Source organism: Streptomyces sp. NPDC027672 (genome assembly GCF_055566335.1).
Window position 1 is genome coordinate 890,190 of sequence record NZ_JBVHSO010000001.1, and the last position, 55,447, is coordinate 945,636.

The window sequence follows — 55,447 nt, forward strand, 5'->3', positions numbered from 1 at the left end:
TCGCGCACGGCCTCGTGCAGCCGCCGCAGGACGGGGACGACCTCGCCGCGCAGGTAGATGAAGGCGTGCGAGGACCTGATGGCGTAGCAGGCGATCACGATGCCCTCGATGAGGCTGTGCGGGTTCGCGTAGAGCAGCGGGATGTCCTTGCACGTCCCGGGCTCCGACTCGTCGGCGTTGACCACCAGGTAGTGCGGTTTCCCGTCGCCCTGGGGGATGAACTGCCACTTCATCCCGGTCGGGAAGCCCGCGCCGCCGCGGCCGCGCAGCCCGGATTCCTTGACGTAGGCGATCAGGTCGTCCGGTGACATGGCGAGGGCCTTGCGGAGCCCCTCGTACCCGTCGTGCCTCCGGTAGACGTCCAGGCTCCAGGACCGGTCCTCGTCCCAGAAGGCCGACAGCACGGGCGCGAGCAGCTTCTCCGGGCTCGGGTCCCTGACCTCGGATACCACGGTCATCACTCCCCCTCCTCGGCGGTGGGACCGGACGGGTGCGGGCCGCGGGGCGCGGCCCCTCCGTCCCGGTCGGCGGCGGATGACGGGTGGGCGGGGTCGGAGGCCGACGTGTCCTGCGGCGCGTCGTGGGAGCTGAGGTGCTCGGCCGGCGACGGCTCGTGCACCGTCCGGTCCTGCGGCTCCTGCTGCGGTCCCCCGCGCGGATGGACCACGCGGGCGGACGCGGTCTCTCCCTTGGCCAGGCGGAGGCCCGCCAGCGACGCGGGTCCCGCGCTGCCGCCCTCCTCGACGGCCCCGGGCCGCTCGTCGGGGAAGCCGGCCAGCATCCGCGCGGTCTCCTTGAAGGTGCACAGCCGCGCTCCGCGCGTGGGCTGCACGGGCCGGCCCGCGCGCAGGTCGTCCACCAGGCTCCTGGCGCTCGCCGGGGTCTGGTTGTCGAAGAACTCCCAGTTGACCATCACGACCGGCGCGTAGTCGCAGGCCGCGTTGCACTCGATGTGCTCCAGGGTGACCAGGCCGTCGTCGGTGGTCTCGCCGTTGCCGACGCCCAGGTGCTCCTGGAGGGTCTCGAAGATCGCGTCGCCGCCCATCACCGCGCACAGCGTGTTGGTGCACACGCCGACCTGGTAGTCCCCGGAGGGCCTGCGCCGGTACATGGTGTAGAAGGTGGCGACCGCGGTGACCTCGGCCGTGGTCAGGTCCAGCAGGTCCGCGCAGAACCGCATGCCGGTGCGGGTGACGTGGCCCTCCTCGGACTGCACGAGGTGGAGCAGCGGCAGCAGGGCGGACCGGGAGTCGGGGTAGCGCGCGATCAGCTCGCGGGCGTCCGCCTCCAGCCGGGCCCGGACGTCGTCCGGGTAGCCGGGTGCGGGCAGTTCGGGCATGCCCAGGCTGACGCCCCGCTCGGAGGAAGAGGTGGTCACCGGTCGACGCCTCCCATCACGGGGTCGATGGACGCGACGGCGACGATGACGTCGGCGACCTGGCCGCCCTCGCACATCGCCGCCATGGCCTGCAGATTGGTGAAGGACGGGTCGCGGAAGTGGACCCGGTAGGGGCGGGTGCCGCCGTCGGAGACGGCGTGCACGCCGAGTTCGCCCTTGGGCGACTCGACGGCCGCGTACGTCTGTCCCGGCGGGACCCGGAAGCCCTCGGTGACCAGCTTGAAGTGGTGGATCAGGGCCTCCATGGAGGTGCCCATGATCTTCTTGATGTGGTCGAGGGAGTTGCCGAGCCCGTCCGGGCCCAGGGCGAGCTGGGCGGGCCAGGCGATCTTCTTGTCGGCGACCATGACCGGGCCGGGCTGGAGCCGGTCCAGGCACTGTTCGACGATCCTGAGCGACTGGCGCATCTCCTCCAGGCGGATGAGGAAGCGGCCGTAGGCGTCGCAGGTGTCGGCGGTCGGGACGTCGAAGTCGTACGTCTCGTAGCCGCAGTACGGCTGGGCCTTGCGCAGGTCGTGCGGGAGGCCGGTGGAGCGCAGGATCGGGCCGGTGGCGCCGAGGGCCATGCAGCCGGCCAGGTCGAGGTAGCCGACGTCCTGCATACGGGCCTTGAAGATGGGGTTCCCGGTGGCCAGCTTGTCGTACTCCGGGAGGTTCTTCTTCATCTTCTTCACGAACTCGCGGATCTGGTCCACCGCGCCGGGCGGCAGGTCCTGGGCGAGTCCGCCGGGCCGGATGTACGCGTGGTTCATGCGCAGGCCCGTGATCAGTTCGTAGAGGTCGAGAATCATTTCACGATCACGGAAGCCGTAGATCATGATCGTGGTGGCGCCCAGTTCCATGCCGCCGGTGGCGATGCACACCAGGTGGGAGGAGAGCCGGTTCAGCTCCATCAGGAGCACCCGGATGACCGTGGCGCGGTCGGTGATCTGGTCCTCGATGCCGAGGAGTTTCTCGACGGCGAGACAGTAGGCGGTCTCGTTGAAGAAGGACGTCAGGTAGTCCATGCGCGTGACGAAGGTGGTGCCCTGCGTCCACGTGCGGTATTCGAGGTTCTTCTCGATGCCGGTGTGCAGGTAGCCGATGCCGCAGCGGGCCTCGGTGACCGTCTCGCCGTCGATCTCCAGGATCAGCCGGAGCACTCCATGGGTGGACGGGTGCTGCGGACCCATGTTGACGACGATGCGTTCGTCGTCGGCGCGGGCCGCGGACTGGACGATCTCGTCCCAGTCGCCACCGGTGACCGTGTAGACGGTGCCCTCGGTGGTCTCGCGTGCGGACGCGGCCGACGCGGCGGATGCTGACTGCGTGCTCACGAGTACGACCTCCGCTGGTCCGGAGCCGGGATCTGGGCGCCCTTGTACTCGACGGGGATGCCGCCGAGGGGGTAGTCCTTGCGCTGCGGGTGGCCCTGCCAGTCGTCCGGCATCATGATCCGGGTCAGGGCCGGGTGGCCGTCGAAGACGATCCCGAAGAAGTCGTAGGTCTCGCGCTCGTGCCAGTCGTTGGTGGGGTAGACGGAGACCAGGGACGGGATGCGCGGGTCGCTGTCGGGGGCGCTGACCTCCAGGCGGATCAGCCGGTTGTGGGTGATCGAGCGCAGGTGGTAGACGGCGTGCAGTTCCCGGCCCTTGTCGTTCGGGTAGTGGACGCCGCTGACCCCGGTGCACAGCTCGAAGCGCAGCGCCGGGTCGTCGCGCAGGACGCGGGCGACGCGGACCAGGTGCTCGCGTTCGATGTGGAAGGTCAGTTCGTCGCGGTCGACGACCGTCCTGCCGATGGCGTTGCCGGGCAGGAGTCCCTGCTCCTCCAGGGCGCCTTCGAGTTCGTCGGCGACCTCGTCGAACCAGCCGCCGTAGGGGCGGGCCGCCGGTCCCGGGAGTCGGACCGAGCGGACCAGGCCGCCGTAGCCGGAGGTGTCGCCGCCGTTGTCCGCGCCGAACATGCCGCGCTGGACGCGGATCTCCTCGCCGCCCTGGCCGCGCTGGCCGGGCAGGTTGGAGGCGGAGAGGTCCTTCTCGGGGTTCACCCCGTCCGGCCCGTCCGCACCGTGGGTGCCGTTCGCGTCGCTCACCGCAGCAGCCCCTTCATCTCGATCGTGGGCAGTGCCTTGAGCGCCGCCTGCTCCGCCTCGCGGGCCGCTTCCTCGGCGTTCACGCCCAGCTTGGAGGACTGGATCTTCTGGTGCAGCTTGAGGATCGCGTCCATGAGCATCTCGGGCCGGGGCGGGCAGCCGGGGAGGTAGATGTCGACCGGGACGATGTGGTCGACGCCCTGGACGATCGCGTAGTTGTTGAACATGCCGCCCGAGGAGGCGCAGACGCCCATGGAGATCACCCACTTCGGGTGGGGCATCTGGTCGTAGACCTGCCGCAGGACGGGCGCCATCTTCTGGCTCACCCGGCCGGCGACGATCATCAGGTCGGCCTGGCGCGGCGAGCCGCGGAAGACCTCCATGCCGAAGCGGGCGAGGTCGTAGCGGCCGGCGCCGGTGGTCATCATCTCGATGGCGCAGCAGGCCAGGCCGAAGGTGGCCGGGAAGACGGACGACTTGCGCACCCAGCCCGCGGCCTGCTCGACGGTCGTGAGCAGGAATCCGCTCGGCAGCTTTTCTTCGAGTCCCATGTCGTTAAAGGCCCCTCAGTCCCATTCCAGGCCGCCGCGCCGCCATACGTACGCGTACGCGACGAAGACGGTGAGCACGAAGAGCAGCATCTCCACGAGCCCGAAGATCCCCAGGGAGTCGAAGGTGACGGCCCAGGGGTAGAGGAAGACGATCTCGATGTCGAAGACGATGAAGAGCATCGCCGTCAGGTAGTACTTGATGGGGAAGCGCCCGCCGCCGGCCGGCGTGGGGGTCGGCTCGATGCCGCACTCGTAGGCTTCCAGCTTGGCGCGGTTGTACCGCTTCGGACCGATCAGCGTGGCCATGACCACGGAGAAGATCGCAAAGCCTGCCCCGAGGGCTCCCAGTACGAGGATGGGCGCATACGCGTTCACCGCTCCTCGCTCCTCTCAGTCGGCACTGACTGCTTGGGGTCCCCCCTGGTCGAGCGGAGCCGAGACCTTGGGGGAGGTTGCACCGGGCTCACGGCGGCCTCACCGGTCCACGGACCCCGCTCGTCCCGGGCGAAGATCGCGAACATGTGAAGCAGGTCACAAGCCCAACTGCCTCGCATCTTATGCCCGCCGCTCTGTGATCTGCGACACGGGGTATTACACCAGCTTTGTGATCTCCACCACCTGACGAAGGATCATGAAGTCGGATGAGGGGTGATCTTCACACCGGAAGCGTTCAGTTGATCACGAGAAGTGACATTCTCCCACGTCATCCCAGGCCGGAGCGGTCGTCTCAATATCAAGAGAGTGCGGCTGCATGCAAATTGGTGCTGGACGCGGCCGGATGTTAAAGGAGCGCGTTCACACATCAGGGGGAGCCGCGGGCCGGATGTGGACGCGGACCCGAGGGCGTGTGCACGCGTTCACCAGCCCGGCGGCCCCGGGGTGCCGGCCGCGCCCGCGCGGGACGCCCGCCCGTCGGTGATCGTTCCGTGACCTCCGCCACATCGATGAGAGCGGCATGAGAACCGGGCTTGGCCAACGATCTCCACCAGTGGTAGGCGCGGCGCAATTCGGACGTAATGATCAAAGACCGTGATCAAGGGCTTGATCATGACCGTCCGCAATGTCCGTTACGGCGTCAATAAAGGGCGACACGCCCGGGTTTCCGTGTCTCGATTGAGCAACTGTGGCGCAGCCCACGTTTCTTGAAGATATGAAGGAGTCCCTGGTACCGGTTGTTCCCATGTCCCACACCGCTCACATACGCAGCCACCGGAAGCCCCGCCGCAACGCGTCGTCCCTCGCCGTGCGGGCGGGAGTTGCCGGTGGCGTCCTCGGCACCCTGGCAGTCGCCGGGGCGTCCGGCTCGGCGAACGCGGCCGAGCCGGTGACGCAGACCCTCGAACTGCCCACCCTGACGGCCGACCTGGCGACCCAGGCGGCCCAGACGGCCGACGCCACCGAGCAGGCCGCCGCGCACTACCAGCTGCAGGCCGAGCGTGACGCGGCCGCCGCGAAGGCCGCGAAGCAGGCGAAGGCGGACCTCGCCGAGGCCAGGAAGAAGGCCGCGGAGGCCAAGAAGAAGGCCGAGGAGGACGCCCGCAAGAAGGCCGCCGCCCGTGCCGCGCGCACCGCGGCGCGCACCACCCTGGCCACCACGGCGGACACCGCCACCCTCCCCGGCGGCACCGGTTCCGGGACCGGCACCAGCACCAGCACCGGCACGGACGTCGGCTCGGACACCGGCACCAGCACGCCCCCGGCCACCGGTTCGGCCGCGGCGATCGTCAGCTTCGTCAAGGCGCAGGTCGGCAAGGCGTACGTCTCCGGCGCCACCGGCCCCTCCGCCTACGACTGCTCCGGCCTGGTGCAGACGGCCTTCAAGCAGGTCGGCGTCAGCCTGCCGCGCGTCTCCCAGGACCAGTCGACGGCCGGCACCCAGGTCTCGCTGAGCAACCTCCAGCCGGGCGACATCCTGTACTGGGGCGGCGCGGGCAGCGCGTACCACGTGGCGGTGTACGTCGGCGACGGTATGTTCGTGGGCGCGCAGAACCCCTCCACCGGCGTCGTGGAGCGTCCCCTGTCCTACGACCCGCCCACCGGGGCCGTGCGGGTGCTCTAGGGTCTTTTGTTTGGATCGGGCCGGATCAGGGAGCGGGGTCTGGTGCCGTGCATCGCAAGGCGGAGGAGGGCGCCATGGCGGAGCCATGGCAACCGACGACAACGCGGCGAGGTGCGGTGCCAGGGCCCGCGAGCCCGGCATGATCCAAACGAGAGGCCCTAGGGGCGTACGCCGCACCTCTCACGCACGCAGGGCCGCAGCCGCTCGGGGGCAGCGGCCCTTCGTCGTCCCTGGCATGCTCGGGCCGGGCCGCCGTCCGGCGGTCCGCGCACGAGCGAAGGAGTCCACGCGATGCCACGCGTGTTCGTACAGGGAAGCCCCGTCGGCTACTACCCGCGTTACGCCCCCGAGGCCGGGCGGGGCACGGTGCGCCGTATCACCGAGGTCGGTGAGGAGGTGCTGCGCAGGCCGTGCCGGGACGTCACGGAGTTCGGTCCCGGCCTCGCCGCGCTCATCGACGACATGTTCCGCACCATGTACGTCGCCGACGGCGCCGGGCTGGCGGCGAATCAGGTCGGGGTGGATCTGCGGCTGTTCGTGTACGACTGCCCCGACGACGACGGAGTCCGGCATGTCGGGCACATCGTCAATCCGGTGCTCGAAACGCCCACGGGTGAGCGACGGCTGCTGGAGGAGGGCGAGGGCTGCCTGTCGGTGCCCGGCGCCGTCGTGACCGTGCCGCGGCCGGACCGGGCCGTCGTGCGCGGGCAGGACAAGGACGGCCGGGCGGTCGTGGTCGAGGGCACCGGGTACTTCGCGCGGTGCCTGGCCCACGAGAGCGACCACACCGCCGGCCACCTCTACCTGGACCGGCTCTCCACGCGGGAACGGAAGGACGCGCTGCGGCAGATGACGGACCGGCGGGGCGAGGTGTACGCCCGCCGGGCCGCCAAGGAGGCCGCGTTCGGCACCGAGAGGCCCTAGCCGCACCGGCGCCCCGGCGCGTGAGCGTCCCGGCGCGTGAGCGTCCCGGCGCGTGAGCGTCCCGCTTCCGGTGACGCGCGCGCCGGGGCCTCGTGGCGCGCCGGGGTCCGGTCAGGCCTTCGGGGCCACCTTGGTCAGGCCGTTGATGATGCGGTCCATCGCGTCGCCGCCCGTGGGGTCGGTGAGGTTCGCCAGCAGCTTGAGGGTGAACTTCATCAGCACCGGGTGGGTCAGACCCCGCTGGGCGGCGATCTGCATGACCTTCGGGTTGCCGATGAGCTTCACGAAGGCGCGGCCGAGGGTGTAGTAGCCGCCGTAGGTGTCCTTCAGGACGCGCGGGTAGCGCTGGAGGGCGGTCTCGCGCTGGGCGGGCGTCGCGCGGGCGTGGGCCTGCACGATGACGTCGGCGGCGATCTGGCCGGACTCCATGGCGTAGGCGATGCCCTCGCCGTTGAAGGGGTTCACCAGGCCGCCGGCGTCGCCGACGAGCAGCAGCCCGCGCGTGTAGTGCGGCTGGCGGTTGAAGGCCATCGGCAGGGCGGCGCCGCGGATGGGGCCGGTCATGTTCTCCGGGGTGTAGCCCCAGTCCTCGGGCATGGAGGCGCACCACGCCTTGAGGACCTCGCGCCAGTCCAGCTCCTTGAAGGCGGCGGAGGTGTTCAGCACGCCGAGGCCCACGTTCGAGGTGCCGTCGCCCATGCCGAAGATCCAGCCGTAGCCGGGCAGCAGGCGGTCCTGGGGGCCGCGGCGGTCCCACAGCTCCAGCCAGGACTCCAGGTAGTCGTCGTCGTGGCGGGGGCTTTCGAAGTACGTCCGGACGGCGACGCCCATCGGGCGGTCCTCGCGGCGGTGCAGGCCCATGGCGAGGGACAGCCGGGTGGAGTTGCCGTCGGCGGCGACGACGAGCGGCGCGCGGAAGGTGACCTCGCGCTTGTCCTCGCCCAGCCGGGCGGTCACGCCGGTGATGCGTCCGGTGCGGTCGTCCACGACCGGGCCGCCGACGTTGCAGCGCTCGTACAGCCGGGCGCCGGCCTTCTGGGCGGCGCGGGCGAGCTGTTCGTCGAAGTCGTCGCGCTTGCGGACCAGGCCGTAGTCCGGGAAGGAGGCGAGGTCGGGCCAGTCGAGCTGGAGGCGGACGCCGCCGCCGATGATGCGCAGGCCCTTGTTGCGCAGCCAGCCGGCCTCCTCGGAGATGTCGATCCCCATGGCGACGAGCTGCTTGACCGCGCGCGGGGTGAGGCCGTCGCCGCAGACCTTCTCGCGCGGGAACTCGGTCTTCTCCAGCAGCAGGACGTCGAGCCCGGCCTTGGCGAGGTGGTACGCGGTCGTGGAGCCGGCCGGCCCCGCGCCCACGACGATCACGTCGGCGCTGTTCTCGGAGAGCGGCTCGGTCACGACGGTCACGGCGGGATCTCCCCAAGGTCGAAGTCTGTTGTGCCGACCGGCACTGGACACGGGCAGTCTATGCAGCGGCCCCGGTCACCCCGCCGAAGGGCCGCCCCGTGCTCTGTGCGGGCCGGCGCGGCGGGGGACGGCCGCCGTCAGCTCTCCTTGAAGCCGCGGTGCAGCGCGACCACACCGCCGGTGAGGTTGCGCCAGGCCACCTTCGACCAGCCGGTCCCGCGCAGCCGTTCGGCCAGGGCGGGCTGGTCGGGCCAGGCCCGGATGGACTCGGCGAGGTAGACGTACGCGTCCGGGTTGGAGGACACCGCGCGGGCGGCCGGCGGCAGCGCCCGCATCAGGTACTCGGTGTAGACGGTGCGGAACGGCGCCCAGGTCGGGTGGGAGAACTCGCAGATCACCACGCGTCCGCCGGGCCGGGTGACCCGGTACATCTCGCGCAGGGCCGCGTCCGTGTCCTGTACGTTGCGCAGCCCGAAAGAAATCGTCACCGCGTCGAAGGTGTCGTCCTTGAAGGGCAGCCGGGTCGCGTCGCCCGCGGTAAACGGCAGCCAGGTGTGCCGCTTCTTGCCGGCCCGGAGCATGCCGAGGGAGAAGTCGCAGGGGACGACGTACGCGCCCGTCCGCGCGAAGGGCAGCGAGGACGTGGCGGTGCCGGCGGCGAGGTCCAGGACCTTCTGCGCGGGGCGCGCGTCGACCGCCTTCGCCACCTCCTTGCGCCAGCGCCGGTCCTGGCCGAGGGACAGCACGTCGTTGGTGAGGTCGTACCGTTCCGCCACGTCGTCGAACATCGAGGCGACTTCGTGCGGCTGCTTGTTCAGGGAGGCGCGGGTCACCCGCCCATTGTTGCAGCCCGGCCCCGGGCGGGGCGCCGGGGCTTGCGGACGGGCACCGCCCGCCGCGGGGCGGTCCGTCAGCGGCGGCGGAAGACCAGGCGGCCCGCCACCACCGTGGCGACGCAGGTGGCCGCTCCCCGTTCGAGGAGTTCCGCCTCGTCGCGGACGTCGAAGACGGCGAACCGGGCGGCGGAGTGCGGCCGGCGCTCCGTGGCCTGCTGGGGCGGGCGGGCGGAGCCGAAGGGGTCGAGGGACGGGGTGTCGTCGGGGCGGCCCAGGCGGCCCACGACGCCCATCCCGGTGCGCCGCAGCGCGTCCTGCACCGCGCGGACGCGCAGCGGCTCGCAGGCCACGGCGACCGTGCCGTGGGCCAGCATGCGCTGGAGGCCGCGGCGGGCGCTCGCGGCCCAGCGGGCGTCGTTCATGGCCAGCATGGCGAGCGCGTCGCCGGTCAGGGGCTCGGTGCCGAGGGTGTCGGCCTCGCGCGGGTCGGGGTGGTACGTCTGCTCCAGCAGCTCGTTGCCGTAGAGGTTGACGAAACCGGGCGTGAGGATGCCGGGCCAGGTGCGCACGCGGGCCCGCGGGTGCGCGGCGGCCAGCTCCTCCAGGGGCCCGACGGCCTGGATCCACTCGCCGTCGACGAGGTGGGCGTGGCCCCTGGAGTCCGCGTGGAGGGTGAGCACGACGGCGTCAGTTGGCCGCGAGCAGCTTCAGCTCGGGGTGGGCGGTGCCGCCCTCGATGGCCGTGGAGGAGATGTGGGAGACCACGCGGTCGTCGGCCGGGTCGTTCGCCGGGTCGTCGTGGACGACGAGGTGCTCGTACGTCGTCGCGCGCTGCGCCGGGACGCGGCCCGCCGTGCGGATCAGGTCGATGATCTCCAGGCGGTTGGAGCGGTGCCGGGCGCCGGCCGAGGAGACCACGTTCTCCTCCAGCATGATGGAGCCGAGGTCGTCCGCGCCGTAGTGCAGGGAAAGCTGGCCGACCTCCTTGCCGGTGGTGAGCCAGGAGCCCTGGATGTGCCGGACGTTGTCCAGGAAGAGGCGGGCGATCGCGATCATCCGCAGGTACTCGAAGAGGGTCGCCTGCGTGCGGCCCTTCAGGTGGTTGTTCTCCGGCTGGTAGGTGTACGGGATGAACGCCCGGAAGCCGCCGGTGCGGTCCTGTACGTCCCGGATCATCCGCAGGTGCTCGATCCGCTCGGCGTTGGTCTCGCCGGTGCCCATCAGCATGGTGGAGGTGGACTCCACGCCCAGCCGGTGGGCGGTCTCCATGATCTCCAGCCAGCGTTCGCCGCTCTCCTTGAGGGGCGCGATGGCCTTGCGGGGGCGCTCGGGGAGCAGTTCCGCGCCGGCGCCGGCGAAGGAGTCGAGACCGGCCTCGTGGATGCGGGTGATGGCCTCCTCGACGGAGACGCCGCTGATCCGGGCCATGTGCTCGATCTCGGACGCGCCGAGGGAGTGGATCACGAGCTGCGGGAAGGCTTCCTTGATGGCGCGGAAGTGCTTCTCGTAGTACTCGACGCCGTAGTCCGGGTGGTGGCCGCCCTGGAACATGATCTGGGTGCCGCCCAGTTCGACGGTCTCCGCGCAGCGGCGCAGGATGTCGTCGAGGTCGCGGGTCCAGCCCTTCTCCGTGTCCTTGGGGGCCGCGTAGAAGGCGCAGAACTTGCACGCCGTGACGCACACGTTCGTGTAGTTGATGTTCCGCTCGATGATGTACGTGGCGATGTGCTCGGTGCCCGCGTACAGGCGGCGGCGTACGGCGTCGGCGGCGGCGCCCAGGGCGTGCAGGGGCGCGTCACGGTAGAGGTCGAGCGCCTCTTCGGGGGTGATCCGCCCACCGGCGGCGGCTCGGTCGAGGACGGACTGAAGGTCGGCCTTCTCGGTCACCGGCGTCCCTTTCGCAGAGTTCGTAAGGGTTGATGGGCGTAGTGCTGTGCGCGAAGCGCCCGATATGAGGGGGCAAAAGACGGGTGGGCGGACAGCGCCAGCCTACGCCAGCCCCTCCGGCGGGCCGCTCTCAGGCCGCGTACGCGCCGGTCAGCAGCCCGGCGAGGGTGCCGGCCAGCAGGAACGGGCCGAAGGGCACGGCCGTCTTCCGGCCGGCCCGCCGGGCGAGGACGAGGACGCCGCCGTAGAGGGCGCCGGACAGGAACGCGGCGAAGGTGCCGAACAGCACGGCGGACCAGCCGTACCAGCCGAGTGCAGCGCCCGCGCCGACGGCCAGTTTCACGTCGCCGAAGCCCATGCCGCCCGGGTTGAGGCGGTACAGCGCGTAGTAGCCGGCCCCGAGGGCGAGGGCGCCGTAGAGCGCGGTGGGCCAGTGGCCGGCGTGGCCGGGGAGCAGGGCGGCGAGGCCGAGCAGGGCGAGGGCGGCGGGCGCGAGCGGGAGGGTCAGCGGGTCGGGCAGCCGCCGCACCCGGACGTCCACGGCGGCGAGGAGCACGCCGGCGGGCGCGAGCAGCAGCCAGACCGCCAGCTCGGGCCGGGTGCCGGTGGCGGCGGCGAGGACGGCGCAGACGGCACCGGCGACGGCGGCGAGGAGCACGGCCGAGGGCGCACGCCCCCCGGCCCCGGCGCCCGGCCCGAACTCCGCGCGCCCCAGACCCTCCACGCACCGCCCGGCCGCCGCGCGCCCGAAGCCCTTCACGCGCACCCCGGCCGCAGCACGCCCCAAGCCCTTCACGCGCACCCCGGCCGCCGCGCGCCCCCGTTCGCGCCCGCACTCCCCGCACCCCGCCGGTCCCAGCCAGCCCCGCACCGCGTGGCGTCCGGCGGGGCAGCGGTCGCGCCAGGGTTCGCCGGACGGGACGCCGAAGCGGTAGGCGGCGCGGGGCAGCAGCGTGCCCGCGAGCGCGCCCCACACCGCGGCGACGGCCACCACCGCTCCCGTGCCCGCCATCTCCGGCCCCCTCCCCCGCGCACCGGCGTCCGCGGGGTTCCTACCCGGTGTGCCCGGAAACCGTGCGCGCCGCCTCCTCCGGACTGGGCGCCAGCAGCTCCACCCGTACGTCCGCCGGGAAGCCGGTCGTCGGGCCGACGCGGCGGGCGAACTCGGCGACGGCCGCCAGCTGCGGGCCGCCGAAGCTGAAGTCGAGGGTGGTGAAGTAGCGGGCGAGGGTGGCCTCGTCGAACGCCTCCCAGCGGGCGGCCTGTTCGGCGACCTTGCCGACCTCCTCCAGGGAGAGGTCGCGGGAGGCGAGGAACGCCTCGTGGACCTGGCGGGTGAGGACGGGCTCGCGCTCGGCGTACTCCCGGCGGGCCGCCCAGACCGCGAAGACGAACGGCAGGCCGGTCCACTCCTTCCAGAGCGCGCCGAGGTCGTGCACGTGCAGGCCGTAGCGCGGGCCGTCGAGGAGGTTGGCGCGCAGCGCGGCGTCGCCGATGAGGACGGCGGCCTCGGCCTCCCGCATCATCAGGCCGAGGTCGGGCGGGCAGGTGTAGTAGTCGGGCCGTACGCCGTAGCGCTCGGCCAGCAGCAACTGGGCGAGCCGGACCGAGGTGCGGGAGGTGGAGCCGAGGGCGACCCGGGCGCCGTCCAGCCGGTCCAGGGGCACCTGGGAGACGATCACGCAGGACATCACGGGGCCGTCGCAGCCGACGGCGATGTCCGGGAAGGCGACCAGGTCGTCGGCGTTGCGCAGGAACTCGACCAGGGTGACCGGGCCGATGTCGAGGTCGCCGTGCACGAGCTGCTCGCTGAGCTTCTCCGGGGTGTCCTTGGTCAGCTCGAAGTCGAGGAGCGTGCCGGTTCTGGCGAGCCCCCAGTACAGGGGCAGGCAGTTCAGGAACTGGATGTGGCCGACGCGCGGCCGGGTGCGGGAATTGTCCACATCGCGAGACTAGACCCGGGGCCGTGCGGCGCCGGGGGCGGCCCGCCCTCCGAACGGCCTAACGGTCCTTCAAACATCCGAGTGAAGTGATCTTGACCTCTCTTGCATTCGGCGGTCCGGATGCTAGGCTTGCTCGCAAGTTGCAGTTTGGTTTCCCTTGCAGTACAGAGCCTGCGGAGCATGTAACCGCAGGCTCTCGTCGTTTTCAGAAGTATGCAGTCGTGCAGCACCGTTTCGCACTTGCAGGTTCTGGAGCAGGGCAACCCTTTTGAGCCCAAGGAGGGCTTATGGCTACCGGAACCGTTAAGTGGTTCAACGCCGAAAAGGGCTTTGGCTTCATCGCCCAGGAGGGCGGCGGCCCCGACGTCTTCGTTCACTACTCCGCGATCAACGCCAGCGGCTTCCGCTCCCTGGAGGAGAACCAGGCGGTGACCTTCGACGTCACGCAGGGCCCGAAGGGCCCGCAGGCGGAGAACGTCACCCCCGCCTGATCACCGCCTGATCGCAGAACCTGAGTGCAGTACCCAAGGAGCCCCGCGCCGGCAGGCGACGGGGCTCCTGCCTTTTCCCGTTCATTCACCGTTCACGCACTGCCTCAGACGTGCTGCATGACCAGCACGAACTTCGTCCCGGCCGCGAGCGCCTCGTAGGAGTGCGGCACGTCTCCCCGGTACGTCATGTAGTCGCCAGGTCCGAGTTCGGCGCTCTCGCCGCGCGGCCCGGCTTTCACCGTGCCCTCGGTGACGACGATGTGCTCCACCGTGCCGGGAATATGCGGCTCCGAATCCCGGACGGTGCCCGGTTCCAGCCATACGTAATAAATGTCCCGGCGTGCTCCCGGCGGGCTCGCCGACAGCAGCGTGGCCACGTAGCTGGACTGCTCCGAGCCGACCACGGGCCCCTCGCCGGCCCGGACCACCCGCACGCTCGGCACGGGCGGCTCCACCAGCGCGCTGAACGGCACGCCGAGCGCGACCGCGAGCGCCCAGAGGGTCTCCATGCTCGGGTTCCCGCTCGCGGCTTCCAACTGGGACAGCGTGGACTTGGCGATCCCGGCGCGTTTGGCCAGCTCGGACAGGGACAGCCCGGCACGGCCGCGCTCCCGCTTCAGGGCGGCGGCGATCCATTCCAGGGGGAGCCGGGCGGGGGTGGCCTCGGACATGTCGTTCGCTCCATCGGTACGATCGTACGGTTTGACGAACAGGGTGTTCGCTGTCCATTCTAGAAAACATGCGTTCGGTACAGCGAACAACGACCGCGGGCACCGGCACCTCGCTCCTGCGGGACAGCTCCCTCGTCTGGGCGGCCAGCGGTGTCGTCGGCGTGTCCTTCGGCGCGGTGGCGGTCGCCGGCGGGCTGCCGGTGTGGGTGCCGGTGGTGATGTCCCTGCTGGTGTACGCGGCGTCGGCCCAGTTCAGTGCGGTGGGCGTGCTGCTCGCCGGCGGTGGTCCGGCGGCCGCCGTGGCCACGGGCCTGCTGCTCAACACCCGCACGGCGGCCTTCAGTCTGGCGGTGGCCGAAAGCCTCGGTCCCGGCCGGGCGCGCCGCTTCCTCGGCGCCCACCTGGTCACGGACGAGACGGCGGCCTTCGCGCTGGCCCAGCCGGACCCGGTACGGCGGCGACGGGCGTTCTGGATATCCGGGCTCGGCCTGTTCGCCGTGTGGAACCTCGGCGTGCTGGCCGGTGCGCTGGCCGGCGGCGCGCTCGGCGACACCGCCCGCTACGGCCTGGACACCGCGTTCCCCGCCGTCCTGGCCGCCCTGGTCCTGCCGGCCCTGCGCGCGGACCCGGCGCTGCGTCGGTGCGCCCTGCCCGGTGCCGCGCTCGCCCTGGCGCTCACGCCCGTCGTCCCGGCCGGGGTGCCGGTCCTGTGCGCCCTCGCGGGCCTGGCCCTCCACCGCCGTCCGGCCGCGCCGGGAGCCGCCGCGTGAACGCCACCGTCGTCGTGATTCTCGCCCTGGCCGCCGGCACGTACGCCTTCCGGCTGGTCGGCCCGGTGCTGCACGGCCGGGTCACGGTCCCGGCCCGGGTGCAGGAGCTGGCCTCGGCGGGCGCGGTGGTGCTGCTGGTCGCGCTGCTGGCCACGGGCGCGCTGACCGAGTCCGGCGGTTTCGCGGGCTGGGCCCGGCCCGCCGGGGTGCTGGCCGGCGCGGTCCTGGCCTGGCGCCGGGCCTCGTTCGCGGTCGTGGTGCTGGGCGCGGTGGCGACGACGGCGCTGCTGCGGCTGGCGGGCGTGGCGTAGGGCTCGCCGTCCGGAGACCCGCCGGGCGCACGGAAGGCCGTCGGCAGGCCGGATCCGGCCCCTGTGCGGTCCTTCACGGCCCTGTGCGACCGTTGTGCGCGCATGCGGCCACATCGACGGAATTGACCATTCCGCCGGGCACCGCCCACGAAGCCACCTCGCTTAAGCGAGGCTTAACCGCCGCTTAAGCGGTCTTGACTCTCGACCCTGCTTCCCCAAGTAACCCCAGCTCAGGCGGATTTGAGGGCGCGGCGGACCGGTTGGCCGAGGCGCCGGCCGTGCGTACTATCGGGGTCCCCCGCGGCTCCCCCGCAGCCGAGAGAGCGCTCTCACTACGTTGACCGCGCCTCCTCGTCCGCCTTCGCCGCGCGGGCGGAATCAGGCCACCCCCCACAGACAAAAGGCACCCACATGACACCCCGTCACCAGCGCAGTCTCACCCGCCGCAAGCTGCTCACCGCCCTGGGCGGAGCTGCGGTGGCCGCACCCGCCGTCGCGGTCCTGGGCCCGCGCGCCCTCGCCGGCACGCGGGACACCGCCGCCGGGGCCGCCGCGGCGGGCGCGCTCCCGCTGACGATCGTCAACAACAGCGGCTCGTTCGGCAACGGCTCGGTGCACGTCTACATCGTCGGCAACCAGGACGGTAAGCAGGTCCGGGTCACCCCGGACGGCACCCTGGCCCCGATAGCCCTGTCCGACAACGACGCGGACGGCTTTACCGACTACGCCCTCTCCCTGCCCGCGAGCGGGGAGGCCACCTTCACGCTCCCCTACATGTCGGGCCGCATCTACGTCTCGCTCGGCGAGAAGCTGAAGTTCAAGGCGGTCACCGACGGCAACGGCAACGCGGCCCTCCAGTACCCCGCCGGCTGGGTGACCTCCGACCCCAGCTACCGCGTGCTGCACGACTGCGCCGAGTTCACCCACAACGCCTCGGGCATGTTCTGCAACACGACCATGGTCGACATGTTCAGCGTGCCGATGAGCATCCGGCTGACCGGGGCCAAGGACCAGACCACGGGCACCCTGCGCGACGGCGGCCGGGCCGCGGTGTTCGACGCGGTCAGGCAGGTCGCGGAGTTCGCCCCGCTGGCCGTGGACGACCTCCGGGTGATCGCTCCCGGACACGGCCTGGACGCGGGCCTGTTCCCCAAGGACTACCTCGCCCCCTACATCGACCAAGTGTGGAGCGCCTACACCGGCAAGGACCTCACGGTCACCACCAACGCGGGCACCTTCACCGGCCGGGTGCGCGCCGACCGGTTCGCCTTCGGCGGTCCGGCCCAGGTCTCCTTCGGCAGGCCGTCCACCCGTGACGTCCTCTTCTGCGACGGCGCCCTCGCCGCGCCGAACGACGGCACCACCGGCCCCGTCGCCGCCGTCCTGGGCGCCGGCTTCAACCGCTCCACCCTGCTGAGCAACCCCGCCCAGCCGGTCACCGACGCCTCGGCCTTCTACCGGACCGGTCTCACCAACCACTACGCGAAGGCCGTGCACGCGGCGACCCTGGACGGCCGGGCCTACGGCTTCGCCTTCGACGACGTCGCCGACTACGCCTCCTACATCCAGGACACCGCGCCCACCGGCATCCGGCTGACCCTGACGCCGTTCTAGGCCGCGTGCCGCCAGATCGTCAGGTCCCCCTCCAGGAAGGCGGCTTCCGGCACCGCGGTGGACTTGGTCTGGACGACGAACAGCGCGATGTCCCCGGACGGGTGCCGGATGCAGAACTCGCTCCCGGCCGCCGCGGCGGACAGCGTCCAGGTGTGCTTGGTGGCGTCCTGGAGGATCAGCCGGCACTCGTCCAGGGTGGTGCCGTGTCCGCCGAAGATCTGCACGAACACGCTGCTGTCGCTCTTCAGTTCGCAGCCGATCGTCGCGCAGTCGAAGCGGAGGTCGCCCTCGCCGTTCTTCGGCTTGCCGTCCGGGTCCGCGAAGCTGACCGGCTTCTTGGCGTCCAGGTACAGCCCCGGATAGGCGTCGGTCCGCGGCAGCGACGGCGAGACTGAGGGAGACCGGGCCACGCCCGGCGCGGCGCCGCCGCCCGGTCCCGGGGAGGATTCCCCGGCACCGGAGGAGTCCGTGGCCTCGGAGGAGGCCGCGGAGCCCTTGGCGTCCGTGCGGTTCCCGGCGGACGCGGACGCGGTGGACCCGCCGGCCGTGCCGCGCGCACCGGGTCCGCCGCGTGCGTCCAGCACCGTCCAGGCCAGCAGCACCGCCAGCAGCACGCCGCCCGCCACACCGGCGGCCGACACCAGTGCCGTCCGCCGTCGCCGGGCCGTGGGCTGCCCGGTGGGCCGCCCCGGGTGCCCGGCCGGCAGCCGCGGCACCACCCGGGTGGGTTCGGGCATCGGCCCCGGGACCACGACCCCGGGCCCGGTGATCTCCCGCCACCCGGCCGGGCCGGTGTCCGCGTCCAGCCGCCGGCCGCACCACTCCACGATCTCCGCCGGGGTCGCCCGCCGGGCCGGGTCGGCGGCCAGGCACCGGGCGAGCAGCGGGCGCAGCGGCTCGGGCAGCAGCGCGAGGTCGGGCGCGGAGTGCACGATGCGGTACAGCACGTTCACGGCCGGGCCGTCGCCGTACAGCGGTCGGCCCAGCGCCGCGAACGCGGCCGTCTGCCCGAGCGCGAACACGTCGGTGGCCGCCGTGACCTCGTCCCCGGACGCCTGCTCCGGGGCCATGAAGGCGGGCGTGCCGATGGTGCCGCCGGTCGCCGTGTACGAGGTGCCGTCGGCGGCCAGTGCGATACCGAAGTCGATCACCCGCGGTCCGTCCGCGGCCAGCAGCACGTTCGACGGCTTCAGGTCCCGGTGCACGATCCCCTCGGCGTGGACCGCCTGCAACGCCTCGGCCACGCCCGCCATCAGCCGCAGCACCGCCGGTACCGGCAGCGGGCCGTGCCGGGCCACCGCGTCCGTCAGGGACGGCCCCGGCACGTACAGCGTGGCCAGCCAGGGCGACGGAGCGTCCGGGTCGGCGTCGATCAGCTCGGCGGTGTAGGCGCCCCGGACCCGCCGCGCCGCCCGGACCTCGCGCCGGAACCGCCGCCGGAAGTCCGGGTCGTCCGCCAGCTCCGGCCGTACGACCTTCAGCGCGACGGGGCGGCCGCCCTTGGTGTGGGCCAGATAGACCCGGCCCATCCCGCCCGCGCCCAGCCGGGCGGCCGGCCGGTAGCCCCCGACCTCCTGCGGATCGCCGGCCTGGAGCGGCTGGAAAACCTCCGCCGTCTGACTCATCGGCCCTGTACCCCCCTGTGCAGCGTCGGCCAACACGGGCAGCCTAAGCCGAGCGCCGGCGCGGTCCGCTACGGTCCCTCCTCATGACCGACACCCGGACCTTCTACGACACCGTCGCCGAGGACTACGCCGTCCACTTCGCGGACCCGCTCGCCCACCGGCCCCTGGAGCGGGCCCTGCTCGCGGCGTACGCCGAACAGACCGGCCCGCACGGCCGGGTCGCCGACCTCGGCTGCGGCCCCGGCGCGGTCACCGCCCACCTCGCCGGGCTGGGCCTGTCCGTCTTCGGCCTCGACCTGTCCGCGTCCATGGTCGCCATCGCCCGCCGCGAGTACCCCGCGCTGCGGTTCGCGCAGGGGTCCATGCGCAAGCTGTCCCTGGCCGACGGGTCCCTGGCCGGGGCCGTGTCCTGGTACTCCACCGTCCACACGCCCACGGAGGAACTCCCGGAGCTGTTCGCCGAGTTCCACCGCGTGCTGGAGCCCGGCGGGCGGCTCCTGCTCGCGTTCCAGGTCGGTGACGTGCCGCTGCGCCTGGAGCGGCCCTGGGACCGTGACGTGTCGCTGGACTTCCACCGGCGCCGCCCCGGACGGATGGCCGAGTTGCTGACGGAGGCCGGCTTCGACGTCCGCTCCCGCACGGTGCGTGAGCCCGAGGAGGCGCACGGGGAGTCGACGCCGCAGGCGTTCCTTCTCGCCCGGAAGCAGGACTGACCCCGCGCGCCGAGGTCGGCGACGCCCCGGGCGGCGGACGCGGCGAGCCGTGCCGTCACCGCCCGTACAGGGCTTCCACCTGCGGCGCGTAATCCCGCAGGATGCGGTCGCGGCGCAGTTTCATCGACGGGGTGAGGTGGCCGTCCTGCTCGGTGAAGTCGGCCGGGAGGACGGCAAAGCGGCGGATGGACTCGGGGCGGGAGACCAGCTTGTTGGCCTCGTCCACCGCCCGCTGGAGGACGGCCCGCAACTCCGGGTCGCCGACGAGGAATTCCGGCGGCACCGGGTGCTTGCCGATCATCTGGCGCCAGTGGGTGATGCCGTCCGCGTCGAGGGTCAGGAGTGCGGCGACGTACGGGCGGCCGTCGCCCACCAGGATCGCCTGGGAGATCAGCGGGTGCCGGCGCAGCCAGTTCTCCAGCGGGGCCGGGGCCACCGACTTGCCGCCCGAGGTGATCAGCAGCTCCTTCTTGCGGCCGGTGATGGTCAGATAGCCCTCGTCGTCCAGCTCGCCGAGGTCGCCGGTGGCCAGCCATCCGTCGCGGGTCGCCGGGACGACGCCGCCCGCCTGCGGGTCCCAGTAGCCGCGCAGCACATGGTCGCCGGCGACGAGGATCTCGCCGTCCGCCGCGATCCGCACCCGGGTGCCGGGCAGCGGCCAGCCGACCGTGCCGAGGCGGGGCTTGAGCGGCGGGGTGACCGTGGTGGCGGCGGTGGTCTCGGTGAGGCCGTAGCCCTCGAAGATCTCGATGCCCGCGCCGGCGTAGAACGCGGCGAGGGGCCGGCCGAGCGGTGAGCCGCCGCTGATCACATGCCGGACCCGGCCGCCCATCGCGGTGCGGATACGGCGGTAGACGAGCGGGTCGTAGAAGGCGCGCTGGGTCTTCAGGGCGCGGCCCGGGCCGTCGCCGGTGCCGGTCTGGGCGGCCTCCAGTGCCTCGCCGTAGCGCTGGGCCACGGCCGCCGCCCGGTCGAAGACCGCCGCCCGGCCGCCCGCCTCCGCCTTGGCGCGCGCGGAGTTGTAGATCTTCTCCAGCATGTACGGGATCGAGAGCAGGCAGGTGGGCCGGAAGGCGGCCAGGTCCGGCAGGAGGCGGTCCGGGGCCAGGCTGGGCGCGTGGCCGAGGCGGACCCGGGCGCGGACGCAGGCGATGGCGACCATCCGGCCGAAGACGTGGGACATGGGCAGGAAGAGCAGCACGGACGGCTCCACGTCCCGGGGCCGGAAGACCGGCTGGAGGAGCGCGACGGCGTTGTCCACCTCGGCGAAGAAGTTGCCGTGCGAGAGGGCGCAGCCCTTGGGGCGGCCGGTGGTGCCCGAGGTGTAGATCAGCGTGGCGAGCGTGTCCGGACCGAGCATGCCCCGGCGCACGCCCACCTCCGCGTCCGGCACCGCGGCGCCCGCGTCGGCGAGCCGGGCCACGTGCTCCTTCTCCATCACCCACACATGGCGGACGTCGGGCAGGCGCGGGAGTTCCGGGCCGAGCGCGGCGGCCTGCGCGGCGGTCTCCGTGACCAGCGCGACCGCACCGGAGTCGTGCAGGATCCAGCGCGTCTGGAAGACGGAGGAGGTGGGGTACACCGGGACGGTGACCAGCCCGGCGGCCCAGGCGGCGAAGTCGAGCAGCGTCCAGTCGTAGGTCGTCCGGGCCATCACGGCGATCCGGTCGCCGGGCACCAGGCCCTCGGCGATCAGCCCCTTGGCCACCGCCTGCACCTCGGCGGCGAACCGGGCGGCCGTCACGTCCGTCCAGCGCCCGCCGGGGAGTCTGCGGCTGAGGACGACCTTGTCCGGGGCCGCCTCCGCGTTCTCGTACGGCAGGTCGGCGAGCGAACCGTGGGTGACCGGGGGCGCGAACGGCGGCACCGACGCCTCCCGGACCGCGCCGTCCAGCCGCCGCACCACGGGCGCCACCAGGACCGGGCGGCCGTCGTAGTCGGTGGCGGAGACGTGCCGGCCGGAGGCGGTCGGGTGGGACGTGGACACGGGCGGCTCCTGTGGCGTTGCGTGCACCGGCGGCGGCCCCGGTGCGGGCAGGGTTACCGCTGGTCAGGCAGGTGATCGTACGGCTCCGCTGTGAGGGGATCGTGCGGGTTCAGCGGTGGTCCGGGGCCGGGGATGTGCAGCCTCCGGGGTTGCGCGGACGGCACTTACCTCCGGTAACTTTACTTCAGAGTAAGCACGGTGGACCCGCCGCCGCCTCGGCCCCACGGAGCCCGATGAACGCCGTCACCCTCGCCGCGCCGCCGGCGCTGGGCCCGCTGCTGCTGCGGGGCGCGCTGTGGGCGCCCTTCAAACGGCCGGCGCCCGGCGCGGCGTACCCGCACACCCGGCTGCTCCTGCCCGGCGTGCGGATCGACCTCGCGCGGCTGGCCGCCTACGAGCGGGTCTGCGGCTATCCGACCGGCGCGGCGGGCCTCCCGGTCACCTACCCGCACGTCCTCGGCTTCCCGCTGGCCATGCGGCTGATGAGCCGCCGGGACTTCCCGCTGCCGCTGCCGGGGCTGGTGCACACGTCGATCGGGATCCGGCGGATGGCCGCGCTGCCCGCCGACGCGGAGTACGAGGTCTCCGTGTGGACCGAGGGCCTGTCCGCGCACCGGCGGGGCACCGAGGCGACGGTGGTGACCGCGCTGTGCTCGGGCGGCCGGCCGGTGTGGTCCTCCAGCAGCACCTACCTGGCCCGGCACGGCACGGCACGGCCGGACGGCGGCCCGCACGGCACCCCGGCCGCCGCCGGCCGCACCGGAGCCGCCCGCGTGGCCGGCGGGGCGCTGCCCGTGGTCGCCGAGTGGCGGCTCGCCGGTGACGTCGGCCGGCGGTACGCCGCCGTGTCCGGCGACCGCAACCCCATCCACGTCCACCCGCTCACCGCCCGCCCGTTCGGCTTCCGCCGGGCCATCGCGCACGGCATGTGGACCGTCGCCCGCTGCCTGGCCGCCCACGGCAGCCCGGACGCCGCCGAGGTCCGGGCCCGCTTCCGGGCACCCGTGCCGCTCCCGGGCACCGTGGTCTACGGCGCGGACGGCGGCGGACGGTTCGAACTGCGCGACGGGCGGGGGCGCGTGCACCTGGACGGCGAAGTCCGGGACAAGCGTTAGGGCTGGTCCGGCGGGGGCGTCCAGACCTGGCCCGACATCAGGCTGGCCAGGCCCGACCAGGCGAAGTTCATCAGGGTGGCCGCGGTCTGGCGGGCGGTGACGCCCGGTGTGGCGTTGGCCCACGCGGCGAGCGCCTCCGCCGCGCCGACCAGCGCCTGGGCGAGGCCGGCCACCTCGCGCTCGGGCAGACCGGGATCGCGGTGGGCCTCCCGGGCCGCCACCACGACCAGCCGGGTCACGAACGCGACCAGTTCCGCGCGCATCGCCGCGACCTCGGACGCGAACGGCTCGCCGTGCGTGCGGGCCTGGAGGTGCAGCACCGCCCAGCCGTCGGGATGCTCGGCGGTGTGCGCGAAGAACGCCCGCAGGCCGTCCCAGAGCTGGCGGTCGGCGGGCAGGTCCTCGCCGACGCCCGCGCGGACGGCCGCCGTCAGCGCGGCGGCCTCACGGCGGATGCAGGCGGTGAAGAGGTCTTCCTTCGAGTTCAGGTACAGATACACCAACGGCTTGGACACGCCCGCGAGTTCGGCGATCTCGTCCATCGACGCGGCCCGGTACCCGCGCCGGCCGAAGACGCGTACGGCGGCGTCGAGCATCTGCCGCTCCCGCACCGCCCTCGGCATCCGTTTCGTCCTGACCGCACCCATGGGGCAAGACTAGTGCGGCCCGGCAGCGGGCCCCTCGCCGCCGACGACGACCACCTCGTCCGCGGCCGACCAGTGCCGCCGCTCGGCCTTGGGCGGGTTGATGCGCAGGCCGTAGCCCGGACTCGTCAGCGCGTCGCCGTGGTCCCGGTAGCCGATGGCGCACTCGCCCCGGCTGCGTGCCGCGGCCACCACCGTGGCGAAGGACGTCTCCCGCCCCGGCAGCACGTAGTCGGGGGCCGGCCGCAGACGGACCCCGGCGCCCCCGGCGGAGAACAGCTCCTCGAACACCGCCGCCAGGTGCCGGTTCTGGGAGATCTGCGCCATGAACAGGCCGATGAGCTGCCCGCTGATGATCACATCGGCTCCGGGGCCGACGGGGGCCAGCGCCCGGTTGCGGTCGTCGACCAGTTCGGTGACGACCGGCAGCGCGCGGCCGGTGGCCTCCTCCAGTTGCCGCAGCAGCAGGAGGGTGACGAGCGTACGGTCGTCCGGGTCCTCCGCCGGCCGTCCGGGAGCGGGGTCCTGGCCGAGCACGATGACGCTGTCGTAGGAGTGGACGTCCAGGCACCGCAGCGTCTCGGGGCGGGTGGTGTTCCCCTCGTACAGGGTCAGCGCGAGACCGGCGCCGCCGGGCGCGTCCGCGTCGCTCACCTGCCGGACCGTCGCCGCGCGGTCGTGCACCACCACGTCGACGGCCGACCCGGGCCGGGCGCGGCGGCGCAACTGCTCCAGCACGAGCGGCGCCCGGCGGTTCCAGCCCAGCAGGAGCACCCGCTCCGGCCGCACGGCGGTGGCGGGACCCGACGCCACCGCGTCCGCCTCGACCAGACCGGAGCAGTCGTCCCGCCGGGCCGTGTCGTCGTCCCGGGAGATGACGACGAGCAGGTCACCCGGGACGAGGGCCGTCTGTGGCGGCGGGTTGAGCAGGGGCGTGTCCCCGCGCATGATCCCGACGACGCTGGACGCCGGATAGGACAGCAGCGCCTCGCCGAACGGGCGCCCGGCCAGGGCGGGTTCGCCGACCAGATAGAACTCGTCGCCGGCGAAGTCCAGCAGTTCCCGGTGGACGAGGGAGAGCCCGGGACGGCGGGCGGCCTGCGCGATCAGCCGGGCGGTGACGGTGTCGCTCTCCAGCACGATGCCGCCCGGCCCCGCCGCGAGCCGGGCCGCCAGGCGGTAGCGCTCGTCCCGGACGGCCGCGACGACCAGCGGCCGGGCCGTCTCCCCGGCCAGGGCCGCCCGGAGCGCCAGCAGGGTCTTGACCACCCCGGCGTCGGCGTCGGGCTCGTCGTGCGGCAGGACCAGGACGGCGCCGGCCGTGGCCGGGCTGGTCAGGGTGAGCACGGCCGGGTCGGTGGTCGGGCCGCTGCGGCAGATCAGCCGCGTACGGCCGGCCGGCCGCACCTTCGTGCCCAGGGCCTCCTCCATGGCGCTCTTGTCCCGGTCGGCCAGTACGACGACCGCCGCGCGCCGCTGGTTGGCGTGGGCGGCCACCAGCTCGCCCACCACCGTGAAGACGTGCTCCGACCAGCCGAGGACCACGGCGTGCCCCGTCTCCAGCACCGTGGAGCGGCCGCGCCGCAGCGCGCCGAGCCGCTCGGTGAGCGCCGCCGTGATCAGACCGACGAGCGTGGAGACGTAGAGCAGGGCGACCAGCGCGAGCAGCACCGACAGCGTCACCCGCAACGGTGTGCCCCGGTCACCGCCCAGCCGCAGGGTCTGCCCGGTCAGGTGCCACACCGCCGCCAGCCGTCCGGTCAGGGACGCGGGCGCGCCGGGGTCGGTCCACACCAGCACCGCGCTGGCCGGGACGACGACGGCCAGGCACACCAGCAGCATCCAGCCGACGAGGGCGGAGGCGCCGCGGGCCAGCGTGCTGTCGAACCAGTACCGGACTCGGGCACCGACCGGAGTGCGCCGCCGCTGCGCCACCCGTCCCCCTCCGTCGCCCCGCGCTTCGCGAGGCATTCTGAAGCAACGGCGGGGCCGGCCGGGGGAGTTCGCCCGGCATTCATCCCATCGGGTCGCCGGGTCGGTGCTAGGCGGCGGCGCCGCCCCGGGTCCGCGCCGACTCGTCGGCCAGGTCCTCCTGGGCGCGGTTGGCGTCCAGGTTCGCCTTCATCCGGTCGACCTTGTGCACGATCCGCACCGAGGCGCGGTCCCGCTCCTTGCGCAGCACCACCCAGCTGATCGGCGCCGAGAGGACCAGCGAGAGCAGCAGCACCCAGAACGGGTTGGAGTCGCCGAAGCCGCGCGGGAAGATGCCCGAGTAGACGGCTCCCCAGACGATCACGAGGCAGCCCGCGAAGATACCGAGGCGCATCAGCGTGTAGCGGAGCATCTCAATCCACCCGTCCGAATCCAAAAAGGGTCATCGTCCAGTGAAGCACGCCTCCTGGACGATCATGCAAGGGGGTCGCGCCCCACCCCGGGGACGCGGACGGCCCGCCCTCCTCGCGCGCTCGCTCAGCCGAGGGCCCGCACGGCCACCTCCAGGTCCGCCACCAGCCCGCGGTACGCCTGCTCGCGGTCGTCCGCGCGCAGCACGGCCGACGGGTGCACGGTGGGCACCAGGCGCTCCGGGCGGCCGTGGATCTCCTCCTCCAGCACGGTCCCGCGCACCTGGGTCACCCGGAACGAGGAGCCCAGCAGGGCCTTCCCGGCGGTCGCGCCGAGGATCACGATCAGCTCCGGTCCGACGAGGGCCAGCTCGGCCGCGAGCCAGGGACCGCAGGCCGCCGCCTCCCGCAGGGTCGGCGCCTTGTGGATGCGGCGTTTGCGGGGGTCGGCCCGGGTGAACTTGAAGTGCTTGACCGCGTTGGTGACGTACGCGTCCGCCGGGTCCAGGCCGGCGTCCGCCAGGGCGCGGTCGAGCAGCTTGCCGGCCGGGCCGACGAACGGTCTGCCCTGGCGGTCCTCCTGGTCGCCGGGCTGCTCGCCGACGAGCATGAGGCGGGCGTCGGGGCGTCCGGTGCCGAAGACCGTCTGGGTGGCGTCCCGGTGCAGGGGGCACCCGCGGCAGCCCTCGGCGGCCCGGCGCAGGGCCCCCAGATCGGCCCCGGCGGGCACGAAGGGCTCCGCCGTGTAGGCGTCCTCGGGGGACTCGGTGGCGGCCATGCCCCCTGGGTACCCCCGGGCCGGCGCGGGCAACGCACCGGTCCGGGCACCGCCCGCCGGGTCCGTCCCCCGGGTCAGACCCGCATGGGCTGGGGGCTGTCGCGGCGGGCCGGGTCGGCGCCCTCGTACTCGCGGATGATCTCGTAGCGCGTGTTGCGTTCCACCGGGCGGAAGCCGGCGTCGCGGATCAGTTCCAGGAGGTCTTCGCGGGTCAGCTTGTTCGGCGTGCCGTAGTTGTCCGCGTCGTGGGTGATCTTGTACTCCACGACCGAGCCGTCCATGTCGTCGGCGCCGTGCTGGAGGGCGAGCTGGGCGGTCTGCACGCCGTGCATCACCCAGAACACCTTGACGTGCGGCACGTTGTCGAAGAGCAGCCGGGAGACGGCGAAGGTCTTCAGCGCCTCCGCGCCGGTGGCCATCCTGGTGCGGGCCTGGAGGGTGTTGCGGACCTTGCCGTCCTTCAGGTCCACGAAGTCGTGCTGGTAGCGCAGCGGGATGAAGACCTGGAAGCCGTTCGTCTCGTCCTGGAGTTCACGCAGGCGCAGCACGTGGTCGACGCGGTGGCGGGGTTCCTCGATGTGGCCGTAGAGCATGGTGCACGGGGTCTTCAGACCCTTCTCGTGCGCCAGCCGGTGGATGCGGGACCAGTCCTCCCAGTGGGTGCGGTGGTCCACGATGTGCTGCCGGACCTCCCAGTCGAAGATCTCGGCCCCGCCGCCGGTCAGCGACTCCAGGCCCGCGTCGATCAGCTCGTCCAGGATCTCGGACGCGGACAGCCCGCTGATCGTCTCGAAGTGGTGGATCTCGGTCGCCGTGAACGCCTTCAGGGAGACGTGCGGCAGGGCCTTCTTCAGCTCGCGCAGCGACCGCGGGTAGTACCGCCACGGCAGGTTGGGGTGCAGGCCGTTGACGATGTGCAGCTCGGTGAGGTTCTCCGACTCCATCGCCTTGGCCAGCTTGACGGCCTCCTCGATGCGCATCGTGTACGCGTCCTTCTCGCCCGGCTTGCGCTGGAACGAGCAGTAGGCGCAGGACGCGGTGCACACGTTCGTCATGTTGAGGTGCCGGTTGACGTTGAAGTGGACCACGTCACCGTTCTTGCGGGTCCGCACCTCGTGCGCGAGACCGCCGAGCCAGGCCAGGTCGTCCGACGCGTACAGCGCGATGCCGTCCTCGCGGGTCAGCCGCTCACCGGCCCGGACCTTCTCCTCCAGCTCGCGCTTGAGCCCGACGTCCATGGCAACACCTTTCTCCGACAGCCCGACCAACGGTATCCCTAGACCTCTTCGGGCAGCTCCCCGACCCGGTTCTCCCACTTCGTGGACAGCACGATCGTGGTACGGGTCCGGGAGACGCCCTTGGTGCCGCTGAGCCGGCGGATGGTCTTCTCCAGGCCGTCCACGTCGGTGGAGCGCACCTTGAGCATGAAGGAGTCGTCGCCGGCGATGAACCAGCAGTCCTCGATCTCCGGCAGGTCCCGCAGCCGCTGCGCGACGTCCTCGTGGTCGGCCGCGTCGGACAGCGAGATGCCGATCAGCGCGATGACGCCGAGGCCCAGCGAGGCCGCGTCCACCGTGGCGCGGTAGCCGGTGATGACGCCGGCCGCCTCCAGCCGGTTGATGCGGTCGGTGACGCTGGGGCCCGACAGGCCGACAAGACGTCCCAGCTCCGCGTACGAGGCCCGGCCGTTCTCTCTCAGAGCCTGGATGAGCTGCCTGTCCACCGCGTCCATGCGATCGAAGCCTTCCGGTGAAAGTTGCTGGAGTGATGAGGTCCGTACGTAACTCTGCTAACCCTGCTGTCCGCCCGCCGCGCCGCCGCCCAGCTCGCCCCGCCAGCGCCGGTACAGGCCGTGGCCGACCCCCGCCGCGTCCAGCACCCGGCCGGCCACGAAGTCCACCAGGTCCTGGATGTGGGTGGCGCCCGCGTAGAAGGCCGGCGAGGCCGGCACGACCGTGGCGCCGGCGTCGTCCAGGGCGACCAGCTGGCGCAGGGTCTGGCCGTTCAGCGGGGTCTCCCGCACGGCCACGACCAGCGTCCGGCGCTCCTTCAGCGTCACGCTCGCCGCGCGCTGGAGCAGGTCCTTGGACAGGCCGAGCGCCACCCCGGCCACGCAGGCGGTGGAGGCGGGCACGATGAGCATGCCCCGCACCGGGTACGAGCCCGAGGACGGGCCCGCCGCGAGATCGCCCGCGGGCCAGTACCGCACGCCGCTGACGTCCACGTCGAACGTGCCGGGCTTGCCGTCGGCGCCCCGGGCCAGCCATGTGCGCAGGTCGTCCTGCCAGTGGGCGTCCCGGAAGGCGATGCCGGTCTCGTCCAGCAGCGTCAGCCGCGAGGCCCGGCTGACCACCAGGTCCACCGCCTCGCCGGCCGTGAGCAGCGCACGCAGCACCGCGGCGGCGTACGGCGTCCCGGAAGCTCCGGACACCCCCACGATCCAAGGCACGCGCTGCGTTTCTCCTGCGTTCACACCTTGAGCGTACCGGCGGGTCCGGTGGTGCTCAGGCCGGGTGGGGCCTGAGCACCACGGTCAGACGCCCAGCCCGCGGACCAGGAGGTCCAGCAGGGCGCACACGAACAAGGCGATGCCGATGAAGCCGTTGACGCTGAAGAACGCCCGGTTCAGCCGGGACAGGTCGTGCGGGCGGACGATGCGGTGCTCGTAGACGAAGGCCGCCGCCACGATCACCAGGCCCAGCCAGAAGAACACCCCGGCGTGGGTGGCCACGGCGTACCAGACGAACAGGGCCGTGGTGACCGTGTGGCAGACGCGCGCGCTCTGGATCGCGGCCGGGACGCCGAACCTGGCCGGCACCGACAGCACACCGATCTCGCGGTCCGTCTCGACGTCCTGGCAGGCGTAGATCAGGTCGAAGCCGCCGATCCAGACGCCGACGGCGAGACCGAGGATCACCGCCGTCCAGGACCACTCGCCGCTGATCGCCAGCCAGCCGCCGATCGGGCCCATGGCCTGGGCGAGCCCCAGGATGGCCTGCGGGAAGTTGGTGAACCGCTTGCCGTAGGGGTAGACCACCATCGGGACCACCGCCACCGGCGCCAGGGCCAGGCAGAGCGGGTTGAGCAGGGCGGCGGCGCCGAGGAAGACCGCGAGCGCGATCAGGGCGCCGGTCCAGGCGTGCCGCACCGACATCGCGCCGGTCACCAGTTCGCGGTGGGCCGTGCGCGGGTTGCGGGCGTCGATCTCGCGGTCGATGATCCGGTTGACGGCCATCGCGAAGGTGCGCAGGCCGACCATGCAGACCGTGACCAGGAGCAGCCGCACCCAGTGGATGTTGCCGTCCCGCTCGTACATCGCGGTGAGCGCGGCGATGTAGGCGAAGGGCAGCGCGAAGACCGAGTGCTCGATCATCACCAGGCGCAGGAAGGCCCGGGTCCGTCCCGGCCGGGCGAGGGCGGCAGAGGCCGAGGTCACAGTCCGTACTCCTTCCAGCGGCGGTCCACCAGGGCCGCGGTCTGCGGGTCCGACAGGACCATCTCGGGCCAGCCGCCGTCGCGGGTGTAGCCCTCCTCCGGCCACTTCCGGGTGGCGTCGATGCCCGCCTTGCCGCCCCAGAACTGCTGGTAGGAGGCGTGGTCGAGATGGTCGACGGGGCCTTCGGCGACCGTGAGGTCCCGGGCGTAGTCGGTGTTGCCGAGGGCCCGCCAGGCGACCTCGTGCAGGTCGTGCACGTCGCAGTCGGCGTCCACGACCACGATCAGCTTGGTGAGGGACATCATGTGCGCGCCCCAGATGGCGTGCATCACCTTCTGCGCGTGCTTGGGGTACTTCTTGTCGATCGAGACGATCGCGCAGTTGTGGAAGCCGCCGGCCTCGGGCAGGTGGTAGTCCACGATGTCCGGGACGATGATCTTCAGCAGGGGCAGGAAGAAACGTTCCGTGGCGCGGCCGAGCGGACCGTCCTCCGTCGGCGGGCGGCCCACGACGATGGACTGGAGCAGCGGGCGCCTGCGCATGGTCACGCAGTCGATCCGCAGCGCCGGGAAGGGCTCCTGCGGGGTGTAGAAACCGGTGTGGTCGCCGAAGGGGCCCTCGGGCAGCGTCTCGCCCGGCTCCAGCCAGCCTTCCAGGACCACCTCGGCCTGCGCGGGCACCTGGAGCGGGACCGTCTCGCAGTCGGTCATCTCGATCCGCTTGCCGGCGATGAACCCGGCGAACAGGTACTCGTCGATGTCGCCGGGCAGCGGCGCCGTGGAGGCGTACGTCACGGCCGGCGGACAGCCGAAGGCGATCGCGACCGGCAGCCGCTCGCCCCGGCGCGCGGCGACCTGGTAGTGGTTGCGGCTGTCCTTGTGGATCTGCCAGTGCATGCCGATGGTGCGCTTGTCGTGGCGCTGGAGGCGGTACAGGCCCAGGTTCCGGATGCCGGTCTCGGGGTCCTTGGTGTGGGTCAGGCCCAGGTTGAAGAAGGAGCCGCCGTCCTTCGGCCAGGTGAACAGCGCCGGGAGCCGGTCCAGGTCGACCTCGTCGCCCTTGAGGACCACTTCGCGCACCGGCGCGTCCTTGACCTTGCGCGGCGGGACGTGGGTCATCGCGCCCAGCTTCCCGAACGCCTCGCGCACCCCGACGAAGCCGTGCGGCAGCTCGGGCCGCAGCAGCCCGCCGATCTTGTCGGAGATGTCGCCGTACGCCTTCAGGCCCAGCGCCTTCAGCAGGCGGCGGTCGGTGCCGTACACGTTCATGGCCAGGGGCATGTCCGAGCCGCGCACGTTCTCGAAGAGCAGCGCGGGACCGCCGGACTTCTGCACCCGGTCGACGATCTCACCGACCTCCAGATACGGGTCGACCTCGGCCTTGATGCGCTTGAGGTCGCCCTCGCGCTCCAGCGCCCGCAGCAGGGAGCGAAGATCGTCGTAAGCCATGCGGCCAAGTATCGCCGACGTACCGCTTTGTCCCCGCGCCCACCCCCTGCTTCCGGCCGGGATCACGGTCGGCCGTCAGCGGAAGACGGCGACCGGGTACTGGAGCACGACCTCCCGGGCGCCGGGGTCCCAGCTGGTCACCTTGCCCAGGCAGTGCGCCTGGAACTGGCCTTCGGGCAACTGCCGGTCCGGGGTGAGCAGCCCGTCGCCGCGCAGCACGACCCGCAGGTGCGCGGCGGGGCCGCCGCCCGCGTAGGGAGCCCGCATCACCAGCGACCCGCCCCGGCCGCCGCCCGCCTCGAACCGGCCGGTGACCATGACGAACTCGCCGATCTCGGTCAGCGGCACGGTCGCGGCGGCCCCGGAGCCGCCCTCGCTGCGGGCCAGCTCGCGCAGCAGCGCCCGGTTGGGCAGGACGGTCCCGGAGTCCGGCCGCAGCCGCACCTCCACCAGGGCGTCGCCCCGGCGCAGCACCGACAGCAGCAGGCCGATCACCGAGATCGGCTCGCTCTTCTCCACGTACTTGGCGACCACCTCGGTGGTGCTGCCGCCGGTCACCTTGAACAGCAGGGACACCAGCGGGATCACCGCCAGGCAGCCGGCGCTGCGGATGCGCCGCTCCTCGACCTCCTTGCGCAGCGCCGCCTTGTAGTTGCCCATCTTGAACAGGCGCATCACGGCGTCGTTGTCCAGGTACAGCGGCAGGTAGCTGGGGTCGGCGGCGGTCTTGCCGAGCCGGGCGATGCCGCGCCGCAGCGCCAGCCCGCCCAGCACGAGCAGGCCGGCGAGGGCCGCCAGCCACCAGGCCATCGGGCCCCACCAGGCGCTCCACCAGGTGCCGTCAAGAACAGCCACGGATCTCCTTGAACGCGGCGGACAGGGAGGAGGCGCCGGCGTCGACCAGGCGCCCGCCGGTCACCTCGGCGGCCCGGCGCAGCGGTGCCGGGTCGGCGTCGCCGAAGCGCACCGGGTAGGTGTGCACGGCGCGCACACCGGCGGACCGGGCCCGGTAGCGGCCGGCGAAGGCCGCGAAGGCGATGCCCGCGTTGTTCTCGCCGTCCGTCATCAGCACGAGGGACACCCGCCGGGCCGGGTCCGCGCCGAGGGCCCGTTCGGCGGTGGCGTAGCCGTGGTCCAGGGCGGACCAGACGGCGGTGGAGCCGTCGTAGCCGCCGGTGGCGGCGAAGCCGGCCAGCGCGGTCAGGTCGGCCGGGCCGCGCACGGTGACCGTGCGCTCGGCCAGCGGGCGCCCGCCGAACCGGACGACGGTCAGCCGCTCGCCCCGGTGGAAGCGGACGAACTTGGCGCGGGAGGAGCCGTCGGCGCCGCTGAGCCCGGCGAACGCGGCGCGCAGGGCGCGGGTGCGGGCGCCGCGCATGGAGGTGGAGGAGTCCAGCAGGAAGATCACCTGGTCCGTCTCGCGGCGGTACGGGTCGCCGTAGTCGGCGAGCAGCCGGTCCAGGACGGCCGGGTCGTCGGGGTAGTACAGCGCGTTGTCCAGCGGGGCGGTCAGCCGGGCGTCGCGGGCCACCTCGGTGCTGACCGGGCGGCGCAGGGTGCGGCGCATGATCTCCCGCTGGTGGGCGGTGCCGGTCAGCCAGGCCACGACCCGGTCGTAGGCGGCGCGGCGGCCGGGGTCGAGCAGGAGCAGCGGGTAGTCGGACAGGATCATGCCGTCGGCCGGGTGGACGATCTCCAGGGGCCGGGCGAGCCGGCCGGAGGCGTTCAGGGCGAGCAGCTCGGACTCGTAGGTGATCAGGGCGTTGGTACGGCCGGGACGGGTGGCGAAGGCGTCCAGCAGGGCGTGCGAGTCGGGCGCGGTGAGGGTCTGTCCGGAGCGGAAGCCGCGCAGCCGGTCGCAGCGGACGTCCGCGGGGCGCAGGGCACGGCCGGTGCCGGCGGCGGCGGTGGCCACGCCGACCAGCGCGGCCAGGCCGCTGTTGCTGTGCCGGGGGTCGGCCATCCCGAACCGTACGGCCCCGGTGGCGGCGGCGTCGGCGAAGTCGGCCCAGGACGGCCGGCCGCCGGGGGCCGCGGCGCGCAGGGCGCGGGCAGCGTCCGGGGTGAGGCCGACGACGACCGGGGAGCGCATGATCGAGGCGCTCTGCACGCCGGTGGCGGCCGCGCGGCCGGGCGGCAGCCGCTTGGCCTCCAGCCGGAGGTAGCGGTCGGAGGAGAGCCAGGCGAGGTCGTAGGAGTGGCGGCCGGTGAGCAGGGTGCCGGCGGCGTCGTTGGTGGCCCGGTAGTCCATGTCCAGCCGGACCCCGGTGTCCTCGCGGAGCCGGGCCAGCAGCGGCTTCATGTCGGTCAGCTCGTCGCTGGCGAGGACGCGCAGGGTGGTGTCGGGGCCGCGGTCGCCCCCGGAGCAGGCGACGAAGCCGCCGAGCGCGGCGAGCAGCACCAGACACAGCCCGAGCGGGAGCGGCCGGAGGACGCGGGGGCCGGGGCTGCGGGAGGTAAGGGGGCCGGGGCTGCGGAGGCCGGGACGGCGGGAGGCATGGGGGCCGGGGCGACGAGGGCTGCGGAAGCCGGGGCGGCGGGGGCCGGGCGTCATGAGGTCGTCCCGTCCGTCGGGCGGGCGGCCGGAGGGCAGTCGCCGACCTTCTCGATCATGCGTTCCAGCAGGTCGAGCCGGGGCAGTACGGCCTTGGTGTCGTCGTCGGAGAGCACGGGCGCCTGGATGCCGTGCTCGCCCAGGAACCGGGTCAGCGCGTCGCTGGTGGCCGAGCCGCCCTCGGCGTCCCGGACCCGGAAGCCCAGTTCCATCGCGCGCCGCTGCAGCGCCGGGTCCCGGGTGATCAGCTCGCCCAGCTCGTCGCCGTGCGGGGTGAGGGCGATCAACTGGGGCTCGGTGACGAACCGGGCCGACGGGTAGAGCAGGACCCGCTCGCCGTCGACGCGCCCGGTGGCGGCGCGGGCGGCGATCTGGTGGGCCAGGAACTGGTGCTCGTAGATCACCGCGATCGGGGAGATGCTCTTGCCCTCGGCGGAGAGGTAGGTCTCGTTCTTCTCCGAGGACGGCATGCCCTGGTCGTTGAGGAGCAGCCGGACGCGCTCGGCGAAGCGGATCGCCTCCGGCGGGCTCTGCGGGATGTCCGCGTGGTTCCAGACGTAGGAGACCAGGCCCAGATAGGTGCCGGCGGAGTTGGCCTGGCAGATGTCGGAGGTCTGGGCGAGCACCTTGTTGCCGTTGTGGATGCCGTGCCGGTCGATGCCGACGCGGTGGCCACGCGCGTCGGTGCCGAGGTCGTCCCAGCGGCGCCCGGCGGCGGACGCGGCGAGGAACCTCTGCATGTCCAGCGAGTAGTAGAGCGGCTCGGCCCCGGCGGGCACGCCCGGCAGCGGGGTGGCGATCCCGGCCTCCTGGAGCGTCTCGGCGTACTCCCGGTAGGTGCCGAGCACGATCGGGCTGACGAACGGCCGGTAGGTGGTGGCCGGATGGCCCTCGGCCGCGCGCTCGCCCGTGATCAGGTCGGCGGCGGGCTGTCCCGACGGGAAGACGATGTCGTAGCCGTCGTAGCGCTGGGTGGCGATGCCCCGGGAGCCCATGCGGGTCAACTGCACGCGGAAGCCGTGCCGGACGAGCAGCCGCCGGACCTCGGGGTCCTCGAAGAAGTCGGCCTTGGAGGCCATCTTTGCCCGGATGGTGACGATCCGTGCGAAGGGCAGCGCGGCGTGCCCCTCGGCGAGGACGACGATCGCGCACAGCGCGGTGACCGCGGCGACGACGCGCGGCAGGAGCCTGCGCACCGGCGAACGCCGCGGGGGCACGACCGCCGGAGCGCCGACCGGCAGGCGCGGTTCGCCGCCTCGCGGGGACGCGTCGCTGTCGGCTCTGTGTGGATCCACCCGGTTCTCCTGCGTCGGCGGGGGCAGGATCGTGCACGCGCGGAACGACGGCCGGCACAACGTCCGGCCAACGCACGAGCGCATGGATATGAACGCCCGTCACACTTTTGCGGAGGCCCGTGTTCCCGGCGGCCGGCCCCGGCCGGTCACCGTCGGTTAATCACTTCCGCGTTCGGCCCGCCACCCGTTCCGTTGAAATGGACCGGACGGGCATGTCCCGGCCGCGTCCCACGGCATTGCCTTGCCAGGGGGCCCCGATCCAGGGGTCCCCTTCCGTGATGGGAGACGCGTGCGAATCACTGACATCCAGCGCTGCGAGGTCCGGCCGGGACGGCTCGTCGAGTGGACCCTGAGCCCGGCGACCGTCGCGGCGGCGGCGGCGCTCCCGGACGACACCCGGCCGCCCGCCTACATCCAGGAGTCCCACATCAGGACGGCCCGGTCCGTCCGCGCGGACGGGCTGTCCGTGCCGACCTGGCTCGGCGCCGCCTTCGACCTGCCCGGCCCGGTCGACCTGGACGCGCTGGAGCGCGCCCTGCACACCTGGACCGTGCGGCACGAGACGCTGCGCAGCGGCTTCCGGTGGGCCGCCGGTGACACGCTGCGCCGGTTCACGCTGGACGCGGCCGACGTGTCCCTGCACCGCGAGGAGGTGGGCCTCTTCCCCGACGCCGACGCGCTCGTCCGGCACCTCCAGGACCGCTTCGACACGGTCGCGGACGCGCTGCGCTGGCCGAATCTCATCTACGCGGCGGTCGTCCGGGACGACGGCGTGAGCGTGTACCTGGCCTTCGACCACAGCAACGTCGACGGCTACTCCGTGCAGCGGATCGCCGGCGAGATCCACGAGCTGTACACGGCGGGCCCGGCCGGCGCCGCGGCCGCCACCGGGGCGCCGGCCGCCAGCTACGTCGACTTCTGCGAGATCGAGCGGACCCGCGCCGACAACCTCGACGACGGGCACGCGATCGTGGACCGCTGGCGGGAGTTCATCCGCCGCTGCGACGGCACGCTGCCGGGCTTCCCGGTCGACCTGGGCCTGGCGCCGGGCGGTCCGCTGCCGCCGCAGCGGATGCTGTGCGAGCCGCTGGCGGACGCGGACGCGGCGGCCGCGTTCGAGGCGTACTGCCGGCCCTACGGCGGCACCCTGACCGGGCTGCTGGCCGCGACCGCGCTCATCGTGCACGAGCTGGGCGGACAGCCGGTGTACCGGACGGTGGTGCCCTTCCACACCCGGGCGAAGTCCTGCTGGAGCGAGTCGGTGGGCTGGTACGTCGGCGGCGCCCCGATCGAGGTGCCCGTGGGCCGCACCCGGGGCTTCCCGGAGGCCCTGCGGGCGGTGCGCGCGGAGCTGCGGGCGAGCCGGGCGCTGGCCCGCATCCCGCTGGCCCGGGTGCTGGACCTGCTCGGCGCGGACTTCCGGCCGACCTCGCCGGACCTGTACTCGATCGTCTCCTACATCGACACCCGCACCCTGCCCGGCGCCGGCCGGTGGGCGGAGCTGAAGGCGTACGGACTGCTGCGGGTGTCGTACGGCGACCAGGTCTGCGTGTGGGTGAACCGGCTGCCCGACGGGCTGTGGCTGGCGAGCCGGTACCCGGACACGGACGTCGCGGCGAAGAACATGCGGCTCTACACCGAGCGGCTGCGCGACCGGATCGCCTCGGTGGCCCACGGCAGCCTGTCCGCGGTCTCGTGAGCCGACGGGCCCCGGGCCCGGCCGGGGCCGGCCGGACCCGGCCCGGTCAGGTCCCGTCCCGCTGCTGCGTCTCGATCAGCCGTTCGAAACGGTCACGCCAGCGCTGCTCCGACTCCTCCTCGCCCTGGAACTCGTGGGTGCAGCGGAGCGCGCTGCCGTCCTGACCGTCCCGCTCCAGATGGAACCGGATCCGGCCGCCGGCCCCCACCGTGTACTCCGCGACCCGGTCCACGTCCCACGCGGTGACCTCCCCGCTGCCCAGGCCGCGCAGGGCGACCGCGCCGCCGAGCCGGGGTTCGAGCACATCGGCGGGCGTGAACCAGGCCGCCAGTCCCTCCGGGGTGGCCAGCGCGGGCCAGATCTCCTCCATGCGCCGCGGGAGCCGCACCACGAAATGCAGGATGTGCGTGTTCCCGTGGGTCTGGCTGGTGCCCTGTGCGATGGAACCGCTCATGCCACCAGCCTGCCCCCGCCCCGGGGCGCGCGCACCCGGTTACGGCCGCTGCCCCGCGCCGCTCGCGCCGGACCGGCTCAGACGCCCGCGTAGGAGTGCTTGCCGGAGACGAAGATGTTGACGCCGTAGTAGTTGAACAGCCAGCAGCCGAAGGCGATCAGCGCCAGGTAGGCGGCCTTGCGGCCCTTCCAGCCGGCCGTGGCCCGGGCGTGCAGGTAGCAGGCGTAGGCGACCCAGGTGATGAAGGACCAGGTCTCCTTCGGGTCCCAGTTCCAGTACCGGCCCCAGGCGTCGCCCGCCCAGATCGCGCCCGCGATGATCGTGAACGTCCACAGCGGGAAGACGGCCGCGTTGACCCGGTAGGCGAACTTGTCCAGGGACGCGGAGGCGGGCAGCCGCTCCAGCACCGAGGACGCGAAGGAGCCGGGCTTGCCGCCGTTGAGGAGCTTGTTCTCGTACGCGTCCTTGAACAGGTACAGGATCGTGGCGACCGCGCCGACGTAGAACACCGCGCCGCAGAAGATCGCGGTGGAGACGTGGATGTACAGCCAGTACGAGTGCAGGGCCGGCACGAGCTGGTCGCTGGCCGTGTACAGGACGGTGACCGCCAGGCCCAGGTCGAGCAGGACCGTGGTGGTGAGGAACAGGCCGAGCCAGCGCACGTTCTTCCGCAGTGCCAGCAGCGCGAGGTACACGCCGACGGCGACCGTGGAGAAGGTGATGTTGAACTCGTACATGTTGCCCCACGGCGCCCGCTCCACGGAGGCCGCGCGGGCGACGACGCCGGCCAGCTCCACCAGGAACGCGAGCACGGTGAGGGAGATGGCGATGCGGCCGTACAGGTCGCCCTGCTCGTCACCGCCGTGCGCGCCGGGACCGTCCGGCACGTCCCGGGCGCTGGCCGCCGAGCGGACGACGACCCGGGGCCGCTCCAGCACGGCGGTGCCGCCGGCCTGCCGCACCGCGACGGCGGGACGGTCCGCCGTGCGTCCGGCGCCGGCGGTGAGCGCGGCGGCCGTACGGCCGACCTTGCTGCGGCTGCCGAGCAGCCACTCGGCGATGTAGGCGAAGAAGGCCAGGGTGTAGACGGCCATCGACGAGTAGATCAGCGTGTTGCTGATGCTCGCGAGATGTTCGTTGGTGGCGGCGGCGAGCGTCACTTCTCAGCCCCTTCGGCAGGTACGGCTCGGAGGTCGGGGGTTCGTGCGGGGTCGTCGTCGGGGCCGGCGGCTCCCGGCGCCCGGTCGTAGAGGTGTCCGGCCAGCTCGCCCAGTTCCTCGGGCAGCCGGGCGGACTCGCTGCGGCCGAGCCCGGCCATCTCCACCACCGTGACGCCGTCGGCGCCGCGCACGGCCCGCACCCACACACGGCGGCGCTGGATGAACAGGGAGCCGGCCAGACCGAAGATGGCGGCGAGGGCACCGCCGAGCGCCCAGCCGCTGCCGGGCTCCTGGACGATCTCGAAGCCGGCCCACTCCTTGACGTCCTTCTCGAACGTGACGGAGCCGGCGCCGCCGGGCAGCGTGAGCGTGTCGCCCGGCTTGAGCAGCTTCTTCAGGAGCTGGCCCTTGCCGTCCTTGAACGCCTTCATGTGCTTCTTGTCGAGCTGGTACACGCTCTGCGGGATGCCCGAGTCCACTCCCAGGTCGCCGTGGTAGGCGTTCACCGCGAGCAGCGGGTTCACCAGCGCGGGGAACTGCGAGAGCATCGTGCCGCTGCGCGGGTCGAAGGTCGGCACGAAGAACGCCTGGAAGCCGAGCTGCTCCTTCCTGCCCCGCGGATCGCGGTAGCCGTCCATGACCTTGACGACACCCTGCGAGGTGACGTTGCCGTCCAGCGGCAGCAGCGGTACGGCGTCGCGGTAGACGACCGCGCCCTTGCCGTCCCGGACGGTGATCACGGGCGCGTAGCCGTGGCTGACCAGGTAGACCTTGGCGCCGTCGATCTCCAGCGGCTCGTTGACCTTGACGGTGGTCGTCGTCTCCTTGCCGTACGCGCCCTTGCTGTAGCGGACCTTCGCCTCATAGGTGCGCGGGGTGCCCTTGTTGGGTCCGGACGGCTCGTAGGTGCCCGTGAAGGCCTTCAGGTCGAAGCTGAACGGCACCAGGTCGTCGGGCCGGAACAGGCTGCCGGACTTGAAGTCGTCGTACATCGGCAGCGCGTTGGAGAAGCCGTCGCCCTCCACCATCAGCTTGGTGCCGTCCGACTTGTACAGCTGGCCGGAGGCGAACGCGATCAGCAGCACGATCAGGGCGATGTGGAAGACCAGGTTGCCCACCTCGCGCAGATAGCCCTTCTCGGCGGCGACGGCGTCACCGGCGGCATGGGCGCGGAAGCGGCGCTTCTTCAGCAGGGCGAGCGCGGCCTCGCGGACCTGCTCCGGGTCGGTCTCCGTGCGCCACGTCGTGTACGCGGGCAGCCGGGTCAGCCGCTGGGGCGCGCCCGGCGGACGGCCGCGTAGCTGGCCGACGAACTGCCAGGTGCGGGGCACGATGCAGCCGACGAGGGAGACGAACAGCAGGATGTAGATCGCGGAGAACCACACCGAGCTGTAGACGTGGAACAGGCCCAGCCTGTCGTAGACCGGCGCCAGCGTGCGGTGCGCGGCGCGGAACTCCTCGACCTTGTTCGCGTCCGCGCCGGTCTGCGGGATCAGCGAGCCGGGGATCGCGCCGAGCGAGAGCAGCAGGAGCAGCAGCAGCGCGACCCGCATCGAGGTCAGCTGCCGCCAGAACCAGCGCACCCAGCCGATGACACCGAGGCCCGGCAGGCCCGCCGGTTCCTCCTGCGGGGCGGTGGACAGCCGGGAGCCGGCCGCTCCCAGCTCCTCCCGCTCCCGGCTGTTGTCGGTGTCGGTCTTGCTCATCGGTCAGATCCCCACATTGAAGCCGTCGGACCAGGTCTGCATCTGCTGCACCAGTCCGCTCCAGGCGCCGGTCAGCAGCAGCACACCGGTCACGATCATCATCGAGCCGCCGAAGCGCATCACCCACACATAGTGGCGCTTGACCCAGGCGAAGGCGCCGAGCGCCTTGCGGAAGCCGACCGCGGTGAGCACGAAGGGGACGCCGAGGCCGAGGCAGTAGACGAGCATCAGCAGGGAGCCGCGCGCGGCGCTGGACTCGTTGAAGGACAGCAGGTTCACGGAGGAGAGCGTCGGGCCCATGCAGGGCGTCCAGCCGACGCCGAAGAGGGCGCCGAGGACGGGCGCGCCGAGCAGGCCGCCGGCCGGCCGCTTGTGGAAGCGGAACTCGCGCATGGTGAACCAGGGCAGCAGCCCCATGAAGAACGCGCCCATCGCGATCATGAGCACGCCGAGCACCTTGGACAGGGTGCCCTGGTAGTCGATCAGGTTGGCGCCGAAGTAGCCGAAGAGCGCCCCGCTGGAGACGAACACCGCGCTGAAGCCGAGCACGAACAGGGAGGCGCCGGCGAACATCCGGCCGCGTCTGGCCTCGGCCAGGTCGGTGCCCGCGACACCGGTGACGTAGGAGAGGTAGCCCGGCACCAGGGGCAGCACGCAGGGCGAGAAGAAGGACAGGAGCCCGGCGAACAGGGCGATCGGCAGCGCGACCAGCAGCGCGCCGTGCAGGACCGTCTGGTTGCCGCCCGTCCCCGCGGCCAGCGTCAGCAGTGCGCTCACGTCACTTCTCCGCCAGGACCGGCTTGATCATCTCAAGCAGCCCGGTGTCGTCCAGCGCCTCCAGGGCCCGCGCGGCGACCTTCCCGTGCCGGTCGAGGACGAGCGTGGAGGGGACGAGCTGCGGGTTGAGCGTGCCCTTCTTGAAGCGGAGCATCAGCCTGCCCGTCGGGTCGTACAGGCTCGGGTACCCGACACCGTGCTCCTTCTCGAAGTTCACGGCCGGGGTGGTGCTGGTGTCCCGGGTGTTGATGCCGACGAACTTGACGCCCTTGTCCTCGTACTGCTTCGAGACCTTGGCGAAGTACTGCGCCTCGTTCCGGCACGGGCCGCACCACGAGCCCCAGACGTTGATGACGACGACCTGGCCCTGGTAGTCGGCCACGTCGAGGGTCTTGCCGTCGATGGTCTTGCCGGACAGGTCCGGGGCCGCGACGCGCTTGCCGGCCGGGACGGTGTCGATGCCGTTGCTGCCGGTGACGAAGTGGGTGTCGCCACCGCCGCCGGAGACGCCGCCCTTACCGCACGCGGACAGGGTGAGGGCCGCGGCGGCGGCCACAGCGGTCAGCAGGACGGCGCGGCTACGGGTACTCATGTGAAAAGTTTCGCATGGCGGTGCCCGGGTTTTCGCGCGCCCCCCTGCCGGGCGGAAAAGCGCATTTCAGGGCGTATTTACACGGGGCAATTCGGACATCCGTCATTGCGGGGCCGGTGGGCCCGGTGCCGCCCGGGCGGGCCGGCCGGCGCCGCTCAGGCCGCGTCGGAGGAGGCCGCGCCGGTCTTCCGCAGGAACTGCTTCCAGCCCCCGGCGGGCTGCTGCCCGACACCGAGCGTGCGCAGCTTGGCGAGCGTCTCGGGCTTCTGCACGTCCATCCAGTCCACGAACTGGCGGAAGGAGACCAGCCGCACGTCGGCGCCCTTCTCCTTCTCCCGCGCGATGTGCTTGAAGGCTTCCTCTACGGCGTCCATGTAGATGCCGCCGTTCCACTGCTCGAAGTGGTTGCCGACGAAGAACGGCGCCCGGTTCGTCTCGTAGGCCCGCTGGAAGCCCTGGATGTACGCCTGCGCGGACTGCTTGCGCCAGCCCGGGTAGTTGTAGGCGGGCGCCTTGGTCGAGTTCAGCGACTGGTTGGCGAGCATGTTGTAGTCCATGGACAGGACCTCGAACGAGCGTCCGGGGAAAGGTATCTGCTGGAGGGGCAGGTCCCAGATGCCCAGGCGCTTGTCCGGCCACACCTGACGGCCGCCCGGCGACGAGGCGTCGTAGCGCCAGCCCAGCTCGCGGGCCGTGGGCAGCAGCTTGTCCTGGCCGAGCAGACAGGGCGTACGGCCGCCGGCCAGCTCCTTGTCGTAGTCGAACGGCAGCGAGGGCAGATCGGTCCAGCCGGTGTTGGTCCGCCACTCCTTCACGAACGCCTTGGCCTGGCGTATCTCGCTCCCCCACTGCTGCGGCGTCCAGTTGCCGACCGTGCCGCCCCCGGCGCAGAAGTGCCCGTTGAAGTGGGTGCCGATCTCGTGGCCCTCCAGCCAGGCCCGGCGCACGTTCGCCAGCGTCGCCTTGATGTGCTCGTCGGTGAGGTAGCCGATGTCGGAGGCGCCGCGCGGGTTGTTCGGGGGCTCGTACAGCCGCTTCTTCGACTCGGGCAGCAGATACAGCCCCGAGAGGAAGAAGGTCATGCTCGCGCCGTGCTCCTTGGCCAGGTCCAGGAAGCGCGGGAAGAGACCGTTGCCGACCTCGCCGGCGCCGTCCCAGGAGAAGATCACGAACTGCGGTGGGGTCTGGCCCGGCTCCAGCGGCTCCGGCCTGGCCGGCTGGTGCGGCTGCGGGCCGGTGAAGGAGGTGGAGCCGTCCCCGATGGGCCGCGCCGGACGCCGCCCGCCCTTGCTGCCCTGCTGGGTCCGGGAACCGGCGGGGTGCCCGGCGCCGTCCGAGGACGTGGGACCGCAGCCGGCGAGCGAGGCGGCGGCGGCCGCACCCGCGCCGAGGCCGAGCATTCCCCTCCGGGAGAGGGGCCGGGAGTGAATGGGCATGGGAGAACCCCGATCATCGCTGCTGCCTGCTGGTCACCCAGTCAGAGGGCGCGATGATCGGGGAGGTTCCCCTGATTCTTCTGCTTTTCGTAACAAGACCTGCGAAAATGCGCTAAGCCACACCAAACGGACGCTGCGTGACGACCGGTGGCCCGGCCGGCCCGGTCAGGCGCCGAACGCCTTCCCCTGGACCGTGCCCTTGCCCTTCTGCGGCCGGCCACCGGCCCGCAGGTGCACCGGGACCAGATCGATGGCCGGTTCGCTGTACCCGACCGACACGATCTTGTCACCCTGATAGGTGAAGGACGTCAGGGAGGCGAGCGTGCACTGCCGCTTGCGCGGGTCGTGCCACAGCCGCCGCCGCTCGACGTACGACCGCAGGATCCAGATCGGCAGCTGGTGGCTGACCAGCACCGCCTCGTGGCCGCGCGCCTCGTCCCTGGCCGCGTTCAGCGCGCCCATCATGCGCACGACCTGGTCGACGTACGGCTCGCCCCAGGACGGCCGGAACGGGTTGACGAGGTGCTTCCAGTTGTCCGGCTTGCGCAGCGCGCCGTCGCCGACGCCGAAGGTCTTGCCCTGGAAGACGTTGCCGGCCTCGATCAGCCGCTCGTCGGTGGCGAGGTCCAGCCCGTGCGCCTTGGCGATCGGCGTGGCGCTCTCCTGCGCCCGCTCCAGCGGCGAGGCGCAGACGTACGTCACGTCCCGGGAGGCCAGGTGCTCGGCGACCCGGTCGGCCATCTGCCGGCCCAGCTCGGACAGGTGGTAGCCGGGCAGCCGGCCGTACAGGATGCCGTCCGGGTTCTCGACCTCGCCGTGCCGCATGACGTGGACGACGGTGACGTCCTTGCTCCGGGCCCCGGCCCCGGAGCCGCTCCCCAGGGTGTTCCCGAGGGAGTTCCCGGAGTCGTTCCCGAGGGTGTTCTCAGAGGTGCCGCTCATGACGCCGTGGCCTCCGCAGCCGCCCGGGCCGCCGCCGGAACGGCGTCGGCGATGGTCTGGATGGCCCGCTCGTCGTGGGCCGTGGACACGAACCAGGACTCGAAGGACGACGGCGGCAGGTAGACGCCGTTCGCCAGCATCGAGTGGAAGAACGCGGTGTAGCGGTGGGACTCCTGCCGCTTGGCGTCCTCGTAGTCGCGTACCCGCCGGTCCGTGAAGAACACGGAGAACATGTTGGAGGCGGTCTGCACCCGGTGCGCGACGCCCTCCTTGGCCAGCGCCTCGCTCACCAGCGTCCGGACCTGCTCCGAGACGCCGTCGACCTTCTCGTACGCGGCGTCGTCGAGCAGCCGGAGCTGGGCGAGGCCGGCCGCGGTGGCGACCGGGTTCCCGGAGAGGGTGCCGGCCTGGTACACGGGTCCGGCGGGCGCGAGGTGGGCCATGACATCGGCCCGGCCGCCGAACGCCGCGGCCGGGAACCCGCCGCCCATGACCTTGCCGAAGGTCATCAGGTCGGGCGCCACGCCCTCCACGCCGTACCACCCGGCGCGGCTGGTGCGGAACCCGGTCATCACCTCGTCGGAGATGAACAGGGCGCCGTTCTTCCGGCAGGCGTCCTTCAGACCCTGGTTGAACCCGGGGTCCGGCGGCACGACGCCCATGTTGCCCGGCGACGCCTCGGTGATCACACAGGCGATCTCACCGGGGTGCCGGTGGAAGGCCTCCTGCACGGCCTCCAGGTCGTTGTACGGCAGCACGATCGTGTCGCCGGCCTGGGCCCCGGTGACGCCGGGCGTGTCGGGCAGCGCGAAGGTGGCGACACCGCTGCCGGCCGCGGCGAGCAGCGAGTCCACGTGCCCGTGGTAGCAGCCGGCGAACTTGATCACCTTCGACCGCCGGGTGAACCCGCGGGCCAGCCGGATCGCCGACATGGTGGCCTCGGTGCCGCTGCTGACCAGCCGCACCTGCTCCACCGGCTCGATCCGGGCGACGATCTCCTCGGCCAGCGCCACCTCGCCCTCGCCGGGCGTGCCGAACGACGTGCCGCGCGCGACGGCCTCCTGTACGGCGGCGACGACCTCCGGGTGGGAGTGTCCGAGGATCATCGGGCCCCAGGAACAGACCAGGTCGACGTACTCGCGGCCGTCGGCGTCGGTGAGGTAGGGGCCCGTGCCCGACACCATGAACCGGGGCGTGCCGCCGACGGCGCGGAAGGCGCGCACCGGGGAGTTCACTCCGCCCGGCGTGACGACGGAGGCGCGGTCGAAGAGCGCCTGGGACACGGGCGCGTCGTAGGGATAGGGCGTTTCGCTCATGGCACTCATGACGTGCGGCTTCTCCGGCTTCTCGGGCTCCGGTTGCGGGGGGACCTCCTCAGGGTAGGCCGCGCCCCGGCCGCGGTGCCGTCGCCCTCAAGATCGAAGCGGTGCCATCCCTCGTCTGCGAGACTGAGAACTGATACACACAGCTCCTGCGCACGTAATGATCAGGGGCCGGGAATTTCCCGCGCGGCGTGTTGTTCCACCGTACGTTTCGGCGGACGGCCGCGGGGGAGGTCACTGACACGATGATCGGGTTGCGCGGCGGGGGCCACGCGTCCTAGAAAAGCAGTCGGGTGGAGATATGCATCGCGGTGGCGGACTGGGCGAGGGGACTGACGACCTGGGTCCTCGACGTGCCCGGCGGGGAAGGCACCGGCGCGACGCGGAGGAAACGACCGAGACACGACAGACCGACGCACGTCAGGCACAGGATGCACCGGGAGAGCCCGAGCGGTACGACCGGCAGATCGACCGCCGGGTCGACCACCGGGCCGACCGCCTCCGGGCGGGGAGCAGGAATGGTGGTCGGGTGGGGGTGACGTACAAGTACTTCGGCGCACCGGACGGCGCGACCGCGGCCCGTGTCCCCATCTCGATGCGACCCGAGGAACTCGGCGGCGACGAGCTGGGCATGAACGGCATGTTCACCAAGATCAAGCCGGAGACGATGGCCGCGATGGTCCTCACCGGCATCGAGGGCGTCCCCCTGCACAAGGTCCCGCCCCTGGAACTGGTCGTCCTGCACCCCGACTACGCCGTGGTCAAACTCCCCATGACGGTCGTCGACCCCCTGCGCGGCATCGGCGAGGAGGCGGTGGGCGCGGCGGCCTTCATCTGGTCCACGGTCCCGGACCGCGGCGGCCCCCGGGACGCGTTCAACGTGTACCAACTGCTGCACGAGTGGCAGGACTTCTCACATCGCCTGCATGAGGCGGGACACCAGCCTTATTGCTTGGTGTGGCCTTGAGCCGGGCTTTCCTGGACGGTGGGCGGGGTTCGCGGACCCCGCCCTCTCCACTTTCCAGGGCGGGCAGGAGCGCCCCCAACGCGCCGGCTCCCCAGTAGGGGTGCCCTCGACGTAGTGCGCGTTGACTGCCCGGGCTCGTGCGCCGGGTGTGTGTCGTTCGCCGAGGCGGCGGATACGCCAGGTCAGTGCTCGTGCGGGAGCCGTTCCGCGCACGCAGCAGCCTCAGGTACGGCGGCGCTGATCACCTCTGTGCCCGGCCGCCACCGTCCGGCCTGGGCGCCTGGGGTTTGCGGTGCTTGCCGGTGCCGGAGCCGAGCGGCTTCGGCACCGGCCCTCGGGGTGAGGGCTCGTTGGCCTCCGGGTACAGGACGGCTTGGGCGTCGGCCAGGCTGGCGGCGAGCCCGTACGGCTCCCAGGCATGCCCGTTCCAGCGCTCGATGGCGCGGGATGCATCCGGATTCAGATGCGATGCCCTGGGCCCGTCGCCGGGCACGACAGGCAGGGCGCGAAGTCGGCCGATCTTCGCGTCACGGCGTTCCGCCCAGTCCTTCAGCGGTTCGTCGTCCATCTGGCGTTCCTCGCGTGGGTGGGGGCTGTCTCAGGAGGGTAGCGGCCACTGTGGGCCGTTCGGGTTCCCCAACCAGACGGCCTGGTGGTCGCGGGAGACGGTCACGCCGAACGCCGCAGTGTGCGGTGAGTCGTACTCCTCCCAGGTGGACACCGCCGACTCGATCGCGTCCCACAGGCGGCGGGGGCCGCCCTGACGGACCTGCCAGCCGCTCTCCGTGGGAGCGAGGACGGCGAAGGAATCGGTGACGCTGTCCAGTAGAAACGTGCTGACCGGGCCGCCGTCGACCGCCATCGAGAAGAAGCGGGCGTCCGGCGCCGCGAGCTGCGCCATGAACGCCGGCCCGGAGCTGGCGAGAACCTCTGGCCCGCGTACGGCTTTCCGTACTGTCCCGTCGTCGGGACCCGGGACCACGCCGAGGCTCTCCGGAGCATCCTGCTGGCGGGCGATCATGAAGCTCGGGTCGTCCTCACTGAACCAGCCGCTCGCGCTGTCACCGGTGACGATGAGTCTGGCCAGGCCGAGGGAGCGCATCCAGCCGCGCAGGGTGGTGAGGATGACACCGCCCGGCCGGACCTGTTCCAGCCAGGCGGGCGGGACGCTGCGGAAGCCGCACGTGGCGATCAGCCGGTCGTACGGGGCTCCGCCGGGGTGGCCGGCGCGACCATCCCCCACCAGCAGGCGGGGTGTATGACCGGATCCGGTGAGGGCGTGGCCGGCTCGTCGGGCCACGCCCTCGTCCGTCTCGATCGAGGTCACGCTCTCACTGCCGAGCCGGTGGCACATCAGTGCTGTCGAGTAACCGGTTCCGGTGCCGATCTCCAGCGCCTTCATGCCGTCCTGCACATCCAGGTCTTCGAGCATCCGGACCACGAGGCTCGGCAATGTCGACGATGACGTCGGGGTCGCGTTGCTGATCGGTTTCGGATCAGCCCAGTCGATGTCCCGGCCGTCAAACTGGGTCATCCATGTCTCGTCGGTGTAGACGAGCCGGAGCCACTCCTCCTTGCCGACCGTCTCCGGTGTGACCGGCTCCCAGGTGGTGACGCCCGGGGCGTGGCTCTCCCGGTAGAAGCGCGGGATGAACCTGTGGCGGGGCACGGCCTCCACGGCGGCCCGCCACTGCGGCGAACGCAGCCAGCCGTCTTTCTCCAGTTGTCGGGCGAGCCTGCGCCTGAGATCGGCCGCGGCCGTCTCGATGTCGGTTTCACTGGCCACGGAGTCCTCCTTCCAGGAGATCGGCGAGTGCGGCAGTCATCGGCAGACCGGTCGGCGGCTCCATCCAGGCCCACTGCCCGGAAGGATTGCACTCGATGAAGATCCACTCGCCGCGGTCGGTCAGAGCGAAGTCGAACGCCCCGAAGACGAGCCCGAAGTGCTTCAGATAGGCACGCATCGACCGCTCCACCGCGGATGGCGCGGCAAGCGGCGTGTATGTGTGAGTGCGGTAGTCCGTACGCCAGTCGAGAAGACCAGAGTCGATACGCACGGCGAAGATCTGCTCGCCGATCACAGTCACCCGGATATCGGCAACCTTGTCCACCCGCTTCTGGAAGAGGTGCATGGTGCCGGACACGGAATCGTCGATCTCGTCGGCGGTCACCTCGGTCACGGGGACCGTCTGGGCCTTGCCGTCGACCAGGTAGAGCGGAACCGAGATCGGCTTGAAGATGACGGGACCTTGCGCCTTGATGAAGGCCCGCGCGTCGTCGGCAACGTTGGTGATCAACGTCGGCGGAAGGGTGAAGCCGGCCGCCGCCGCTGCCGCGAGCCCGGCCGGCTTGTACTCCGCGTCGCCGATGCGATGGGGATGGTTGACGTAAAGGCAGCCGGGCAGCGAGGTCAGGATGCCTCCGAGCCCGTAGCGCGCCTGGCCGACGGCGAAGCGTTCGTCCTGCTTGTCCAGGTGGGGGAAGGCAAACCCGGAGGGGCGCCGGTAGTACACGGAACGCACCGCGCCCAGGTCGGCGCGTCGGCTCGGGGTCTGCAGGTTTCCCTGCCAGCTGTCGGTGCCGCCGATGGCGGCCGAGCACGACAGGGTGGCGGGGAAGTCACCGGAGTCGAACCGCACGACCGGGACGCCCCGGTCGTGCAGCTCTGCGATCACGAAGTCCGCGGTCGGGTCGTCGAGGTTGGTGACGACCAGGACCGGACGATCGTCGTTCGTCACCAGAGTCACTGGTCGGTGTCGTTCCCCGTGTCGCTGTCCGGGGAGTCGCTGTTGCGGTCACCCTGGCCCGTGGTGCCGGTAGCCGGATTCGTGCCCGAGGACGTGCCGTGGCCCGGGGACATGGTGGGCGCCCCCGAAGTGTCGAAGTACCGGGCAGTCTGTGTACCCGGATCCAGCGTCACCGTCGCGTAGGCGGGGCCCTCGACGGGCGGGTACGGGGCGATGCGACGCAGACCCCACGGGGCAGCGGTCAGATGCCCCTGCGGCAGCGGGCTGCCCGTGGGAAAGCGGTCCATGTGGTTGAACACGGTCTTCCTTCCTGTCGGATGTTCTTGTCCTTCGTGTGACTTGCCCACCCGCACGGCATCGAGGACGCGGTCCTGCTCGTGCGGGAGTCTCAGGAGCGCCGGGAAGAAGAGGCGCCGGCGCCGGAACCCACGTCGAAACCGGACCAGGATTGTGCAGGCTGTCCAGGACCCGTTGAAGGAGGCTGATGTCCGGTGCACGGACCTCGACCGCCAGTCGACCGTCGCCGTACCAGCGGCTGAGCTGCTGCCGCCACGCGGTCTCGGCAGGCTGCACCTCGGCGCGGATCTCGCCGAGAGCCAGTCCCGACTCGACGCGAAGCCGCACAAGGTCGGCGGGAGTGTCCGAACCGGCTCTGGGACAACCACCGCGCCGGCCTCGTCAGACGGACGAGCCGGGCCGATGGCCGGCTCCACGCACGCGTCCGGAAACGGGTCGCCGACCGGTTCCTCCGAAGGCAGGAGTCGTAAGGAGATGCGTGAGATCAGCATGCGGCCGGCACCCGCACCTCTGCCCAAACCAGCTTGCCCCAACGATGCAGGTCGTAGCCCCATCGCCAGCTCAGCGACTCCACCAGGAGCAGACCTCGGCCGCCCTCGGAGTCACCTTCAGGACGACCCTGTTCCGGGATGTCTCGGCACTTGTCGGCAACGCCGATCCGAATCACTTCGGCCGTCTCGCGCCGAATCACCACACGGATCACGCGACAGGGCGTGTGACCGACGGCATTGCTGACCAGCTCCGAAACAATCAGAGTGCCTACCTCGGCCAACTCGCTTATACCCCAGGTGTCCAGAGCCGCGGAGACGAGCAGACGCGCGCGGCGCGCGGACTCCGGCTCGCACGGCATCGTCTCGGCGTAGCCCGGGACACCGGTCGCTGTCGGTGTGGCGGTGGTCATGGTCAAGGGGTCATCCCTCCGAGGCTGGGACGCCCGCCCCCGACGGGTGCGCAGGTACGGGCTTTCCTCCACGCCATCGAGAGGCAGGAACGTCAATCTCGCCCACTCAACGGCTGATACCAAGTCAACGGCCCTTGGCCGACGGCGAACAGGAAAACTCGTGCCCCGCCGTACCTCCGCGAACCGGAAGACTTTACGCTCCGATGACCTCGGGGCTGGTTCGTCCAGTGACCACGGGGCTACGGTCGGTCCATGGGAGCGAACGCCATCCTCAGGAGCCGGATGGAGGAACTGGGGCTCACTCAGGAAGAGTTGGCCGGTCGGATGAACGCTGCGTTGGCAGAGATCACCGGTAGGCCAGGTGACGTCTCCGACCGCACAATCCGCAACCTCCTCAACGGGACCTCCCGCCATCCCATCGGACGCACATGTGCAGCCCTGGAGCGAGTGTTCGGCTGTCCCGTCGAGGACTTAGGGTTCAGCGCACCACGCACCATGCAACACCCGCAGGAGGACCCCGTGCGGCGTCGCACTTTCCTCACCTCAGCGACCGGAAGCGCTGCTGCCGCCGTTCCCTTGATGGCCACACGCCGGACCGTCGGTATGTCGGACGTGGCCCGGGTCGCTGCCGGGATGAACACCCTTGTCGAAGCCGACGACCGCCAGGGCGGACACACGGCACTGGAGAAGGCGGCCGCCCAGGGCCGCACCAGGGTGCTGGAGCTACAGCAGCGAAACGCCGGCGAACGCGTTCGCCGAGCCCTGTACTCATTGGCCGCCGAGTACACCACCATCGCCGCCTGGTCCTGCATCGACGCCCGCAACCTCGACCGGGCCCAGAGCTACCTGAACGAATCAGCGACGTACGCCGGCCTCTCCCAGGACGGCCCCACCGAAATGCGGGTCTGGGTCAACCTCTCGATGCTCGCCTACCAGCGGCAGAACTGGCCCGAAGCCCTCGCAGCGGCCCAGGCCGCGCAAGCCTCCGCAGCGGCTCGCCGAGACCCGTTCTTCGACTCGCTGGGCCGAGTCCGCATCGCCCTCGCGTACGCGGCTCTCGGCGACGGCCGTGCGGGCCTGCGGTCACTGGGATCAGCCCAGGACACTTTCACCAGGGTGGCCGACCGAGAGCGCCCGCGCTGGACCGCCTTCTACGGGCAGGCCGAACTTGACCATCTCGCCGCAATCGTCCAGTTCAACAGCGGACGCCACCCTCATGCCGAAGCCATGGCGCACCGTGCGCTGGCCAGGATCCCCACCGCCTTCCGGCGCAACAAGGCCCTCGCGACCGCCCAGCTCGCCCTCGCACAGCTCCACCAGGGAGAGGCGGAACAGGCCACGGCCTCAGCCACCGACGTCTTCACCATCATGGATGGCGACCCACTGCCCGGCCGTATGCGCACGCTCATGGGCGACTTCCACCGGGGCCTGTTCGTCATGGCTCCCTCCGCCTCCTGCGCACGAGACTGGGCAGACCGCATGCGAACCGAATGGAGTCGAGCGTGATCGACCTGCGTCATTTCCAGCACGGATACCTTCCCGAAGGCTTCCGGCGGATGCTCATCGACGTACACGCCGATGCCTACGCCGACCAGATGGACGACCCTTTTCACCAGCGCTTCGCCTGGTTCGTCGACCACTGGACCGGCATGGACGGCTTCTCCTGCGTGGTGGCGTACGACGAAGACGAACCGGTCGGCCTCGCCTACGGCGCCCCGCTCACCCCCGGCCGCGAATGGTGGCGCTCCACCGCGTACGAGCCGGACAACGGCTATTCCTCCACCTACGCGGTCTCCGAAGTGATGGTGCGCCCAGGCTGGCGTAAGCAGGGAATTGCCGACCGCCTGCACGAGGCGCTGCTCAAGGAACGTACGGAAGACCTCGCCGTGCTGCTGGTCGACGTCACACACCCCAAGGTCCAAGCGCTCTATGAGACATGGGGATACGCCAGAGTCGGCGAGCAGCAACCGTTCGCCGACTCACCGGTGTACGCGGTCATGGTCAGAGACCTTCGGGACTGAGTCAGGAATGATGTGCCCTGCGCTTCCGGTGGGCAGGGCCTCACCGCGGTGTGTCGACGGTGGGTGCCAGCAGTTCGAGGGCTTCCTCCCAGCGGAAGCGGTCCGCCGCGCCGTCGGCCTTCGGCCGGTGCGGTTCGCCCGAGCCGATCAGGACACCCATCCCCCGCAACCGGTCCAGGCTCTGCCGGTAGGCGGGGTGGGCGGCCTGGGCGGAGTTCAGGTAGGGCAGGGCCACGGTCGGGATGCCCATGCCGTATGCCTCGCACAGGATGCCCAGGGCGAGGGTGTCGGAGATCCCGGCGGCCCACTTGTTGATCGTGTTGAAGGTGGCGGGAGCCACGGCGATCGCGTCCGCCGGGGGCAGGGGGCGCGGGTCTCCCGGTGAGCGCCAGGCGGAGCGGATCGGGTAACCGGTCTGCGCCTCGACCGCCGTCGCGTCGAGGAAGCCGAGTCCCTGCGGGGTGGCGATGACGCCCACATCCCAGTTCGCCTCCTGGGCGGCCGTGATCAGCTTGCCGACGTCACCGGCGACACCGCTCGCGCACACGACGACGTACAGGAAGGGCTTCTTGTCCGGGGCGGTCGGTCCGGTCATGCGGGGCCTCCCAGTCGGCGGCTGAAGTGATGCAGTTCCGGCAGGGTACGTCGGCGGTCACGGGCGGCCATATCGGCGACCAGGTCGCGGACGTCGGGGCGGCGGACGTCCTGGGCGGCGCAGGTCTCGGCGATCCTCAGGGCCTGGTAGGCGTCCGCCGGGCGCCCCTGCCGGCTGTAGGCGCGGGCCGCCTCGACCCATGGTGCGGCGCGGCGTGGGGCAACTGGTTCCAGCGAGCCGTACGCCTGCCCACCGAACAGCTCGAAGTCCAGCTCGTCTTCCCCGCTGGCCTCGATCCCGTCGTGTGGGGCACGGAGACGTCCATGACCGCCGAAGCCTCCCCGCTGCGCACCCCACCCGTCCGCAGCGACGACGCAGGGCTACGGCAATTCACATGGATCACGACCACACCCGCCCTGCACGCTCGGTACCGTCTGGAATGGCGGTACCGAGCACGGCCAGAAGGCGCAGCAGAACAAGGGAGTTCAGGTGATTGAGGTGCGGCCCAGCCAGCGCATGCGAGACCTCGGCGTCGTCCAGCACGGGGCCGGCATCCTCACCGAACCGGCCCGTCCCTTCCACCTGCCCGCCGAGCGCGAAGAGGCAGAGCGCATCGTGGACGAACTCTTCGCCGCCATCGAGCGCATCGGCCAGGTCCACCCCTTCGCCAAGGGCATGGGCATCGCCGCCCCACAGATCGGCATCGCCCGCGCCGCGGCCGTCGTCCTTCCGCCCGACGACGCCCCGGCCGTCATCCTGCTCAACCCGCGGATCAACGAGCACTCGGCGGAGACGGACGAGCAGTACGAAGGCTGCCTCAGCTTCTTCGACGTCCGCGGGCTTGTCCCTCGCCCACTGCGAATCACCGTCGAGGCCACCACCTTGGCCGGCGAGACCACCACTGCCGTCTACGAACGGGGCCTTGCCCGCCTCATTCACCACGAGATCGACCACCTTGACGGCCTGCTGTACACGGCTCGTATGCGAACCGGAGTCGAACCGATCCCCGTGGAGGAGTACCGGCAGACTGGGCGAGCTTGGGCATACGAGTGACGGGACGACCGGCTCGGAAACAGCGTCGATACTTCCGCGGCTGTCGGCTTCTCCCTCTCCAAACGAGACACCTGCCTCCTCACGGAGCAGGACCGCCTCCTCAAGCAAGAGGGGGCTTCAAGAGGACCGAGGTCACACGGCTCCGGACTGCCATGCCGAGAGCACGAGCCGTCGCCCTCGGCTGCCTCACCACACCTGTCCGGCCACCCCCTGGACAGGTGGCCAGCGCCCGTACCAAGCACCCACCAGCGATGGACTCCGCCCGTGTCCCCGCTCTCCACTGAGACCGCAACCCATGCCGAGCCCGCTCGGAACGGCGGCCTTCACCTCCGTCTTGCCGCAGAGCCGACCTGCGCGGACGACGCCCGTCGGCACTGACCGCGGGCGGCCGTGGCCGTGCGGCACACCGCACCAGTGACCACACTGGGGTCATGGAAGATCGGCCTCCTGCGCGAAGGCCGCCCATGCCGCATGCGGATGCCGTGGAGGGGCGGGATTACACGGGTGCCGTGTACGGCTCGCTGCTCGCGGCCTCGGTCGTGGTCGGGGCGGGGACCGGCTCGCTCGGTTCCCGCCCCCGGCTGGAACTCGTACTCCTGTTGCTGGGCACAGGGCTGGTGTTCTGGGCGACCCACGTGTTCGCCCGGCTGTTCGGGTCACGGGTCAGGTACGTGTCCGTGAGCGCGGGACGGATCCGGCGGGCGTGCGTGTCCGAGTGGCCCATCGTCACGGCGGCCGTCCCGCCGGCCGTGGCGGTCGCCGTCACTCCCCTGCTGGGCATCGGCCCGCGAGGGGCGCTGTGGCTGGCCCTCGGCGCAGCGCTGGCCGGTCAGGTCGGCTGGTCCACGGTCGCCGCCGTACGCGCGGGGGCGTCCCGCCGCGCGGTGGTGGTCACCGGGGCCGTCAACCTGACGCTCGGGCTGCTCATCGTGCTCCTCAAGGCCGCGGTGACGCACTGACGACGCCGAAGACCCCGTCACCGGACCCCACGACGGGTGTGCCGGCTACACCATTCCCCGGCGCCCGCTGCGCCGGTGCCTCGCCCCGCTGCCGCGATTCGTCGTCACCCGGGGAGGCGAGTACTGCTTCCTGCCGAGCCTGACCGCCCTGCGCTGGCTCGGCGACCTCCGGGACTGACAGCGCGACGACGGGCACCCCGGCACCGTGCGGCCATCGCCCCGCGCCCGGGGGAACCCCGAGGGGAACCCTGGGGCCGGGGTTCAGGCGTCGGCGGCCGGGGCGGGTGCGGAAGCCGTGAGGCGGTCCGCCAGGGTGGTGGCGAACTCCTCCGCCCTGGCCAGTTGGGTACGGAGGTCCTCGACGCGCCGCCGGGCGGCCTGCTCGAAGCCGCGGATCCGCTCCAGCAGGGCCTCGCGTTCCCCGGCGGGCAGCTCCTCGCCCGAGTCGAGGCGGTCGGTGGCCTCCAGCAGGGCGCGCATCTCGTCGAGCGCGAAGCCGAGCGGTTTCATCCGGCGGATGATCATCAGCCGGGCGACGTCGGCCTCGGTGTAGAGGCGGAAGCCGCCCTGGGAGCGGGCGGAGGGGATGACGAGTCCGGTCTCCTCGTAGTGCCGGATGGTGCGCAGCGACAGCTCGGTCCGGGCGGCGACCTCGCCGATCTGCATGTGCTCGCTGCTCACGCGGTGCCTTCCTCGTCTCTCGGCGCGGCCGCGGACGGCCACGGAACCCTACTCTAACGTTAGGGTAGAGTTGTTCCGGTGCCGGGGCGGCGGCCGACCGCCGCTCCCGTTCCCCCGGTGCGGGATCGCGTCCCGTAGCCGTCAGCCGTGTCGGGGCCGACGAAGCCCCCGGCGAAGACCCGATGTCCGCAGGAGAGAGCGTGCGCATGTCCGTACCGCCCAGCGCCGCCGTCTGCCCGCCGTGACCCTTCGCCACCACCCGGCGCC

Annotated in this window: 56 protein-coding genes and 1 pseudogene (1 of these 57 running past the window's edge); 14 read left to right on the forward strand and 43 right to left on the reverse strand. The window is 72.0% G+C overall.

What is annotated here, in order from left to right:
• The 6 genes in view from nuoF to ACZ4SV_RS04035 are tightly spaced (at most 15 nt apart) and all read right to left on the reverse strand, a layout consistent with a single transcriptional unit that may run on beyond the window.
• Positions 1–461: the 5' end (the start) of an NADH-quinone oxidoreductase subunit NuoF gene (gene nuoF / locus ACZ4SV_RS04010; protein ID WP_365873918.1), read on the reverse strand. Its footprint begins 889 nt before the window's first position; 461 of the gene's 1,350 nt are visible here — the first part of the coding sequence; its start codon is at positions 459–461; its stop codon lies beyond the left edge, outside the window.
• Positions 458–1,378, reverse strand: coding sequence for an NADH-quinone oxidoreductase subunit NuoE (gene nuoE, locus ACZ4SV_RS04015; protein ID WP_468001135.1), 921 nt, complete (start codon positions 1,376–1,378; stop codon positions 458–460). The genes nuoF and nuoE overlap by 4 nt, the downstream gene beginning before the upstream one ends.
• On the reverse strand, positions 1,375–2,715 hold the full coding sequence (locus ACZ4SV_RS04020; protein WP_468001137.1) for an NADH-quinone oxidoreductase subunit D: 1,341 nt from the start codon (positions 2,713–2,715) through the stop codon (positions 1,375–1,377). Before ACZ4SV_RS04020 ends, nuoE begins: the two co-directional genes overlap by 4 nt.
• Positions 2,712–3,473 carry an NADH-quinone oxidoreductase subunit C gene (locus ACZ4SV_RS04025; protein WP_365873924.1) on the reverse strand — a complete coding sequence of 254 codons (762 nt, stop codon included), beginning with the start codon at positions 3,471–3,473 and terminating at the stop codon, positions 2,712–2,714. The genes ACZ4SV_RS04020 and ACZ4SV_RS04025 overlap by 4 nt, the downstream gene beginning before the upstream one ends.
• Complete coding sequence (locus ACZ4SV_RS04030) at positions 3,470–4,024, reverse strand: NuoB/complex I 20 kDa subunit family protein (protein WP_365873926.1); 555 nt, start codon at positions 4,022–4,024, stop codon at positions 3,470–3,472. Before ACZ4SV_RS04030 ends, ACZ4SV_RS04025 begins: the two co-directional genes overlap by 4 nt.
• Before the next feature lie 15 nt (positions 4,025–4,039).
• On the reverse strand, positions 4,040–4,399 hold the full coding sequence (locus ACZ4SV_RS04035) for an NADH-quinone oxidoreductase subunit A (RefSeq protein ID WP_030379754.1): 360 nt from the start codon (positions 4,397–4,399) through the stop codon (positions 4,040–4,042).
• Positions 4,400–5,204: 805 nt separating this feature from the next.
• Here ACZ4SV_RS04035 and ACZ4SV_RS04040 point away from each other — a divergent pair.
• Entirely contained in the window at positions 5,205–6,083 is an 879-nt protein-coding gene (locus ACZ4SV_RS04040) for a C40 family peptidase (RefSeq protein ID WP_468001140.1), read from the forward strand.
• Between the two features lie 291 nt (positions 6,084–6,374).
• Positions 6,375–7,007, forward strand: a complete 633-nt coding sequence (def, locus tag ACZ4SV_RS04045) for a peptide deformylase (RefSeq protein ID WP_468001142.1) — start codon at positions 6,375–6,377, stop codon at positions 7,005–7,007.
• A gap of 111 nt (positions 7,008–7,118) precedes the next feature.
• Here the strand turns inward: def and ACZ4SV_RS04050 are convergent, their stop codons facing one another.
• From ACZ4SV_RS04050 to ACZ4SV_RS04075, 6 genes are all read right to left on the reverse strand, one after another.
• The gene (locus ACZ4SV_RS04050; protein WP_365873932.1) at positions 7,119–8,411 is read right to left on the reverse strand and encodes a geranylgeranyl reductase family protein; all 1,293 of its coding nucleotides are present in this window, start codon (positions 8,409–8,411) and stop codon (positions 7,119–7,121) included.
• A 137-nt stretch (positions 8,412–8,548) separates the two neighbouring features.
• Positions 8,549–9,244, reverse strand: a complete 696-nt coding sequence (locus ACZ4SV_RS04055) for a demethylmenaquinone methyltransferase (RefSeq protein WP_468001144.1) — start codon at positions 9,242–9,244, stop codon at positions 8,549–8,551.
• 77 nt (positions 9,245–9,321) lie between these two features.
• A complete protein-coding gene (locus ACZ4SV_RS04060) occupies positions 9,322–9,927 on the reverse strand; it encodes an imidazolonepropionase-like domain-containing protein (protein ID WP_365873936.1) in 606 nt (201 codons plus the stop codon).
• Positions 9,928–9,934: 7 nt separating this feature from the next.
• Entirely contained in the window at positions 9,935–11,134 is a 1,200-nt protein-coding gene (mqnC, locus tag ACZ4SV_RS04065) for a cyclic dehypoxanthinyl futalosine synthase (protein WP_397938417.1), read from the reverse strand.
• A gap of 130 nt (positions 11,135–11,264) precedes the next feature.
• Positions 11,265–12,146, reverse strand: a complete 882-nt coding sequence (locus tag ACZ4SV_RS04070) for a prepilin peptidase (protein WP_468001146.1) — start codon at positions 12,144–12,146, stop codon at positions 11,265–11,267.
• A 40-nt stretch (positions 12,147–12,186) separates the two neighbouring features.
• Complete coding sequence (locus ACZ4SV_RS04075) at positions 12,187–13,077, reverse strand: menaquinone biosynthetic enzyme MqnA/MqnD family protein (protein ID WP_468001148.1); 891 nt, start codon at positions 13,075–13,077, stop codon at positions 12,187–12,189.
• Between the two features lie 287 nt (positions 13,078–13,364).
• Between ACZ4SV_RS04075 and ACZ4SV_RS04080 the strand changes: the two genes are divergently transcribed.
• Positions 13,365–13,568, forward strand: a complete 204-nt coding sequence (locus ACZ4SV_RS04080; RefSeq protein WP_016645643.1) for a cold-shock protein — start codon at positions 13,365–13,367, stop codon at positions 13,566–13,568.
• A gap of 104 nt (positions 13,569–13,672) precedes the next feature.
• On the opposite strand, the gene ACZ4SV_RS04085 is transcribed toward ACZ4SV_RS04080, so the two are convergent.
• Positions 13,673–14,239 carry a helix-turn-helix domain-containing protein gene (locus ACZ4SV_RS04085; protein ID WP_365873944.1) on the reverse strand — a complete coding sequence of 189 codons (567 nt, stop codon included), beginning with the start codon at positions 14,237–14,239 and terminating at the stop codon, positions 13,673–13,675.
• 68 nt (positions 14,240–14,307) lie between these two features.
• Between ACZ4SV_RS04085 and ACZ4SV_RS04090 the strand changes: the two genes are divergently transcribed.
• From ACZ4SV_RS04090 to ACZ4SV_RS04100, 3 genes are all read left to right on the forward strand, one after another.
• Positions 14,308–15,009 (forward strand): AzlC family ABC transporter permease, encoded by a 702-nt coding sequence (locus ACZ4SV_RS04090; protein ID WP_468001151.1) that lies wholly within the window; start codon positions 14,308–14,310, stop codon positions 15,007–15,009.
• Positions 15,006–15,320, forward strand: coding sequence for an AzlD domain-containing protein (locus ACZ4SV_RS04095; RefSeq protein ID WP_468001153.1), 315 nt, complete (start codon positions 15,006–15,008; stop codon positions 15,318–15,320). Before ACZ4SV_RS04090 ends, ACZ4SV_RS04095 begins: the two co-directional genes overlap by 4 nt.
• A 411-nt stretch (positions 15,321–15,731) precedes the next feature.
• On the forward strand, positions 15,732–16,934 hold the full coding sequence (locus ACZ4SV_RS04100) for a glycoside hydrolase family 64 protein (protein ID WP_468001155.1): 1,203 nt from the start codon (positions 15,732–15,734) through the stop codon (positions 16,932–16,934).
• On the opposite strand, the gene ACZ4SV_RS04105 is transcribed toward ACZ4SV_RS04100, so the two are convergent.
• A complete protein-coding gene (locus ACZ4SV_RS04105; RefSeq protein WP_468001157.1) occupies positions 16,931–18,559 on the reverse strand; it encodes a serine/threonine-protein kinase in 1,629 nt (542 codons plus the stop codon). The genes ACZ4SV_RS04100 and ACZ4SV_RS04105 overlap by 4 nt on opposite strands.
• Positions 18,560–18,642: 83 nt before the next feature.
• Between ACZ4SV_RS04105 and ACZ4SV_RS04110 the strand changes: the two genes are divergently transcribed.
• Positions 18,643–19,272 carry a class I SAM-dependent methyltransferase gene (locus ACZ4SV_RS04110; protein WP_468001159.1) on the forward strand — a complete coding sequence of 210 codons (630 nt, stop codon included), beginning with the start codon at positions 18,643–18,645 and terminating at the stop codon, positions 19,270–19,272.
• Positions 19,273–19,327: 55 nt separating this feature from the next.
• Here ACZ4SV_RS04110 and ACZ4SV_RS04115 read toward each other — a convergent pair whose 3' ends face one another.
• Positions 19,328–21,259: an AMP-dependent synthetase/ligase gene (locus tag ACZ4SV_RS04115; RefSeq protein ID WP_468001161.1), complete on the reverse strand. Its 1,932-nt coding sequence runs from the start codon at positions 21,257–21,259 to the stop codon at positions 19,328–19,330.
• Between the two features lie 233 nt (positions 21,260–21,492).
• Here ACZ4SV_RS04115 and ACZ4SV_RS04120 point away from each other — a divergent pair, with 233 nt between their 5' ends.
• Positions 21,493–22,374, forward strand: a complete 882-nt coding sequence (locus ACZ4SV_RS04120; RefSeq protein ID WP_468001163.1) for a MaoC family dehydratase — start codon at positions 21,493–21,495, stop codon at positions 22,372–22,374.
• Here the strand turns inward: ACZ4SV_RS04120 and ACZ4SV_RS04125 are convergent.
• The 12 genes from ACZ4SV_RS04125 to ACZ4SV_RS04180 form a co-directional block, all read right to left on the reverse strand.
• Positions 22,371–23,021, reverse strand: a complete 651-nt coding sequence (locus ACZ4SV_RS04125) for a TetR/AcrR family transcriptional regulator (protein ID WP_397946785.1) — start codon at positions 23,019–23,021, stop codon at positions 22,371–22,373. The genes ACZ4SV_RS04120 and ACZ4SV_RS04125 overlap by 4 nt on opposite strands.
• Before the next feature lie 9 nt (positions 23,022–23,030).
• Positions 23,031–24,989 (reverse strand): CASTOR/POLLUX-related putative ion channel, encoded by a 1,959-nt coding sequence (locus ACZ4SV_RS04130; RefSeq protein ID WP_468001165.1) that lies wholly within the window; start codon positions 24,987–24,989, stop codon positions 23,031–23,033.
• A gap of 70 nt (positions 24,990–25,059) precedes the next feature.
• On the reverse strand, positions 25,060–25,362 hold the full coding sequence (locus ACZ4SV_RS04135; protein ID WP_468001167.1) for a DUF4229 domain-containing protein: 303 nt from the start codon (positions 25,360–25,362) through the stop codon (positions 25,060–25,062).
• A gap of 125 nt (positions 25,363–25,487) precedes the next feature.
• Positions 25,488–26,138 (reverse strand): UdgX family uracil-DNA binding protein, encoded by a 651-nt coding sequence (locus tag ACZ4SV_RS04140; protein WP_468001169.1) that lies wholly within the window; start codon positions 26,136–26,138, stop codon positions 25,488–25,490.
• 74 nt (positions 26,139–26,212) lie between these two features.
• The gene (gene mqnE, locus ACZ4SV_RS04145) at positions 26,213–27,376 is read right to left on the reverse strand and encodes an aminofutalosine synthase MqnE (RefSeq protein WP_397938444.1); all 1,164 of its coding nucleotides are present in this window, start codon (positions 27,374–27,376) and stop codon (positions 26,213–26,215) included.
• 38 nt (positions 27,377–27,414) lie between these two features.
• On the reverse strand, positions 27,415–27,870 hold the full coding sequence (locus tag ACZ4SV_RS04150) for an Lrp/AsnC family transcriptional regulator (RefSeq protein ID WP_132787112.1): 456 nt from the start codon (positions 27,868–27,870) through the stop codon (positions 27,415–27,417).
• A gap of 57 nt (positions 27,871–27,927) precedes the next feature.
• On the reverse strand, positions 27,928–28,587 hold the full coding sequence (locus ACZ4SV_RS04155) for a UbiX family flavin prenyltransferase (RefSeq protein ID WP_468001320.1): 660 nt from the start codon (positions 28,585–28,587) through the stop codon (positions 27,928–27,930).
• A gap of 84 nt (positions 28,588–28,671) precedes the next feature.
• On the reverse strand, positions 28,672–29,574 hold the full coding sequence (mqnP, locus tag ACZ4SV_RS04160) for a menaquinone biosynthesis prenyltransferase MqnP (RefSeq protein ID WP_397938446.1): 903 nt from the start codon (positions 29,572–29,574) through the stop codon (positions 28,672–28,674).
• On the reverse strand, positions 29,571–31,022 hold the full coding sequence (locus ACZ4SV_RS04165) for a menaquinone biosynthesis decarboxylase (protein WP_365878006.1): 1,452 nt from the start codon (positions 31,020–31,022) through the stop codon (positions 29,571–29,573). Before ACZ4SV_RS04165 ends, mqnP begins: the two co-directional genes overlap by 4 nt.
• 75 nt (positions 31,023–31,097) lie before the next feature.
• The gene (locus ACZ4SV_RS04170) at positions 31,098–31,877 is read right to left on the reverse strand and encodes a hypothetical protein (RefSeq protein ID WP_365878008.1); all 780 of its coding nucleotides are present in this window, start codon (positions 31,875–31,877) and stop codon (positions 31,098–31,100) included.
• On the reverse strand, positions 31,864–33,423 hold the full coding sequence (locus tag ACZ4SV_RS04175; protein WP_468001172.1) for a vWA domain-containing protein: 1,560 nt from the start codon (positions 33,421–33,423) through the stop codon (positions 31,864–31,866). Before ACZ4SV_RS04175 ends, ACZ4SV_RS04170 begins: the two co-directional genes overlap by 14 nt.
• A gap of 149 nt (positions 33,424–33,572) precedes the next feature.
• Positions 33,573–34,871 carry a hypothetical protein gene (locus ACZ4SV_RS04180; RefSeq protein WP_468001174.1) on the reverse strand — a complete coding sequence of 433 codons (1,299 nt, stop codon included), beginning with the start codon at positions 34,869–34,871 and terminating at the stop codon, positions 33,573–33,575.
• Between the two features lie 289 nt (positions 34,872–35,160).
• Here ACZ4SV_RS04180 and ACZ4SV_RS04185 point away from each other — a divergent pair, with 289 nt between their 5' ends.
• Positions 35,161–36,570, forward strand: coding sequence for a condensation domain-containing protein (locus ACZ4SV_RS04185; protein ID WP_468001175.1), 1,410 nt, complete (start codon positions 35,161–35,163; stop codon positions 36,568–36,570).
• A gap of 46 nt (positions 36,571–36,616) precedes the next feature.
• Here the strand turns inward: ACZ4SV_RS04185 and ACZ4SV_RS04190 are convergent, their stop codons facing one another.
• The 8 genes from ACZ4SV_RS04190 to hemL all read right to left on the reverse strand — a co-directional run bounded on the left by ACZ4SV_RS04190 (position 36,617) and on the right by hemL (position 44,953).
• Complete coding sequence (locus ACZ4SV_RS04190; RefSeq protein ID WP_397938453.1) at positions 36,617–37,024, reverse strand: SRPBCC domain-containing protein; 408 nt, start codon at positions 37,022–37,024, stop codon at positions 36,617–36,619.
• 77 nt (positions 37,025–37,101) lie between these two features.
• Complete coding sequence (gene ccsB / locus ACZ4SV_RS04195; RefSeq protein ID WP_468001176.1) at positions 37,102–38,184, reverse strand: c-type cytochrome biogenesis protein CcsB; 1,083 nt, start codon at positions 38,182–38,184, stop codon at positions 37,102–37,104.
• A complete protein-coding gene (resB, locus tag ACZ4SV_RS04200; protein WP_365878019.1) occupies positions 38,181–39,890 on the reverse strand; it encodes a cytochrome c biogenesis protein ResB in 1,710 nt (569 codons plus the stop codon). The genes ccsB and resB overlap by 4 nt, the downstream gene beginning before the upstream one ends.
• Positions 39,891–39,893: 3 nt before the next feature.
• The gene (locus ACZ4SV_RS04205; protein WP_365878021.1) at positions 39,894–40,667 is read right to left on the reverse strand and encodes a cytochrome c biogenesis CcdA family protein; all 774 of its coding nucleotides are present in this window, start codon (positions 40,665–40,667) and stop codon (positions 39,894–39,896) included.
• Position 40,668: 1 nt separating this feature from the next.
• On the reverse strand, positions 40,669–41,259 hold the full coding sequence (locus tag ACZ4SV_RS04210; RefSeq protein ID WP_397981585.1) for a TlpA family protein disulfide reductase: 591 nt from the start codon (positions 41,257–41,259) through the stop codon (positions 40,669–40,671).
• Positions 41,260–41,414: 155 nt separating this feature from the next.
• Positions 41,415–42,695 (reverse strand): polysaccharide deacetylase family protein, encoded by a 1,281-nt coding sequence (locus ACZ4SV_RS04215; RefSeq protein ID WP_468001178.1) that lies wholly within the window; start codon positions 42,693–42,695, stop codon positions 41,415–41,417.
• Positions 42,696–42,860: 165 nt separating this feature from the next.
• Entirely contained in the window at positions 42,861–43,520 is a 660-nt protein-coding gene (locus tag ACZ4SV_RS04220; RefSeq protein ID WP_468001322.1) for a histidine phosphatase family protein, read from the reverse strand.
• Positions 43,521–43,633: 113 nt separating this feature from the next.
• A complete protein-coding gene (gene hemL, locus ACZ4SV_RS04225) occupies positions 43,634–44,953 on the reverse strand; it encodes a glutamate-1-semialdehyde 2,1-aminomutase (protein WP_365882903.1) in 1,320 nt (439 codons plus the stop codon).
• Positions 44,954–45,488: 535 nt separating this feature from the next.
• Between hemL and ACZ4SV_RS04230 the strand changes: the two genes are divergently transcribed.
• Positions 45,489–45,926 carry a hypothetical protein gene (locus ACZ4SV_RS04230; RefSeq protein WP_003974483.1) on the forward strand — a complete coding sequence of 146 codons (438 nt, stop codon included), beginning with the start codon at positions 45,489–45,491 and terminating at the stop codon, positions 45,924–45,926.
• 241 nt (positions 45,927–46,167) lie between these two features.
• Here ACZ4SV_RS04230 and ACZ4SV_RS04235 read toward each other — a convergent pair whose 3' ends face one another.
• The 5 genes from ACZ4SV_RS04235 to ACZ4SV_RS04255 form a co-directional block, all read right to left on the reverse strand.
• The gene (locus ACZ4SV_RS04235; RefSeq protein ID WP_468001180.1) at positions 46,168–46,494 is read right to left on the reverse strand and encodes a DUF6087 family protein; all 327 of its coding nucleotides are present in this window, start codon (positions 46,492–46,494) and stop codon (positions 46,168–46,170) included.
• 30 nt (positions 46,495–46,524) lie between these two features.
• A complete protein-coding gene (tgmC, locus tag ACZ4SV_RS04240) occupies positions 46,525–47,712 on the reverse strand; it encodes an ATP-grasp peptide maturase system methyltransferase (RefSeq protein WP_468001182.1) in 1,188 nt (395 codons plus the stop codon).
• On the reverse strand, positions 47,702–48,664 hold the full coding sequence (tgmB, locus tag ACZ4SV_RS04245; RefSeq protein WP_468001184.1) for an ATP-grasp ribosomal peptide maturase: 963 nt from the start codon (positions 48,662–48,664) through the stop codon (positions 47,702–47,704). The genes tgmC and tgmB overlap by 11 nt, the downstream gene beginning before the upstream one ends.
• 5 nt (positions 48,665–48,669) lie before the next feature.
• Positions 48,670–48,972 carry a putative ATP-grasp-modified RiPP gene (tgmA, locus tag ACZ4SV_RS04250; protein WP_468001186.1) on the reverse strand — a complete coding sequence of 101 codons (303 nt, stop codon included), beginning with the start codon at positions 48,970–48,972 and terminating at the stop codon, positions 48,670–48,672.
• A gap of 482 nt (positions 48,973–49,454) precedes the next feature.
• Positions 49,455–49,871: an ATP-binding protein gene (locus tag ACZ4SV_RS04255; protein ID WP_468001323.1), complete on the reverse strand. Its 417-nt coding sequence runs from the start codon at positions 49,869–49,871 to the stop codon at positions 49,455–49,457.
• 252 nt (positions 49,872–50,123) lie between these two features.
• Here ACZ4SV_RS04255 and ACZ4SV_RS04260 point away from each other — a divergent pair, with 252 nt between their 5' ends.
• On the forward strand, positions 50,124–51,377 hold the full coding sequence (locus ACZ4SV_RS04260) for a helix-turn-helix domain-containing protein (protein ID WP_468001188.1): 1,254 nt from the start codon (positions 50,124–50,126) through the stop codon (positions 51,375–51,377).
• Positions 51,362–51,892: a GNAT family N-acetyltransferase gene (locus tag ACZ4SV_RS04265; protein ID WP_468001190.1), complete on the forward strand. Its 531-nt coding sequence runs from the start codon at positions 51,362–51,364 to the stop codon at positions 51,890–51,892. The genes ACZ4SV_RS04260 and ACZ4SV_RS04265 overlap by 16 nt, the downstream gene beginning before the upstream one ends.
• Before the next feature lie 40 nt (positions 51,893–51,932).
• Here the strand turns inward: ACZ4SV_RS04265 and ACZ4SV_RS04270 are convergent, their stop codons facing one another.
• Positions 51,933–52,487 carry a flavoprotein gene (locus ACZ4SV_RS04270; protein WP_468001192.1) on the reverse strand — a complete coding sequence of 185 codons (555 nt, stop codon included), beginning with the start codon at positions 52,485–52,487 and terminating at the stop codon, positions 51,933–51,935.
• Positions 52,484–52,714, reverse strand: a pseudogene (locus tag ACZ4SV_RS04275) (helix-turn-helix domain-containing protein); the annotation flags it as partial. The gene ACZ4SV_RS04270 and the pseudogene ACZ4SV_RS04275, both read right to left, overlap by 4 nt.
• Before the next feature lie 262 nt (positions 52,715–52,976).
• On the opposite strand from ACZ4SV_RS04275, the gene ACZ4SV_RS04280 reads away from it, so the two are divergent.
• Both ACZ4SV_RS04280 and ACZ4SV_RS04285 read left to right on the forward strand, forming a co-directional pair.
• Positions 52,977–53,540 (forward strand): peptide deformylase, encoded by a 564-nt coding sequence (locus ACZ4SV_RS04280; protein WP_468001194.1) that lies wholly within the window; start codon positions 52,977–52,979, stop codon positions 53,538–53,540.
• Positions 53,541–54,004: 464 nt separating this feature from the next.
• Positions 54,005–54,499 (forward strand): hypothetical protein, encoded by a 495-nt coding sequence (locus ACZ4SV_RS04285; protein WP_397938468.1) that lies wholly within the window; start codon positions 54,005–54,007, stop codon positions 54,497–54,499.
• A gap of 261 nt (positions 54,500–54,760) precedes the next feature.
• Here the strand turns inward: ACZ4SV_RS04285 and ACZ4SV_RS04290 are convergent, their stop codons facing one another.
• Positions 54,761–55,180 carry a MerR family transcriptional regulator gene (locus ACZ4SV_RS04290; RefSeq protein WP_468001196.1) on the reverse strand — a complete coding sequence of 140 codons (420 nt, stop codon included), beginning with the start codon at positions 55,178–55,180 and terminating at the stop codon, positions 54,761–54,763.
• Positions 55,181–55,447: the final 267 nt, after the last annotated feature.

Coding starts and splice junctions, on each gene's coding strand:
- ACZ4SV_RS04120 (WP_468001163.1), top strand. CDS start 21,493: ATGAACGCCGTCACCCTCGCCGCGCCGCCGGCGCTGGGCCCGCTGCTG.
- hemL (WP_365882903.1), bottom strand. CDS start 44,953: ATGAGCGAAACGCCCTATCCCTACGACGCGCCCGTGTCCCAGGCGCTC.
- mqnE (WP_397938444.1), bottom strand. CDS start 27,376: ATGGACGTCGGGCTCAAGCGCGAGCTGGAGGAGAAGGTCCGGGCCGGT.
- ACZ4SV_RS04265 (WP_468001190.1), top strand. CDS start 51,362: ATGGAGTCGAGCGTGATCGACCTGCGTCATTTCCAGCACGGATACCTT.
- ACZ4SV_RS04080 (WP_016645643.1), top strand. CDS start 13,365: ATGGCTACCGGAACCGTTAAGTGGTTCAACGCCGAAAAGGGCTTTGGC.
- ACZ4SV_RS04260 (WP_468001188.1), top strand. CDS start 50,124: ATGGGAGCGAACGCCATCCTCAGGAGCCGGATGGAGGAACTGGGGCTC.
- ACZ4SV_RS04130 (WP_468001165.1), bottom strand. CDS start 24,989: ATGCCTCGCGAAGCGCGGGGCGACGGAGGGGGACGGGTGGCGCAGCGG.
- ACZ4SV_RS04100 (WP_468001155.1), top strand. CDS start 15,732: ATGACACCCCGTCACCAGCGCAGTCTCACCCGCCGCAAGCTGCTCACC.
- ACZ4SV_RS04125 (WP_397946785.1), bottom strand. CDS start 23,021: ATGGGTGCGGTCAGGACGAAACGGATGCCGAGGGCGGTGCGGGAGCGG.
- def (WP_468001142.1), top strand. CDS start 6,375: ATGCCACGCGTGTTCGTACAGGGAAGCCCCGTCGGCTACTACCCGCGT.
- ACZ4SV_RS04085 (WP_365873944.1), bottom strand. CDS start 14,239: ATGTCCGAGGCCACCCCCGCCCGGCTCCCCCTGGAATGGATCGCCGCC.
- ACZ4SV_RS04135 (WP_468001167.1), bottom strand. CDS start 25,362: ATGCTCCGCTACACGCTGATGCGCCTCGGTATCTTCGCGGGCTGCCTC.
- ACZ4SV_RS04030 (WP_365873926.1), bottom strand. CDS start 4,024: ATGGGACTCGAAGAAAAGCTGCCGAGCGGATTCCTGCTCACGACCGTC.
- ACZ4SV_RS04090 (WP_468001151.1), top strand. CDS start 14,308: ATGCGTTCGGTACAGCGAACAACGACCGCGGGCACCGGCACCTCGCTC.
- ACZ4SV_RS04210 (WP_397981585.1), bottom strand. CDS start 41,259: ATGAGTACCCGTAGCCGCGCCGTCCTGCTGACCGCTGTGGCCGCCGCC.
- ACZ4SV_RS04040 (WP_468001140.1), top strand. CDS start 5,205: ATGTCCCACACCGCTCACATACGCAGCCACCGGAAGCCCCGCCGCAAC.
- ACZ4SV_RS04270 (WP_468001192.1), bottom strand. CDS start 52,487: ATGACCGGACCGACCGCCCCGGACAAGAAGCCCTTCCTGTACGTCGTC.
- ACZ4SV_RS04215 (WP_468001178.1), bottom strand. CDS start 42,695: ATGCCCATTCACTCCCGGCCCCTCTCCCGGAGGGGAATGCTCGGCCTC.
- ACZ4SV_RS04140 (WP_468001169.1), bottom strand. CDS start 26,138: ATGGCCGCCACCGAGTCCCCCGAGGACGCCTACACGGCGGAGCCCTTC.
- ACZ4SV_RS04150 (WP_132787112.1), bottom strand. CDS start 27,870: ATGGACGCGGTGGACAGGCAGCTCATCCAGGCTCTGAGAGAGAACGGC.
- resB (WP_365878019.1), bottom strand. CDS start 39,890: ATGAGCAAGACCGACACCGACAACAGCCGGGAGCGGGAGGAGCTGGGA.
- ACZ4SV_RS04190 (WP_397938453.1), bottom strand. CDS start 37,024: ATGAGCGGTTCCATCGCACAGGGCACCAGCCAGACCCACGGGAACACG.
- ACZ4SV_RS04165 (WP_365878006.1), bottom strand. CDS start 31,022: ATGGCTTACGACGATCTTCGCTCCCTGCTGCGGGCGCTGGAGCGCGAG.
- ACZ4SV_RS04235 (WP_468001180.1), bottom strand. CDS start 46,494: ATGGACGACGAACCGCTGAAGGACTGGGCGGAACGCCGTGACGCGAAG.
- ACZ4SV_RS04220 (WP_468001322.1), bottom strand. CDS start 43,520: ATGCGGCACGGCGAGGTCGAGAACCCGGACGGCATCCTGTACGGCCGG.
- ACZ4SV_RS04255 (WP_468001323.1), bottom strand. CDS start 49,871: ATGACCACCGCCACACCGACAGCGACCGGTGTCCCGGGCTACGCCGAG.
- ACZ4SV_RS04110 (WP_468001159.1), top strand. CDS start 18,643: ATGACCGACACCCGGACCTTCTACGACACCGTCGCCGAGGACTACGCC.
- ACZ4SV_RS04285 (WP_397938468.1), top strand. CDS start 54,005: ATGCCGCATGCGGATGCCGTGGAGGGGCGGGATTACACGGGTGCCGTG.
- ACZ4SV_RS04070 (WP_468001146.1), bottom strand. CDS start 12,146: ATGGCGGGCACGGGAGCGGTGGTGGCCGTCGCCGCGGTGTGGGGCGCG.
- ACZ4SV_RS04105 (WP_468001157.1), bottom strand. CDS start 18,559: ATGAGTCAGACGGCGGAGGTTTTCCAGCCGCTCCAGGCCGGCGATCCG.